This window comes from Vibrio cholerae ATCC 14035, from assembly GCF_000621645.1.
Classification (GTDB): Bacteria; Pseudomonadota; Gammaproteobacteria; order Enterobacterales; family Vibrionaceae; genus Vibrio; species Vibrio cholerae.
Map to the genome: position 1 here is coordinate 1 of NZ_JHXR01000022.1, position 57671 is coordinate 57671.

Below are 57671 nucleotides of genomic sequence, written 5' to 3' on the forward strand. Positions count from 1 at the left end.
TGTGTGATTCATAGACATCCTTTCAACTATACTGGGTGTCTATGGACAGAGAAATCCAACAAAGACTACAGTGGGTAAAAATGTATGAGGAATGTGGTGATGCAGGCCTCGTATGTCGACGCTGTGGTATTTCCAGACCAACATTACGAAAGTGGGCTAAGCGATATAAGCAATGTGGAATCGCTGGTCTGGAAAGCCAGAGCAGACGCCCTCATTCATCTCCAGATACCAAACTCACTGATGAGCTAAGAGCATTGATCCTTACGATGCGTGACAAACGCAATTTAGGGGCGCGACGTTTACAAACGGAATTAATCCGACTTCACAAAATACACCTAAGCACAGCGACACTCCATAAAGTTTTATCCGAAGCATCAGTCAAACCCATCGTAACTTACCGACGCAAAAAAGATTTCCAAAGATATGAGCGCCCAATTCCTGGTGATAGAGTCCAGATGGACACGTGTAAAATAGCGCCTGGAATTTACCAGTATACAGCTATTGATGATTGCTCTCGCTATCGGGTTCTAAGGTGCTACTCTCGGCGCACAGCAGCAAATACAGTCGACTTTATCGATTGTGTCGTGGAAGAGATGCCATTTCCTATCCAGCGTATTCAGACGGACAGAGGGCGTGAATTCTTTGCTGAAAAAGTCCAGAAACAACTCATGATTTATGGGATCAAGTTTCGCCCAAATAAGCCTGGCTCACCTCACTTGAATGGCAAAGTGGAACGCTCGCAGAAAACAGATAAAAGTGAGTTCTATCCGACCATAGATGTCTCTGTGGGGCTGCAAGAACTGGATCTGCTACTAGCTGAATGGCAACACTACTACAACTGGGAACGGCCCCACAGCTCGTTAAATGGGCTAACCCCGATAGACAGGATTACTGAGATATCTGATCAAACTCCTTTGTCTGAAGAGGTATCTCAGAACTACCAGATCAAGAAAGAGCGGTTTCAAGAGCAAAATTACAAGCTCGATCTTCAGCTAAGAAAATTGAAACCATCTCTATGAATCACACACCTACTTAGATTGATAGTTAGCCAATAGGGCAAGTTTTAGGCATACCAAGCCCTGTTATCTTATTTAACGCTTTGATCATCGGGTAAGCCTCACCAACCTGAGCATTGTAGTTTCTCAGACTTAATCGTCCACCTAACAACTGCTTCACTCGATACATTGCTGTTTCAGATAGTGAGCGTTTATGATAGCCGTACCGCTTTTTCCACTTATTGTTGGACCCGTAGAGCTTCTGGCAACCTACCGCTAAATGCAACTTTCTCCAGACTCTACGCTTCCCGTCAGTACCATGCTTCTTGACCTTCCATTCACCTTCGCCATAAACCTTGAGACCTGTTGCATCAATGGCTAGATGCTGTATTGCACCTCTAGTCTTTGGTTTAAATGAAACCTCGACTTGCTTAGCTCTTCGACTGATACAACTGTAATGTGGGCAGACTATAGGGACGTTAGCCAATGAAAAAACAGAATCGATAAACCCTTACAATGCTCTAAACTGCATTGAGAAAACTCGTTTCACCATAAGCGCAGTAATAATGGCTAAGTCGCTGAACTGGCGAGGTCTACCTCGTTTATCTTGTTTGCTCTGCTTCCACTGGCGAGTGGCTTCTTCATCAATCCAGAAAGTGAGTGAACCACGGTTGATTAAGGCTTTGTTGTACTGTTTCCAATTCGTTGTTTTGTAGCGAGGTTTCGGCATGAGACTAGGGGAATTAACTTACTTAACGGATCAGATCGTAACCTTCGGATTTAGTTCCCTCGAATTACGCAACAAAGCCTGCCCACGGTGGCATTATTTTAATGGGAATGCCAAATGTATTAATTGGTGATTAATGTGATTTTTTGTAAAGATAGCCAAGTTTATAAGAATATATTAATGATAGATAGTATAAGTATTCTTAAATAAGATAAGGATCCTTGAGTTGGTTTGTGGTGTAATGACTTAAAATTTTTATATCGTAAATTTCAATGAAAATTAAATTGAGTGAATTTTTGATATATTAGGGAGATGTTGCTCACCTAAAGTGAGCAATATTAGATTTAAAATAGACCTAGAGGATGAATCTCATGACTAATAAGAACGTTTTTTATATTTTGGTAATGACTCAATGTTAATTTGTGTGTTTCTCGTCCAATGCCAGATTTTTTATATCCACCAAAAGCCGCATGAGCAGGATATGCATGATAACAATTTACCCATACTCTTCCAGCTTTAATGTTTTTTGCCATACGATGAGCAATATTTATATCACGTGTCCACACACCGGCACCTAAACCATAAACAGTATCATTAGCAAGGTGCAGTGCTTCAATTTCATCTTTAAACTTAGTGATTGCAATTACAGGTCCAAATATTTCCTCTTGAAAGATATGCATCTGATTATGACCAAAGAATAGGGTTGGTTTAATATAATAACCACCAGATAAATAATTTTCTTGATTGTTAGGATGCCCACCAAAAATTAGCTCTGCCCCTTCATCTTTACCTATTTGTATATAACCAAGAATCTTATCGTACTGTTCTTTAGATACTTGAGCACCAATTTGTGTTTCGGTATCTAAAGGATTTCCTTGTTTAATTAATGCTACTCGTTCAATAATTTTGGCAATGAATTTTTCATAAATAGATTCATGAACTAAAATTCTAGATGGACAGGTACAAACCTCACCTTGGTTGAAAAATGCTAAAAGTGCACCCTCAATACATTTATCAAGATATTGGTCTTCATGAGAAAAGATATCGGGGAAATAAATGTTTGGAGATTTTCCACCTAATTCGATTGTGGATGGAATCAAGTTATCCGCCGCACATTTAAGAATATGGTTACCAATTTCAGTAGAACCTGTAAATGCTAGTTTATCGATACGTTGGCTTGTTGCTAATGCATTACCTGCTTCAGAGCCGAAACCATTAACAACATTAATAACACCAGCTGGAATTAAATCACCAATAATTTCCATTAAAAACAAAATTGAAACGGGGGTTTGTTCTGCAGGTTTGAGAACAACAGTACAACCTGCTGCAAGAGCGGGAGCTAATTTCCAAGCAGCCATGAGTAACGGAAAATTCCATGGTATTATTTGGCCTACAACACCTATTGGTTCCGGTAAATGATAAGTTAACGTTCTAGAGTCAAGTTCGGAAGCAGCACCTTCTTGTGATCGAATACAAGCCGCAAAATATCGAAAGTGATCAATAGTCAACGGTAGGTCAGCTGCTAAAGTTTCACGGATAGGTTTTCCATTATCCCATGATTCAACTATTGCGAGAGTTTCTAAATTTGATTCGATTCGATCAGCAATCCTCAGAAGAATATTTGATCTTTCTACTGCACTTGTTGTAGACCATGATTCAAGTGCATTATGGGCGGCATCTAGAGCAAGTTCGACATCTTGCGAAGACGAGCGAGCAACACGACAAAACACCAGTCCATTTACTGGTGACGTATTGCTAAAATATTCGCCACTGTGTGGCTTCATCCATTGACCTCCAATGTAATTATCATATACATCTTTGAAATGAACAGTCGAAGTTTCGCTATTAGGAATTGGATAAATCATATAAAAAACAGCTACCTTTTTTGATGGAAAAATTATTCTATAGAATGAAATTAACTTCTTACATGAGAATTGATTTAAAAAAACAAAATCGTATTGAAATTTCAATGTAAAATTTTAAGTTAATATTTAATGCATTAAAAAAACATCAATACGTTTCCCTTGTCTTTATTTTTTTGTTAAATGATTTTTTCGAAAAATGTTTACGAGGAGTTAGTGGTGGTAAGATATTCACTCTTAATGAAAGTTTCTTTTGCAATACTTATTTTCTTAGTTGGATGTAATGAGAATGCAACATCCAGTAACGACCAGTATTTGACTGATCCTGATATAAGTGAACAAACAAAGAAGCCATCAAGGCCTATAATTGATGAAAAAAATAAAGGTGTAACAGATACTTCGGTTACAATAGAATGGGATAAGATTGAGTGTGAAAAAAATTTTAGTCATTATAATGTAATTGTCTATAGAAAAGATCGAATAGAAGATGTAATAACTATCAGAACTAGGAATAATAGTGTTTTTATCGATGATTTAAAACCTAACAGCCAGTATTCTATAGATGTCTCAAGTTGTTTACACTCTGCTTGTTCAGAAAGCGCAAAAATAGAATTCATTACGTTGAACGAGATAGATTATTATCACACCACAGAAATAGAAAAAAATGTGTATGGAAGCTTGGAAGGTGAAGTTAGATTTGTGCAAACGCATGTCATTTCTCCTGAGGGTAGAAAGAATGAGCCTGAAATAATCACAGGAAGAGATGCATTAATATTGTTTAAGCCATCAATAAAAAACTCAAGTTCAATTTTGATGAAAATTTATTCAGAAGATGGACTCACTAGCAAAGTTGTAATGAAATCACCATCTATGTTGCCAAAAACTGATCAACCAATAGATATTGATGAAAATAATAAAGTTGTAAGTTACTCTAACTCATATTGGAGTGCAGAGATACCATGGAATAAAATGAAAAGTGGTATGTCATTACATTTTGAAGACGAAAACGGCAACTTAGGTATTATTGAGTCAGAACGTATAAAATTTTCAGCACCTAGTGAATTGATTATTCAAAATATAGATCTTGGAATGTTATATAAACCAAGAGGAAGAAATATCGTAATAAAAGAATTGGAAAGAACAGCCGTTGATTACTTTCAGAAAGTTCCTGTCTCAAAGTTGATTTTTTCAGATTATACCCCTATTCATTTTGAAAAAATAACATTACCAAATGGTTCAGTATATACTGAGAAAAGTGCTGATATAGGTGGATGGCATCAAGGTGATATGAGAGAAGCAGTAGGGAAAGCACTAGTATCTACCGGAATAAATAATGCTAATTTAGGTATAGTTGCCTCGTCAGGATATTCTCAACAATACAACAGATTAACGAATCATATTACCGCACACACAAATATTGGATATTATAACAATGGAGTGGTTGTGCATGGAGGGAGTGGTGGTGGTGGGATCGTTACACTAGAAAATACACTTCATAACGAATGGTCTCATGAATTGGGACATAACTATGGATTGGGACATTATGTTGCAGGTGGTACTAGTCATGGACCTGATACTTCATGGGGTTGGGATGGCTATTATAAAAGATTCATAGCTAACTTTGATTGGAAACGTTCACCACAATCAAATATAAGGCCAGATAATCAAGAAGTTGTTAAGCCCTTCATGGACAAGTATACATATCTTTGGGATGCAATGTCTGGAGGATATGACCATCAAAATGGAATCATTAGTAGATATACACTTCATCATCCATATGTTGCAAGAATTATCCAAGATTGGCTTAAAAATGGGGCTGTTGTAATAAATAATGATTATATGGTTTGGGATGAATTAAAAAATATCTATGTGTATAAGGGAACGAACTTCAAAGTTCCAATAAAAAAAGGTGTACCTGTTGTGACGATATTAGGGGTTTATGATCCTGACAAAATTAATCCAAGTCAATTGTATCCTCCGACATACAGCAATTATGGAAATATATTCGATTTAGAAAAACCTCGTTCAGAATCATCCTTAAAAGGGTGGCAATATGTTAAAGATGTCAACTATCTAGATAGAGTTAATACACATTGGCATACGATGCTCGTAAATAGAAAAGAAGAAAAAATATGTCGATTTTCTTATCTAAGCCCTAAAGGTAAAAAATTTGAATTTCTAGGGTATGAAGACATTGAGAATAAAATATGCACAGGAAGTAGAAGTATTCACTATTTAGAAGACGGCAAGAAAAATCCAATAGAATCCAAGTATAATGATTATTTTTTATTATCAATAGATGGTGATGGAGAAATAAGTTATGTTCCTGATTCTACTATTGGTGAAAGTAAAATATGTTCACTAAAGATGTCTGGTACTGTATACGGTGCAGGTTTTATTAAAGGAAACTCTTGTCGGCAAATTGACGGTGTTTTTATGAACGGATTTCAATGGGCTTTTACATTAAATCAATCAGGAGTAAATAGTACCTATACATGGTCAAATGAATGTGTATTAAAAATTAAAGATAAAGATAATAATATTGAATCAATATCGATACCAAATTATAGAATAGAAAAAAATCAGAGTAATAAAATTCATCTTAATATAAGCAGAGAAAAGCCCATAATAGATATTAACGTGTATTGTGGAGAACATGAGTTAACTAGCATAAAGGTTTCTGATAATCCTGATATAAAATTACTAAAAGGACCTATTATTGTTGGGCAAGAGCATGGTTACACAAGCTATGAGCCTAAGCTTCCTAGTGGTTGGTTCAAACATTATGACAATTTTGAACCCAAAAATGAAATCAACCATGAATTAGGAAAGATGCGTGTAAATGATAATGATGAATATATTTGTCGATTTAATTTTTCTGATTCAGATAGGGAAATGAAATTTGTTGGTTATGTGAGTCAATTATCTGAAAGTAAGTACATTTGTACTGGTGGAAGTGAGATCTATTACAAGAAAAACGACATTAATATTGAACTATCATCAAAAGAAAACGATTTTGAATGGTTATCAGTAAGAGATAAAAATTTGATAGGTTCAAAAATAGAATTTGATAACAATAAGACATTGTGCGTATTAGATAATAGATCATTTTATGGTGCTGGTTACCTCGATGAAAACAATAGATGTACACAAGATAGACAAATTCATTGGTCTAATGGTAAACAATGGTTATTTAGTACTTATAAAACGATGACCTACCATTAAAACTATAGAACTTTTTTTGATGACTGTGGTTTGTTCATTCATAGTTAGATTGAAAAATAAAATACTAACTATATGGTGTAATCATATAGTTAGTAAGGATTAAGGACTATTCATGTTCAATAAAAAAATTACAATAACTTCAACTGGTATTACGTTGTCTATTTTTTCCTTTATGGCTAAAGCTGATCCTAAAATTAATTTCGCAGTGGATTATTTCTCTTATGGTAGTAATGGAAGATGTATGGTTGCTATGGAGATCGAAAAAAGTAATTTAAATGAAATATATAATATAATTAATAAAAATCACTTTGATATCGATTTTGAAGTTTTACTGTATGAGAAAGATAAAAATGGAAAAATTGAGAAGCCTCATGGTACAGAGATGGTTAAATTCAAATTTAATGAATTTGATAACCTTGTTCATGATCATGTTATTGTCATGTCAAAAATGGAACTTCCATATTCATGGTGGCATGAATGTAAAGTCTTAAGTGTTAATTTATCAGATAAGAAATATGCTAAAGTTACAATATATGACGATTTTAATGGCGACGTTTCATTTAGAAATATAGTTGAAAATAATAAGATTTCCAGTTTTGATTTCTTTTCTGATATAGTAAACATGGCATTCGCCTATAGAATGAAAGATGAAAAACCAACAGAGAATGAGATCCTCCAGAACATATCCAAAATGAAAAGTTATAATAATGGAAAGTCAGGGAATGAATCACTAAATAGAAAAATTATTGGATATACAAACACTATATCTTTAGGAGATAGTGGTATAAATGGTTCTATAGGTTTTAATATATCTGAAGATTTCATTAAATTACGAACAAAAGATAAGATCAATAATTTTATAAAAGAAAAAATCGTAAAACCTGCAGTAGAAGTTGGTATCGTTGATCGTAAATTTCAAGAATCAAAGTATATTGATGAATTAAGACAGAGACTACTAAAAAGTTTAAATCAAGATCATTACTTTGAATATGGTTCAGAGAAAAATTTGCAATTATCATTGGTAATGATGTTCTCAGACTTGTACAGTCAGCCTATATTATCCTACGGAAAAACGATACCTGCATACAGCGATTCCTTTTTTAGTGATTTATGGGAGTCAATGTTAAGTGGATTCATCAATAGTATTGAACCTGTGAAATTATATGAACATGAGTCATATCATGGGCATTCGATATCATTAAACATGGATAGTGAATTTTTGCATGGCTTTAATGATATTGCTTCATCAATAAAAATTCCGAAAGGGTGGCAAGTTACTTTATTTGAACATGGCGGATTTACTGGTTCTTCTATTGTAGCTAATAGTGATATTAAGGCATTAGGAGAGAAGAATCTGAATGATACGGTAAGTTCTTTGATGGTTGAGTATGTCGGTGATGATCCTTCCGAACTCTATGACATGTTATTGTTGACCATCAATTATGGTAACCTCTCAGGTATAGATTTTTCTCGCGAAATTTTTAATAAAAATAAGGATATTATAGTTGACTATAAAAAGGGTACCATTAACCATAGAGGTATTACTGGTGGATTTTTGGGGAAGACTTTTGCTCAAGTTGCAGCCATTTTGTATCAAAAATCTATTGAGGAGCTCAGCTATATTGAGTTACTGAGTACTAAAAATGCATTAGAAAGTATTGGTATTGACACCGTATACCCTTATGGCAGTATGGATAATATAAAAGCAAGTCTATTCTTGAGGATCAACAATAATCTATCAAAAACGTTACTTCCTGAAGAGGTCGGTATTGGATCTGAGCCATTTATTATTGATGAATTATTGGCAAAAATAATCAATTAACAATGTTTAACTTTTCTAATGCATTAGATAAGCTTACTGAAGATATTTATTCTAATGCTAATTTATATCGTTCAGATAATGTTGTAAGACTCTATGCTGATCATAACTATACAGGTCACTATATAGATATTGAAAATTCGACGAAATTCCTACATGGATTTAATGATACACTTTCGTCTTGGACTATCCCACACGGCTGGTCTGTACGATTTTATGAACATGGTGACTATCAAGGACGTTATTGGACAAGAGATGCTTCTGGAAATGAATCAGGATTTAATGATGTAATTAGCTCTATTGAGATATTGAAAAAAACATCTGGGATAAAAGGTAGCTTAATACGTAATGAGCTTGAATCATTAAAAAATAGCTACAGAGAAATAGATAAATTTCAAGTAATTGTCGGTTATGAAAATGAAACACCAATTTATGCCCTTCCTTTAACTGATGAGCTTTTTGCTAAAGCTCAGCTGTACAGTTATGGATTAGATGCCAACTTTGTTGACAAACACTGGAAGTCATACCTAAAAAAAGGCCGCTTGTCTCTTATCCCCGGGGTTCGTGTAGGGAAGGATATTCTTAAAAAGGATGCTGCTGCATTAGGAGGACATGTAACAACAAAAGGTGCACAAGATTTATGGAGAAGAAAATACCAAGAAATCAGCCAAGTTATGTCAAAGTATATTGCAACTCTTATTTCATTTAAAGCAAAGCTAGAGGGAAAAGAATCATGGGATATTCAATCTGAAAATAAAAATCGTTCAGTTAGATTTAATTTTGGATTCGGAATTACATATTATAATATGGGTAATAATGGTAAAGCCCATTCAAGATATGAAAATATTCCAACTCAAAGCTGGGTCATGACGGGTAAGGATATAAGTTATTCGGTTACGACACCTGGTGATTTATTGAGCCTGTTCAGTCTTAATAATTTTAAAGTGATAGAACCTATCGATTTTAATTCAGGCTCGAATAATTATCCACTTTATCAATTGATGAACTCCAATTACGCCGATAAGTGTTCATATTATCAAGATGGATGGTATCCTCGGTGGAATGTGTGTGATACAAAATTTATAACAAGAAATAAAAAATCATATAATACAAAAGACATCATGTCATATGGATGGCAAGAGTTTCTAAATTTTAAAATGAACGATTTGAAGACTGTACAAACAGATAGAGATATAGCATATCAAGTATTGATGGCGATTCTTCCTGTATGGGGAACTGTTGAAGATATTAAATCGGGTGATGCAGGAATGGCAACTCTTGGTGTGTTAGGTGACGTAATGTTTTTTTTACCCATAGCAAAAAGTGTTTCTAGTATCGGAAAACTATCAGCTAAAGCTGCGTCGTCTAAACTACTACCGAGAAATGTTAAGTTTGTTAGAAATGTCATTGGCCTAAACAAACAAGGTAAGTATTCATTAACATCATCGCAAGCTGATAGAGCTTTCTATAAATTAAAAATACAAGGAAAACTAAAGGAACTCCCTAAAGTTATATTAAATGAACTTAATCCTATCGCAGGTTTGGATCAGCTCGTTGTTACAGGGACAAGTAAATTATATAAAAAATATTCATCGCGGGTTAGTATACCTAAAAAAAATATAATAGGTGATAACTCAGTTGTGTTTTACGATGATTTAAAGTTTAAATCAGAGGTGTTTTCAGTATCATATTTAGATGATGGTTATTTAATTATTAATGATCAATATCGAGCTGTTTATATTGATGGTAACTACTATAGGGTCGAATATGATCCAATACTACGTGCTAATTTCATTTATGAACAAAATAGTGGGAGAAGGATAGAAATTATTAAAGATAAAAATGGCAATTGGTCTATTAAAGAAATTAATAATGGGATTTGTCCACTTTTTTCGTTAATGAATAATACTAAAGCATGTCATTTCACCAACATTGATGATGCATTAATAAGTATGGGATTTGACCCAAAAACCAGAACAGCATCAGGATTATTGGAGTTGATTAATGGTCGATATGGACCTGATATTAAAGAATACTTATTAAAATTAAATTCTTCGCTATCTCTTAATTATAATATCGATATAGATACCCTAAATTGGGTTTTCGATACTATAGAAAATTCTGGTATGTCTAGATATGCATTTACTCCATTTGTAAAAAATACTGATGCCATCATGTATGATATGCTAGGTAAGTTTTATAATAATAACATGAGTATTAAACCTGTTTTTTTGAACAAATCGCAGTACAAAAAATTAAAGAAAACTTTAGACTCTGATAAAGAATTAATTATAAATGTAATTTCAGAACAAAGGAAAATTAATCTAAAGGAGGCACAACAGCTCTTCGATGAATTTTATACTTCTGTTACGAAAGATCCTATTTTTGGTTTGGATTCTATAACACACGATAGACCGGTTATTCATGTCGTCGGACACGGTGATGCTGGTGATGAAGTCATCTACCCTGGTGATGCAAGCCATTACTATTACGCTTTCGAGTTAGCTGATATGCTGAAAAATAAAGGATTAAAGCCGGATTCAATCATAAAACTTGACTTTTGTTGGAGTGCTTGCTCTCTCAAACCAAGTGATTATTCAAAAACAGAAGTACTGACTAGTATGAATAAGGGGGATTACACTCCTTTATTTGGTGACATTGATGATAGCTTTCTGGGGGAGTTTGCTAAAGAATTAACGGCAATGTACCCTACGTTCCGTGGACCAATAATCGGATACGTAGGGACAGTATTAAACACAATTCAAGATAATGTGTTAACTTTAGCTAATACACAAGGTCGGTTTCATGCTGTAGAAATGAACTTTTCTGATGGTAAATTTTTTTTCAAGAAAGAGGATGCAGAAGTTATTTATGGGAGTTATAAAAATAAATGAGAAAATCGATATTGATTAGCTTGTGCCTTTTTTCTAGCATTACAAATGCCTGTCCAATTGGTGATATTCTAGAGTCTATGGAATTACCATTAGAAATTGAAACATCCCATGAGTTGCGCGCAGAATTGGCTAAGTTAACTGGTGGAACTTATTATAGAGATTATTTATATCGATTAATTGATGAATTAAACCCATTTTTTAAAACTGACCAGATGCTAACAGCAGAGCATACCTACTGGGCAAAACAATTGCTTGACTCTGGTAAGCTTAAAAATTTTACAAGTGCACTTGGTTATGTGAAAATAAACAGAAACTCTATGATACCAGAGTTTGAAGGTAGATATCTTGTTGCAAAAGAACTCTCAAAATTAGACCCAGCGCTTTTAAAATCAGGATGGAATACGGTTCATGAAATAAAGCTTGTGGTGACACATGATAATGTCACTACTTATTGGGAACATTTAAAAGGACAGCCTGTTCGCGGACATGAAGCTGGCATAACGTGGGATTCTATTCCAGGAGCAGGATCACCAGAAGGTTTAACAGAATTAGTGATTGCTCTTCAAAAAAATTCGGATGGTAAATGGGTTATACCAACAGGTAATCATGGTTCGAAAAATCTAGTTATTCATGAGTTTGGTCATACTCTAGATCGTGTAGTGGGTACATATTTTACTGGTAAGCCCTACAGTCAAAATCCGAGTTTTTATCAAGCTTGGCATAATGATTATCAACTAGGGAAGATAAAGGAACACTACTTCTTGCAACCTGAGAATAACTATGCTGTTGCATTAGAGGAATCATTTGCTGAAGGTCTATCGAAACTTTATGGGATAGACAATATACAATCAACTTATGACTGGCCCTATATCTCCGCTTATTTCTATGACCAGTTTAAGAAAACAATACAAGAACAAAATCAGGGTTATAAATAATTTAAACTAAACTTCTAAACGGATTTTTTTTATTTAATTTGGTTTGTTTTTAATAGTTTGTATAATAGCGGTGACACTAAAGTAGTGTTTATATTTGAGGAATTAAATTATGACTGTTACATTTCAAAATAATCCTGTTTCTATTTCTGGCTCTTTTCCTAAAGTAGGTGATCGTTTGCCTAGTTTTACTCTTTGTGGTGCTGATTTGAACGATCTTAACAATGAAGATTTTAAAGGAAAAAAGATTGTAATGAGCATTTTTCCCAGTATCGATACTCCGGTTTGTTCTAAAAGTGTGAAAGTTCTTCAAAATGCACTTATGACTCGCAGTGATACAGTGCTTCTCTGTGTTTCAGCAGATCTGCCTTTTGCTATGTCTCGCTTTTGTACAGAGCATGCAGTAGCTAATGTCACGAATGCATCGTTTTTTCGTGAGCCTGCTTTTACTGAACGCTTCGGTGTAAATCTAAATGAAGGTGCTTTACGTGGGCTTGCTGCTAGAGCAGTGATTGTTGCAGATGAGTTCGGTGTAATTACCCACAGTGAATTAGTCAATGAAATCACCAATGAACCAGATTACGATCGTATTTTGATGTCACTATAATCAGTAATTAGGCCAATGCTATCTATCAATAGATAAAAAAGCGTTGGATGACTTTATAAAAGGCCCTAAGTTCCCAAGGCTTAGAGCCTTTTATTTTTCAATTAATCATACACTCATGTCGCCATTCGTTATGCCTCAAACATGGAATAATTTGTCCTAAACCAATGATTAGAAAACTTTGGTATAGCTAACATGTGTAAAGGTTGTTGTTGTTGTTGCATGGCTACACGATTGTGCGAGAAAAAAAGCCAGTCAGCTCAACTGACTGGCACTAGCCTAATTATTTCCTATTTATGAAGTAAGCTCAATTTTAAAAAAGCTAAGAGCATCATTTAGATTGGTGGTCAAATCAGAGATATTCTGATTTGCCTGTTTAGTTCGTTCCATCGCGGATAAATTCTCTTGAACTAGATATCGAATATCTTCCATCTGTTTTGCTACATCTTCAGTTACTATTTTTTGTTCATTTGCGGCAGTCGAAACGATGGAGTTTATGTTTGATATTTCAAGAACCTTATCAGAAATCAGGTTAAAGGATGCGATAAGTGCCCGATTGGCAACTTGTGTTTCATGAATAAGTGAAACATTACGTGTCATCACTTGATCTGCCAACTGCGATTGCTCTTGCAGTTTCAAAATAATACCTTGAATATCTATAGTCGATTGCTGAGTTTTCACTGCAAGAGAACGAACTTCATCCGCTACTACAGCAAATCCGCGCCCCTGTTCACCTGCACGAGCAGCCTCGATAGCTGCATTTAGGGCAAGTAAGTTAGTTTGATCTGATATATTATTAATGACATCCGTAACCGAACTAATATTATCGGAAAACTCGCGTAACTGATTGATTATTTGTTGGGATTCATGGATCGATAGGGTTACCATTTCGGTTTGTTTGCTTGATGAATCGATAATATCATGACTTTCAGCAATCAATTTTTGGGCCGTCTCCGCATTAAGCTCTGCACTTTGAGCTTGTTGCATTACATCAAAAGAAGTACATGATAGTTGCGTTGTTGCTGTGGCCACTTGTTCAATGAGCCCAAGTTCTTGCTGTGAATTATTCGTATTCCCTTCAATTGAATACGTAATGTCAGTCTGTTTGATACTTAAATCATTCATAGTCCGATGAGAATTTCTCACCACATCAAGAAGCCTAAATTGTAAATTTTCAAGACTTTGGGCAATAGTGTCGAGCTCGTTATGGAATTTTATAGGCCTGCGTTCTTTTATCTGACCATCAGAAAGGGAAAGAATCCATTCTCTGATCTGTCTAACACCTGAGAGTTCTTTGCTTAGAACCCAATATAGTCCAATTAGCATCACGCATGAAAAACCACTAAATCCAGCAATAATCAACTGGATATCTCGCTTGTATGTTTGGACGATTTGTTGAATATCAATAATAGTGAACAGTTTATTTTCACCATCTATTTCTGTTTGTGACACTGCAAACCAATGACTATCAGCATCACTGAAGGTGACATACTGGCCTGAGACCAGATTTTTGAACAGAGGCTTCTCTTTCGTTAAATCTTTTCCAATTAAGGTACTGTGAGTGAGATCAGATGCAAATACATTAAAATTCCTATCCGTCATCATAAACATCCCACTGCCGTTAGGTGAGGCAATCTGATCACCTGCAATATCTAAAGCGACACTGCCGACAATGTCGTTGCCTACATAAACAGGGGTGGCAATAGTGAGAACGTGTTGCCCAGTTGTTTTATCGATATCAAAAGCTGTGTAATGTTTAGTACCGAGTTCGACCGTTTTAACAAACCAATCTCTTCTCAATGTCTTTGCATTCCAATCTAGAGTACCAATATCTGTAAACATGGTGCCATCTAAACTAGCGAAGGTAACACCAATAAATCCATGATTTTCCTGTATACGTAAAGCAATAGCGTTGAGTTCTTCGACTGCTTTATCGCGAAGTGAATTGGCTATTGCAACTGAGAGAGAGATATTAAGTTTTTTATAAAAATCTAAAGAATCCTGATAACTTTGCAACCGTTCTTGTGCCTGCTGAGAACTAAGGCTAGATATAGATTTTGTTTGATCTGATAGTTTCGAGTGATAGAAAAAGGCAGTAAAAGCCGACGTAATGATGCACGCAAGTAATAAAAAAACCGAAATTATTTTTTTTATCATTAGTTTAACTCTAAGTTTAAATGGTTATCACGGAGTACTTCGTGATAATTAAAAATAAAATTATAAAATAATGATGTGAAAAATCAGCTTTTATCGTTTTAAATAGTATTTTTTTTCTTTAGGAAAATAAACTTATAAAGTTAAAAAAAAGCCCCAAACGGAAGGGGCAAAGTGTCACAGGAAAGATAATGTAACCAAGTTAATAGATATGGAATAGGCACTATAGGGGGAGTGCTAAACCGAATGAACTGTAACGAATATTGCTTTCCGATAGCATGGTTTGCTGTTTTTTTTAATGTTATTTTATTTTTTTTAACAATTTAAATATTATGCAATCGAGTTCTCATTATCAACTGCAAAATTAGATTGCAAATAATTATATTAAAAAAAATAGACATAAAAAAATGGGTCGTTATGATTAAGAAAATGTAAAGTAATGGGGTATGTCCGCGTGATTTATCAATTTCCCGATAACCTTTGGTGGAACGAATGCAGTAATCAAGTCTATTATGCACAAGATCCAATGAAGCCGGAAAGGCTGATTGGTACACCGAGCATAATGCAGGCTAAGTTATTGAAAATACTCTGTGAATATCATCCTTCCCCCTGTCCAAATGATCAAATAATTAAAGCACTTTGGCCTCATGGATTTATCAGCTCTGAAAGTCTAACTCAGGCAATCAAAAGAACCAGAGATTTTTTGAATGATGAACATAAGACGTTGATCGAAAATGTAAAGTTACAAGGTTATCGTATTAATATTATACAAGTTATTGTTTCTGAAAACATTGTTGATGAAGCTGACTGTAGTCAAAAAAAATCAGTAAAAGAGCGGATAAAAATTGAGTGGGGGAAGATAAACGTAGTTCCTTATCTTGTTTTTTCGGCGCTTTATGTTGCTTTGCTACCTGTGATTTGGTGGAGTTATGGCCAATGGTATCAACATGAATTAGCCGGCATCACTCATGATCTACGAGATTTAGCAAGGTTACCGGGGATAACAATCCAAAAACTGTCAGAACAAAAACTCATGTTCGCTATTGATCAACATCAGTGTTCCGTGAATTATGAACAGAAGACATTAGAATGCACAAAAAATTAAAAGCTTGGGGGGGGGCTGCAGGTCTATTCGTTGTAGCACTAGGAGTAACGCTCATCGCACTCCCGATGCGACAAAAAAACTCGCACGGCACAATGATTATTGATGGTACAGTCACACAAATTTTTTCTACTTATCAAGGTAATCTATCCAATGTTTGGCTTACCCAGACAGATCCACAAGGTAACGTAGTCAAAAGTTGGACTACACGTTATCAAACATTGCCAGATCCTAGCTCTCAGAAGCTAAATTTGATTCCCGACTACTCAGAAAGTAATGTGAGCCGTGATTACAATGTGTTGAGTATTTATCAACTCGGCAAAGGTTGTTTTCTCGCCTTCCCTTACAAGCAGCTTACGGCTGAAAAAATGTGGTTTTCCTGTCAAAGCGATTTTTAGGGTCTTATCATGAGCCGCCTAGATAGTGTGTGACGAGTAGGCGCTCCTCCACAGTCAAAGTGACTGAAAGTCATCTCTTCATCTTTACCCTAATGTTCGCAGTTGTATTGAGATCGTCAACAATATAACAAGTGTCAATTAATTGGCTATACAGCATGCACGAGACGAACACTGTCAGTACCGCACCAGATCCACGTAGGTGGGTATAGTGATAAGAGTCTTACCCAATTTTTATCGTCATTCATAATTTCGATCTCCACTCCGGAAATATTTTAACGCATTTTATTTGCATTAAATTACTTTAAATCATTTGAATTGAATAAGTTGGCCTTTTTTTAGTGTCTGATTTATTTTGTGCGTGAATGTTACTCGTGTTTCTTTCAATGCAAGTGTGTTATTAAAAAAATAAAAAAACACAGCAAAAAATGACATCTGTCAATTGTAGGTGACTTTGTGTGGTTAAATGTGCGTGTTGCTTACGTTATCTAAAAAAGACCAAGCGACGCATTTCCTTTAAAGACAGTAAAATGGTGGAGTTACATAAATATGCAATTATTAAAACAGCTTTTTAAGAAGAAATTTGTAAAAGAAGAACACGATAAGAAAACCGGTCAAGAGGGTATGACATTACTCGAAGTGATCATCGTTCTAGGCATTATGGGGGTGGTTTCGGCGGGGGTTGTTACTCTGGCGCAGCGTGCGATTGATTCGCAGAATATGACCAAGGCCGCGCAAAGTCTCAATAGTATCCAAGTTGCACTGACACAGACATACCGTGGTCTAGGTAATTATCCAGCAACAGCTGATGCGACAGCTGCTAGTAAGCTAACTTCAGGCTTGGTTAGTTTAGGTAAAATATCATCCGATGAGGCAAAAAACCCATTCATTGGTACAAATATGAATATTTTTTCATTTCCGCGTAATGCAGCAGCTAATAAAGCATTTGCAATTTCAGTGGATGGTCTGACACAGGCTCAATGCAAGACACTTATTACCAGTGTCGGTGATATGTTCCCATATATTGCAATCAAAGCTGGTGGCGCAGTAGCACTTGCAGATCTAGGTGATTTTGAGAATTCTGCAGCAGCGGCTGAGACAGGCGTTGGTGTGATCAAATCTATCGCTCCCGCTAGTAAGAATTTAGATCTAACGAACATCACTCACGTTGAGAAATTATGTAAAGGTACTGCTCCATTCGGCGTTGCATTTGGTAACAGCTAATTCAAATAAGTTTGTTTAACTTAATCTTAACGTTGCCCATTAAATAATGGGCAACTTATTAAATTCAATGTGGTATCAATATGAGAAAATACCAACAAGGTGTCGGATTATTGGAGGCGATTCTGGCTTCTGCCGTATTAGGGATGGCATTGGTCGCTGCTGGGAGCTATTACAAGCGGGAAGCTGAACTCATGATTAAATCCAGTAACGCATTTGATGTTATTGAGTTGTCATCTCAAATCCAGCGTTACGCCTCTTTAAGTAAAATTAATAATCGTACTAACCCAATACTCAAAGATAATAAGGCAAAAGAATTTAAAGATGCGGATTTGAAATGGTTAAAGCTTGAAAACTGCCCCACAGCAGGTGATGTACCGACAACGGGTAATAATAATGATTTACAAGATCAGTTTATTGCTTGTGATGCAGATTATAGGAAAGGTGATCTAAGCTATTTTGGGAGTCAGTTTGAATTCTCAACCTATGTACATCCTTCCAACCCGGAAATTCAACGACAAATAAAACAAGTCGTCAGCTATTTTCAATATCGAGGCATGGAAAGAGCGTTTATTGGCGATGCTGCGGGTTATGTTATCAGTGAGGCCAAGAAAAAAGGATTTAGCGCACAAGACTATCGAATCGTTCTAATAGAACCTGATCGTGTCGGGTATTTTGAGTCAAATGCTATTAGCTATGAAGAATTTATAGAAAATCCATCCGCTCGCGAAAATTTTCTTTTAAAAGCGACGAAAGATAGAACTCTGGCGTTGGCGGTCAGTCTTGCTCAAACCGGAGAAATAGCAATGCAACGTGATGGTTCCGTTGCATTTTTAGAAGATAGTGAGTTGTGTTGGGATACGGCGGCAGGTAGTGCAAAGTCTTGTCTCTCGGTTCGGTACGATACCGTTGGAAATAAAACAGAACTGGATTTAAAACAGATAGATGTGGTCAGTGCGAAAGGCCTATCATTTGAAAGTGATGGTAAAACAAAAACACCAGTGGTTTCGACTTATGAGACTTTTCAAGATGGTGGGCGGGCTAAAACCATTAACGCTATTGAATGCCCAACAGGTTTAAATAATCGTTTTGCCGCGGTGGTGAGTTCATTTTCAACTGCTGGACAGAATGCAAACTTTAGTTCAGAGAGTGCTAAGGATTCTCAAGGCACAACCCAAAAGGATGGTAGCAAAGGACCGCATGCGCTTCTATCCGGTATATCACTGAACTGGACATTAACGAATAAGGTATGGGATGTAACCGCCTCGATTGGTATCGAGTCCGGTATATTGCCTACTTCAGGTATCGATTCTGGATCGTTATTACGAAACCCTAAATCATTGTCTTTTATAGCGTTTCAATGGTGTGAAAATTAATGAAAAAAAACTATTACATAGGTGCATGCATCGCGCTCATATTAAGCGGGCCAACCTTTGCACAAGGAGAGATGCACAAAACAAATGAGCAGATTGCAGAACAGTCCTCAGTTGATTTAATCGCAGAAATTTATCATTCAGATCGATATGCAGAAACGTTTATTGAATCCGAAGAGTTCGAACAAGAAGAAAGCACGTCAAAAGAACCAATCTTGTTTGTGACACCTTATGATCAATTAAAAGATAAATTGGAATCTTGGGCTGATTTACACGGTTATGTTGTGAAATGGAATACACAGAAAACGGTTCAGTTCGATAATGCTGTGGCTTATGAAGGAGACTTTGAACAAGTTTTAACTGAGTTGGCTAGCGATATTAACCAAATTGGCATAGACATTAACTTTAAAATATTTCAAAAAAATAAAGTTATTGTCGTCTATTCAGTGAGATAAGTATGAAAAAAACAATAATCAGTACACTTGTTATCGGTTTGGTTGCCGGTTGTTCTAATACGAACTTGCTAAAAGACAATCTGGCTAGCGAGCAAAATGTCATCAACTTAAGTAAGTCTTCAAACGAAGCGAAATCTAGAAATATTGAATTTCTCTCTGGTGCCTATTTAAGTGAGAGAAAAGTGCCGAAGCATGACATTAAGTTCAGTGGTAAGTATGTTGAGTTTGAAAGTAAATCACCGATTGAGTTAATCGATGTTCTTGATGGACTTTCTAAGCAATATAATATTCAGTATGTATTCTCAGATGAGTTAGAAGATGAAAAGTCGGAAGAGAATAAAAAGTCATCAGGCTCATCATCGGCGAAGAAAATAAAATACTCAGGACCTCTGGCTGGTTTTTTTGATTATTTAAGTAGTGCATATAACATGCACTTTGAATTTGGTCATAATAACTTAGTTAAGGCATATCATTATAAAAATCAAGTTTTTAACCTCCAGCAATACTTTGATGATAATAAATTTAGCTCGTCAATGCAGATTGGGGGTACCAGTGGCACATCAAGTGGTCTAAAAGGTACTGCAGATACCGCTATAGAATCTAATAGTTGGAAAAAAATCGATGAGTTTTTAAGTGCATCCTTAGGTGAAACTGGAAAATTTACAATTTTTGAAGATTATTCACTAGTTACAGTAAAAGCCCGACCTGATAAGTTTTTATTGTTACATACTTTCTTTGACAAGTTGATCAATGAGAGCAAGATGCAAATCGCGGTTGATTATAGAGTGGTTTCTCTTAGTGAAGAACGCTTAAATCAGTTAGCTGCCAAATTTGGTATTGAAAATGCAGGGAAATACAGTATTACCAGTGATATGGTCGATGCGATCTCTTTAAGTCAAGTAGGGGGGGGATTAGGCGCTTCATATCGCTCTGCCTCAGCAAGATTAGATGCAGTGGTTAATGAGTTATCACAGGAAGTAATGCATGAGGGGCATTTTATCGGTATCCCTAACAGAGTAATGCCACTAAATGTCACTACAAACTCGAAGTATATATCCTCAATCGAAACAACAAAAGATACCAATACTGATGAGGAAACGAGAACTGTCAAAGTTTCTGACTTAGTAACAGGTTTTAGCATGATGGTTATGCCGAAAATCTTAGATGATGGACGAATTCAAATATCGTCTGGCTTTTCAAGAAAACAGTTAGTGTCTATTGGTACTGCACAAGGTATTACTCTACCAACAGTTGATGAAAATGAATCAATGAATACCGTAACGATGAATCCTGGTGAAGTACGCCTAGCAATGCTATTTAAGGATAATTACATTCAGAATAGTAATGGTGTTCAATTATTAGGTGGTGGTACTGAAAATAAGAAATCGGCTCGTTATATTGCTGTGCTTGTTGGTGCAAGCAGTTACAAAACCAATGATCTTGCTAGTAATAGAGTAAATATATATGACTAGCATATGGTTACATGAGTCAGATTTTAGATATGTTAACTTAGATGTAGAAAGATACCAAAAAAAATATCGTTTGACATTGACTAATGGAAATAAGTACGTATTTATTAAAGATAAAGAAGATATATCTGATGTTAATCCATTTATCCCTTATATTCTCATGGAAGAAGGAATGAATAATGTATTAGTAAAATCAGATGATTACAAAGATATCCTCATTTATCAAGGCGTCAATATTCAATGTCTGGATTTTCTTAATGATAATGATATATCCGTTGAGAAATTAGTTGATTTTGAAACAGTAGAACTTAAAGCAGATGAGCTAAATAAAATAAAAGCACGAAGGTTGGATGCACAACTGATTGAAGATGAAGTCAAAAATAATAAAGTGTTTATTATTGGATTCATTGCTATTGTAATAATTAGTATCGGCGTATTTTGGTTAATGTGATTATGAAGATTAGCAGTTTGAAGAAGGGAAGCAATTTCAGTATTAATATAAAAAATATAAAGCTTGATAAAAAATTGTTAGTGGCAATTATTTTTTTAGTTTTATCAATACTGGGAGGTGGAGCCTATTTATACTATGAAAATGAGAAAACGAAAAAGTTAGAGCAGGCAAGATTACAGAAAATTCAAAAAGAGAACTCTGACAAACAAACCTATTTGTCAGATTTTAAATCGGCTTTTGAAGGTCTTGATTACCAAGCGCTAACTGGTTTTTATGATGTACTCAGATCTGATATCGATTTTTTCAGGGTAAATAATTGGTTATTAGATGTAATGGACTGTAATGTTAACTGTAATTTAGCCTTTAAACGAGGAAGCTTTGACACCTTTACTTATTTAGAAATGAATCGAAATGGAGCTGTTATAAAACCACAGTTCGACCAGAATAAGCTCCAGTTTGCAAATGTGGATTATATATCTGGTTTTCGTTCTATTTATCTCAAAGATCTCACTGAGCAAGAGAGAGATAAGAGTGAAAATATCATTGAACAGTGCTCAACAAAACTTTCTGAACTGTATAATTTGCAGTTGTTAATGAAAGAACAGGTGAAATTTAAAATAAATCTTCCTAGGAATGTAACTTCAATATCGGGTTATGACTGGGTAAAAAATAGTGACATTAAATTCGGTTCTATTGAAATTGAAAATATGCCAGAGAAAAACTTGGGTCTGATGAAAAATATTATGAATAATAGTATGATGATTACGTCTATCTCTTTGCAAAATTCAAGTTTTAAATCCAAGTTAAATTATTACTGCTATTAAGGTGGGATTAGAGAAATGAATATCAAACTATCATTTATTTCAATTGCTTTTCTATCGTTAAGTTTTAATGTTGCTGCTAACGAATTTGAAAAATCTCAAGAGCACTACAAAAGTGTAACTGATTTAAAAAACAAAATCGAAATACTAGAGTTAGAAAAGAAAATAACAGAGCTGAGTGGCGAGATTCGCAATGCAAGAATGCCAAAAATAGATAAGTCTGCACCCGTTTTATCTCCTCAGCCTGTAGTAAAATCGTCAGAAGAATTACAAAAAAGTATCGAACATATAGAAGAAGAGCTCAAAGTGGAATTGGCTTATTTGGTTAACAATGGTCAACAAAAAAAATATACATTCAATCTTAATGGCAAACTTATCACATTGGTTAATGGTGATTTTGTAAATGGTTGGAAATTCATTGAAGACCAAAATAAAATTCAATTTTTCAAGGGCAATAAGGTAATCGATGTCAATTGATATAAAGTATTTAAGTCGTATTGATATAGATCGTGAGGAGTTTTTCTTTAAAGACTCGAGATTAATGTGTAAGAAATTCGATGAAGAGCGTGAGGTATTAACTCTTCTCGAATTCGATACAAAATTTCGGGTCAATCTTCTGAAGAAAGATAAAGTTTATAAGTATTTCTTAGTTTCAGATGCAAATCATAAATTATTAATAGCGAATCTTGTTACCGAGCAGCAAGCTAAAGACTTAAGTTTTATAGAAAAAGATATAATGAAAATTGCATCATCTGCTACAGCTTATGGTGCAAGTGACATCCACTTCATCCGAGAGGATAGGATTTGTAAAATAAAATTCCGTGTGAATGGCACAATGATCGACTATAGAGAAATATTAAGTTCAGAAGCCGATTCGCTAATGTTTGTTCTATACAATGTGATGGCAACAACGAAAGAAACGACGTGGAACCGAAAACTACCTCAAGATGCAAATATTATTCTTGTGATCAACGAAAAGGCATATCGCTTTCGTTACGCACATATGCCTTTATTTGGTGAGGGAGGGAAAAACTATCATGCGGTAGTTCGTATTATCTATCCTTCAAATAATTTTGTTTGTACAAACTATCAAGATATTGGGTATAACGAGGCTGATACCGATGCGATTGCAAGAATTCTAAATACATCTTATGGATTGTTCATTGTTTCCGGAACAACAGGTTCTGGTAAATCAACATCTTTGAAAAAGTATATAGAATTACTTTTCTTTAATAAATATAAGGGAAAAGGATGTTTTGTCACCGTTGAAGATCCTGTCGAGTATTTAATTTCTGGAGCACAGCAAAGCTCAATTGTTGCCGATAATGATGATAAAACAAAGAACCCATTTGCTGATGCGGTACGTTCAGCGATGCGTCGAGATCCGGACGTTATTATGATCGGTGAAATTCGTGATAAACCTACCGTTGAGGCTCTATCAAGTGCTGTAGAAAGTGGCCACTATTGTCTTACGACCATCCATGCAGGTTCTGTTGTTTCTGTTTTACAAAGACTTTCAGGATTAGGGATGAAGGCTGACAAAATAGCATCACCTGGATTTCTGGCTGGTATTACAAGTCAGAAATTAATTCCCGAACTTTGCCCAAGTTGTAAAGTTTCCTTTGTTGATGAACGTTATCAGCGTGCTGTATTTAGCGCGAATGAAAATGGCTGTGAGGCATGTAATCATTCTGGGTTTAAAGGAAGGCTGCTTTTATTAGAAACATTAGTCCCAACAGTTGAAGATTTAGAGCTAGTGGCGAGTGAAAACTGGGTTTCCCTTTATCGTAAATATCGGGAGCGACGCTTTATAAAAACTGGAAAAAAAGGTCTTGGTGAAGGCTTCAGCATTAAAGATAAAGCTTATTACAATGTTTTAAAAGGTAAAGTGTGTCACGAATATTTTATGCTGCATTTCGGTCAGTTAGATCATGAGGATGAAAATATAATATATGAAAATTATCTCCAAGAAGTATAGGCTAGAACTTTATTCAATGCTTGTGGACTTATTGAATGATAATATCCCACTCTATGATGCATTAAATAAAATACAAAATGAGGGAGTGGGCATCTATGATAAGAATTTTATTAAATCCATTGAATTAATTAAGGATAGGATGAAAAGTAATTCATCACTAACGGATGCCTTAACTGGACTAATACCAGATAAAGAAGTTTTGATGATTAATGTTGCAGAAAACTCAGGTAAGATTTCGAGTGGTATTGCTGCAATACGCAAAAACATTATCGATGCAGATGAGATCAAATCTAAAGCTATCTCATCTATGATCACGCCTAGCGTGATGCTTATCGTGACTATGGTTGTTATTGCTGGCTATTCAGTAAAAGTATTTCCCACATTTGAGTCTGTACTTCCTGTGAGCCGGTGGCCCGGTGTTACCCAAGCACTTTATAACCTTGGATTTTCATTGTATGAAGGCTTGTGGATCAAAGTTCTTATTTTTGTCGCTATCTTCATTACGATTTTAGTTTTTATGTCTAAAAACATTACAGGGAATTTCAGAGATGGTTTTTTAGATAAGCTGCCACCTTTTAATTTTGTAAAGCATATTGCAGCAACAGAATTTTTGGCCAATATGTCCATGTTGCTAGATAGTCGAGTCCCATTTAAAGAAGGTCTGGACATTGTCGATCATAAAACGACACGCTGGCTCTCCTCACATTTGCAAAGAATGAAAGCTAACATGCAAGAAGGGCTAGACTACAAACAGGCTCTCGACACCAATTTACTAGATAAAAAAATGCTCCTGACAATGGCTGTTTATTCAGAACTACCTAATTTTTCGGATGTAATGCAAAAATTAGCTATTGAAGCCAATATAAATCTACATAAAAAAATTGCCACTTTAGCAGGGGTAATGAAAAATATTTCACTAATAACGTTGGCGTTGTCTGTGATTTGGATCTTCGGTGCGATCTTTTCGCTCGTTGATAAACTAAGTTCATCTTTATAGTGAGGATATATGAGATATAAAAAAACCTTAATGTTATCAATCATGATTACATCATTTAACTCATTTGCATTTAATGATAATTATAGTTCAACCAGTACGGTTTATGCTACGTCTAATGAAGCTACGGATTCAAGGGGGAGTGAGCACCTTAGATACCCTTATTTAGAGTGTATCAAAATCGGTATGAGTAGAGATTATCTTGAAAACTGTGTGAAAGTATCTTTTCCAACCTCTCAAGATATGTTTTATGACGCATACCCATCGACAGAATCTGACGGTGCTAAGACAAGAACAAAAGAAGATTTCTCTGCTCGGCTTTTAGCTGGTGATTATGATAGTTTACAGAAATTGTATATAGATTTTTATCTTGCTCAAACGACTTTCGATTGGGAAATACCGACAAGGGATCAAATTGAGACACTAGTTAATTATGCTAATGAAGGTAAATTGTCTACGGCACTTAATCAAGAGTATATTACAGGTCGATTTCTTACAAAAGAAAATGGTCGATATGATATTGTGAATGTTGGTGGTGTTCCAGATAATACTCCAGTTAAACTACCAGCTATTGTTTCTAAACGCGGACTAATGGGTACAACTTCTGTAGTTAATGCAATTCCCAATGAAATTTATCCTCATATCAAAGTTTATGAAGGGACTCTTAGTCGTTTAAAACCTGGTGGTGCAATGATCGCAGTATTAGAATATGACGTAAATGAATTAAGTAAGCACGGGTATACCAATCTGTGGGATGTGCAGTTTAAGGTTCTTGTTGGAGTTCCACATGCAGAAACAGGAGTTATCTATGACCCTGTTTATGAAGAAACTGTCAAACCATATCAGCCTAGTAACAACTTAACGGGTAAGAAGTTGTATAATGTATCTACAAATGACATGCATAATGGTTACAAGTGGTCAAATACTATGTTCTCAAATTCTAATTATAAAACGCAAATATTATTAACTAAAGGAGATGGAAGTGGTGTGAAACTGTATAGCAAAGCATATTCAGAGAACTTTAAATAAAATAGATAAGATAACAGCCACATTCGTGGCTGTTATCTTATCTCAAAAAACATAAAATAACATGAGTTACTTTATGTTTTTCTTATGTAATACGTCTGTAACTTGTTCTTATGTCTGTTATGTAGTTTTATATTAACTTCGATTTTAAGATAACTTTACGTGGATGGCTCTCTGCGTTTATTTATATATCTTCAGAGTAGAACGCAATGATTGGGAAAAAATCTTTTCAAACTAATGTATATAGAATGAGTAAATTTGATACTTACATATTCAATAACTTATATATAAACGACTACAAAATGTTCTGGATAGATAGTGGAATTGCAAAGCTTATAGATAAAAATTGCTTGGTTAGTTATGAGATAAATTCAAGTTCAATTATCTTACTCAAGAAAAACTCTATTCAGCGATTTTCTTTGACTTCATTATCAGATGAAAATATAAATGTTTCTGTAATTACAATAAGTGATTCATTTATACGTTCACTAAAATCTTACATTCTTGGTGATCTCATGATAAGGAATTTATATAGTGAAAATAAAGATCTATTACTTTGGAATTGTGAACATAATGATATAGCTGTCCTTTCTGAAGTGGTAAATGGTTTCAGAGAAATTAATTATTCAGATGAGTTCCTAAAAGTTTTTTTTTCAGGGTTCTTCTCGAAAGTAGAAAAAAAATATAACTCTATATTTATTACTGATGATCTTGATGCTATGGAGAAAATTTCATGTTTAGTAAAAAGTGATATTACGCGTAATTGGCGTTGGGCAGATATTTGTGGTGAATTAAGAACGAATCGGATGATTTTGAAAAAAGAACTAGAGTCTCGAGGAGTAAAGTTTAGAGAATTAATTAATAGCATTCGAATATCATATTCAATTTCACTAATGAAAACCGGTGAATTCAAAATAAAACAGATTGCATATCAGTCTGGGTTTGCTAGCGTTTCATATTTTTCTACAGTATTTAAGTCAACCATGAATGTAGCACCAAGTGAATATTTATTTATGTTGACAGGAGTTGCAGAAAAATAATGGAATACGTTTACTTGATCCTATTTTCGATTGTATCACTGATTTTGGGTAGTTTTAGTAATGTTGTGATTTATCGTCTACCAAGAAAAATTTTACTAAAGAATCATTTTTTTTATGACATCGATTCAAATCGTTCCATGTGCCCTAAATGTGGAAATAAAATCAGTTGGTATGATAATGTTCCATTGTTAAGTTATTTGTTACTTCATGGTAAGTGTAGACATTGTGATGAAAAAATTTCATTAAGTTATTTTATTGTCGAGTTATCATTTTTTATAATCGCATTTCCAATATATTGGTTATCAACTGACTGGGTTGATTCGTTCGTATTGCTCGGGCTTTACTTTATTTTATTCAATCTTTTTGTAATTGATTTTAAATCTATGCTATTGCCAAATTTACTTACGTATCCGATATTCATGTTGGCATTTATTTATGTGCAGCAAAATCCAGCATTAACAGTTGAAAGCTCTATTATTGGTGGTTTTGCGGCTTTCATCATATCCTATGTGAGTAATTTCATTGTTCGGTTATTCAAAAGAATCGATGTGATGGGAGGTGGAGATATAAAGCTCTATACTGCGATTGGTACTCTTATCGGTGTTGAGTTTGTACCATATTTATTCTTGCTGTCCTCGATTATTGCATTTATTCATTGGTTTTTTGCTAGAGTCTCATGTCGGTATTGCTTATATATCCCTCTTGGACCAAGCATTATTATCTCTTTTGTAATTGTTTTTTTTTCAATCCGTTTAATGTGAGCTAAAATGAAGTTTTCTATCAAGTTACTAATGATTTTTACATCAATTATAATTACTATTTCATCTATCCTTACTTACTTTCAGATGCATGGAACCAATGAATATCTTGATCGTACGATAAAAGATACTATTTCTGAAACGCTAGACTCTTTGGAAGATAAAATAAATCTTTCTATTGAGTCCAAGGTCGATGTGTCAAAATCTGTTATCGACATTTATGAAAATTTACTGGAGGGGGAATCCCCTCTCAGTAAATTTAAGGATGTTGATGTCAATCATCTTTCAAATGTTTTTCAATTGTTCGGATATGCTGATGAAAGAACAGGAGAGATCATTACTAATGACCCAAACTTTAAAGTGCCTACAGGATTCGATCCAAGGACTCGATCGTGGTATTTAAATGCAAAAAAATTGAATACCTTTAGTTTGTCTGAGCCGTATGTCGATCTCATTACAGAGAAGTTAATGGTGACAACAAGTGCACCAATATATAATAAAAACGATTTAACAGGAGTTATATTTTTTGATATACCACTAGATGACGTTCAGGAATTAATTAAAAGCTACAATCCATTTGATGCCGGCACGATTTTTATCGTTGATAACAGTGGGAAAATAATTTTCGGTAATAAAAATGATATATCGGGTAAAAATTTATTTGGAGACTTTGATAGCTTCCCTCTATCGGTAAGTGAGTCAAAAACGAAAGATAAAAATGGGGTAAATTACGATGTATTCATCAAAATGTCAGACTTTGGCGATTGGAATCTTGTTTCTATTATCGACCATGATAAAGCACGCTCTGATATTATCACGTTGAGAAACAATAGTATATTTACTGCCGTCATTTTAGCAAGTGTTTTCTTTGCTATCTTGTTGTTTACTATGCGGTTAATGCTGAAGCCATTGCATCAATTAACCGATGCAATGGTAAATATTTCATCGGGCAGTGCTGATCTTACGGTTCGTATCCCGAATAGTACGGATCAAGAGTTTTCAAAAATAATAAATTCCTTTAACATTTTTGTTGGTAATCTGCAATCTATTGTGTCGGAGGTTAAAATGAACTCAGAAAAAATAAATTGCATAACTACTGAAACACAAGAGCTAGTCGAAGTTTGCAATAATAGCGTAGCTGATCAGTATCGTGAACTTGATATGCTAGCTAGCTCAATGAATGAGATGGTGGCAACATCTAATCAGATTGCACAAATTACATCCGAAGCATCAGAGATCACATCTAAGATTAACGGTCAAGTGAATGAAGGAGTCGGTGCTGTTTCTTCTGTTACCGAAAGTGTAGGTAATTTAGTTGAGAAGTTGGATAAGACGAAATCTGTTATCCAAGATCTTAATCGCCAAACTCAAAATATAGATGTTATTTTGAAGGCTATTAATGATATTGCTGACCAAACAAACCTTCTTGCTCTTAATGCTGCAATTGAGGCTGCACGAGCTGGGGAAAATGGACGAGGTTTTGCTGTGGTTGCTGATGAGGTACGCAGCCTAGCAATAAAGACACAAGAGTCTACTAAAAATATAGGAAGTATTATCCATATATTACAAGAAAACTCTTTGCTATCCGTTCATGTTATGGATGAAAGTTTTAATATTGCCTCTGAAACTATGACTATATCAGCTGATTCAAAACAATGTTTAGACAATATTAGTCAATCAGTAATACAAATTGTTGATATCACAAATCAAGTAGCTACAGCTGCTTACGAACAAAGTCACGTATCAGAGGAAATAAACAGCAACTCTATTTCTATAAAAGATAAAGCAGATACCTTATCAAGTTTGGGTAATAAGATTTCTCAACAGGCTTATTCTCAAAAAGCACTGATTGGTCATCAAGATGATTTAATCAGTAAGTTTATCATTTAATATGGATGTATTTCATGAAAAGTAAGAATCGATTTTTATTAATTTCTTTACTATCATTTTCTACGAGTGTTTTTGCGGATGTTAATCTTTATGGACCTGGTGGTCCACATGTGCCATTGATTAAAGTTGCAGAAAGTTTTGAAAAATCACAATCAAAACGCGTTAATATTACTTTTGGACCTCAAGCTACTTGGAATGACAAAGCAAAAAAAAATGCTGATATTTTATTCGGTGCATCAGAACATTCTGCTCTAGCTATTGCAGAAGGACATAGTGAAAGATTTTCAAAATTTAATATTCATCCTGTATTCATGCGTGAAGCAATTATCTTAGTAAAAAAAGGTAATCCGAAAAATATTAAGGGTATGGCTGATCTTTTGAAGCCTGGTATCGGAATCGTCGTAAATGATGGAGCAGGTGTAAGTAATACATCGGGCACTGCTGTTTGGGAAGATTCAGTTGGTAGAATGAAAAATGTTGAGAAACTCCAGGCATTTAGATCTAATATTCACGTTTTTGCCCCAAATAGTGGATCAGCGCGTAAGGCGTTTGTTGATGGTGAAGATATTGATGCATGGATTACATGGGTCGATTGGGCCATAGCTAATCCAACAATCGGCGATATGGTTAGAATGGAGGATGAATATCGTATTTATCGTGACTTCAACGTTGTTCTTGCCAAAAATCCATCTAGTGAAGCGATTGACTTTTTTGATTATCTAACAAAAAGCAAAGACGCTGAAGCAATCTTTCAGCACTATGGCTGGTTTAAGTGATTTTAGGGAGAGTACATGTACTCTCCTATGAAATTTTTCGTAGGAACTAATATGAATCAAAGAGTTAGTGTTATTTATGCTACTTTCTGGGATAGACTATGGGCATCATTGATTGATAGTTTAGTGCTATCGGTATTAATTCTAGCTGTCATTTTGTTTATATTTAATGTCTTTGATGTGGATGTTGCAATAAACAGTAGATACGTCGATATCGCTAATTTATCTTTATCACTTTGCATTACTATTTTATTTTGGAATTTTAAATCTGCAACACCTGGCAAGATGCTCTTAAAATTAAAAGTTGTTGATGAGCATACTCTTAATAAGTTGACATTTAAGCAATCTATAATTCGTTATTTGTCATATTATATTAGTCTGTTAGGCTTTTTCATCGGCTTTTTCTGGATTTTCTTTAACAAAAAAAATCAAGGATGGCATGATAAAATCGCAAAGACCATCGTAATAAAATTGCCATCTAGTACTCAGTAATATTTAAAATGAATAAGACACTTAGGATTACATTATTATCTATATCTGGTTCAAAAACATTTAACATAAAATTCAGACATAGAGTGTTTTTACATTTGACTTTTTGTTTTATTATGTTGTTTTTTTTGGCAATAGCTATGTTGATTTTTAATTTTGACATGAAATTGAGTTCCTCTCTTCTAAGTCAGATAAAAAATGAATATAAGACCTTTTTCTTAGAGAACAAAATATCATCAATTAACAGTTCTTCATCTGAACTAATGGAAGATTTGTTTTCAAAGCAAGAGCGTTACGAGTTAGCTATCAATCGTTTAGAAAGATTAGAATCTTTTGTACATAGCGCTGAATCGATCGATATGGTGACTGTTACAGAGCAACTTGGTAGCTATATGAAAGAAACTGTGTTGAATGAGATTCCTAATGGCTTTCCTATTCCTGATGCAAAGATATCATCTCGCTATGGTGAACGTGTGCATCCAGTTACCAAAGTTAAGCAGATTCACCATGGAATTGATTTCCCTGCTGCTATTGGCACACCAATCTATTCACCAGCAGATGGTGTTGTTGAAGCGATAAGAGTCAGTACCCAGGGTTCAGGTAATTTTATGCGTCTTCAGCATACTTATGGATTTAGTAGTAGTTACTCTCATTTGCATAAGTTCTCGGTTAAAGAGGGGGATTTTGTCAAAAAAGGTGAATTAATTGCGTACTCAGGAAATACTGGGTTATCCTCTGGGCCACACCTACACTATGAAATCCGTTTCCTCGGTAAATCCCTAGACCCTCACCCATTTATAAAATGGAATTACGATAATTTTTCTGAAATTACTAATAAAGTACCATTAATCAAATGGGATGAATTGCTGACTAACATTGAGATCCGGATTGCAATGAATCCGAATCTCAATGCACAATAAGACTAGAAGTAGTACTTTGAATTTAAACTTATAGAAAGCACATCATTGTACTTATCGAACTGATATCTTAACTCTGTTCCAACGCTAAGCTCTGGAATTAAATTATAATCCAACCCTAACGAAAATAGTGCACCAAAGCGATTCTTTTTAAGACCTGTTTCTAATAGAGCTTTTCTAATCTCTATATCATCATTTAGGAGTAATTCTAGCTCTTCATATTTTCCAGAATATGCTTCATATTGTGTATGTGTCACACCAACTTTTATATTTGTTTTCAATTGCTGATGAATGGGGTATGAGTAAACTGAGATTAATGCAAGTTGTTTAGCTTCAATCTCAGAGCTCCATTCGTGCTCTTTTCTATATTGTTGATTATTTAAAGATTCAATTCCTATAAACTTACTGTATTGATCTTCTAATTTATAACTTGAATAGTTGATTTCAAAAGAAAAATTATCATTAAATTTATAACCAATTAGTCCACCTAAAAACATATCTTCCATATTGGGGTTTAGGCTAACAGCGTCACTTTGATAGTTCGTCTCAAAGCTATGATTTGCTGTTCCAATTCCAAGTTCAAGACCAATATACGGTGCTGCATTTGCTGATAAAGTCGTAAACAAAAAAATTGCTGATAAAGTTTTTTGCATTTTTTACTCCTATTTTTACCTGTGTTTCACATTTTATTCTAACTTTAATTTTTTATTTTTTTTATGCTAACTCGTTAAATTTTTAAAAATAAATTTAACAAAATGTATAAAGCGATTTTTTTCATTTTTAACAAGGATAATTAATTCTTGTTTTTTGTTTAATAGGCTTAAGATGAAGATTCGTATTGTATCATTGATAGTTTTGGGTTTTCTTATAGGTTGTAAGCATGAAAGTATAATTACCCCTACTGTGCCTGCTGATGGTTCGGGTGGTAACGCACTAAATCCTGGTTTGGTAGGTGGTTATTTGCCAGATATTGGTGTTCCGGATCCCATTATCTCGCTATCCATGACTTTAGATGGTAACTTGAAATTTGATAGTTCTTTACTGTGTAATGATCAAGATGCCTCTCATATTTCAAATATCACAAAAAGATAATGTCTTTTGTACGATCAACGGGCGTTCAATCGCAACATTTACCGCTCCCTTTGACGCTAATAAAAATGGCCGTAACACTGATTCTGAAGTTTTATCTTTAATCTCTGCGGATGAGTACCGGGACTCGCCAGTTCGACAGGAAAATCTCCAAATTTTAATGAAAAATATGGCGACAATACATGGAGATAAAATATCTCTAGTTTTCCGAAGTACTCTTGATGCCTTGACATTCGAAAATTATTTACGGCACAATTTAGATCTTCCCAAAGACCAATTTTTAGAAGCAATTACAGAAAAAATCGCCAATGATAATCAGGTCGATAAGCAACCTTCAACTCATGTGCCTAATATCTCTCCATCATTCACGCCTGGGACTTCATCTAATTTGAATAGTCCATTCGTTTCTGCTAATGCTGAAGAGTCTTTGAGCTATATACCGACAGATGTTATTCCTTCGCTTGGTCGCTTACTTGATAGTCAAGGTCGAGTTATTAATGGTGTTTCATACTTCAGTAATAATACTCGTGGTATTACTGGTGTAGATAAAACAGGGGCTATTTTAAATGATGGTTCATTTGAATTTTCGTGGGGAGATATTATTAGCTTTTCAATCGATACATTTGAATTAGGTAGTACTCGAGCTAATAAAACTGATTTTTATATCAGTGAATTAGGTAAGGACAATGAGGGTAAGAATGCTGAAGCTTTGATTCATCGTTATGCAAGTATTGATGATTCTAAGCTTATCATTCCAGATAAAGTTACGCAGATTTTTTCCCTATACCCTAATGTCATTAATGAAGTGATTTCATTATCATTACCTAATGGCGATATCGAACTTGATATTGGAGATGGTAAAACTCAGATTGTACCTGGTGAATTCTTTAAGCAGTTTGATTCTGGATTAGCAGCACTTATCGATCAATCTATTTCACCTATATCGAGGTTCAAATTTGAAGACAGTTTGCCTAAGAAAAAGTCAGCAATTGATTCTGAATCTTCACAAATCCAAGATATTATTAATAAACTCTGGGGTGCAACCGATACCGTACAAGCTAATGGATGGAAAAAAGTCGATCGTTTTCATATTTTTCATGACAGTACAAACTTCTACGGTAGTACAGGAAGTGCCCGAGCACAAGCAGCGGTGAATATTGCTAATAGTGCATTTCCAGTCTTAATGGCTCGTAATGACAATAATTACTGGATTGATTTTGGTAAACCTAAAGCATGGGATTCGAATAGTCTGGCATTTATTACTGAAGCACCTTCTACAGTTGTGCCTGATAAAGTATCTGAAGATACATCAACCTTTAATTTACCTTTTATTAGTTTGGGCGAAATTGGTAAAGGCAAGCTGATGGTACTAGGAAATGCGCGATATAACAGTGTCTTAGTCTGTCCTAATGGATTTAGTTGGGGCGGAACTGTTAAAAATGGTACTTGTAGCTTAAGTAGTGATCGTGATGATATGGCTAATTTTTTTAGTAATGTCATCCGCTATCTTACGGGAAGTACTTCCAATGATGTTATTGTTGGAACTAATATTCCAGAAGTTTACTTTAAATCATCTGGCCAAACTATGGGGTCAAAAGCCAATTTTGAACTCGATTCAAGATTCTCTAAGCAAACTCAACAGTTGACTAGTTTCCATGATTTAGATGTTAATACTATACCTCTTATTATTATCAATGCATACGACTATAAAGGAAAAAACATAAATAGTCCGTATGATATTCCATTAAGTGCTGATGTAGGCAGTCCGAAATTGTCTCGTTCTGATGTCACTGATTTAATTGATTATATAAACAACGGTGGTAGTGTATTAATGATGGAGACTATCATTAATACAAATAACAGTGAGATTTCTCGTTTATTGGACAGTGCTGGTATTGCTTTTGGCATTGGAAACAGTGTAGTTGCTGACGGTAATGGCCCGAGTGGAGGCCACCCAGATCGCCCACGTAGTCAGCGAGAGCACGGTATTTGGGTTATTGAGCGATATGCAGCTGTTGAAGACGAGTCTTCTGGTCAACAGACGCTACCTTATGTGATTAATAGTGATGGTTCAATTGAGTGGAAGTATATTGTAGAGAATAGGCCCGATGATAAACCTAAACTTGAAGTCGCGAGTTGGGTTGAATCTGAAGCTGGAGATAAATTAATTACTCACTATGCATTTATTGATGAGTCTCAGCACTGGAAAAAAGATATTTCAGGTAAAATAATCTATAACGTGGCAGGGAAGCCGGAAGTAGATAATGCATCATTATCTTTGGCTAAAAATAAAGTACTTGATGCTTTTAAAAACAGTAGTGGCCAGAGAGCCTACTCTGAATGTAAAAATTCTGAGTTTCATTATGAGATTAATTGCTTAGAATATCGTCCAGGTAATTCAATTCCTATTACTGGTGGTTTGTATGTACCCCGATATACTGATATTAAGTTAGGAGAGTCTGAAGCCAATGCTATGGTAAAGGCGGCTAATCTTGGTACAAATATTCATGCTTTATATCAGCATGAACGTTATTTCCGAACTAAAGGAAAGTCGGGAGCCCGTTTAAATAGTGTTGATTTGAATCGAATTTATCAAAATATGTCAGTATGGCTTTGGAACGACCTTGATTATCGTTATGATGATAAGCAATCCGATGAGCTTGGATTTAAAGTTTTTACACAGTATTTGAATTGTTACACTAGTAACAACGCTGGTGGTAATACAACTTGCCCAGAAGAATTGAAAGATGAACTTACTCAGCTAGGTATGATTTATGACGAAAAATCAGGAAGCTATGCAGGTCAAATGGATCCAAGTTACCCACTTAATTATATGGAAAAGCCACTGACCCGTTTAATGTTAGGGCGCTCATTCTGGGATCTTGATATCAAAGTTGATGTCAGAAAGTACCCCGGTGAAGTCACAACAAGATCAGGTGGAGGGGATATTACTCTTGACATGCGTAATAATACGGCAGCTTGGTTTGCGGGTAATAGGCAGCCGACAGGGCAGTGGGCCGAAGCTCATCAGCCTTTTAGTGTTTCAGTCTCAGGAGAAACATCGCCTGTCACCATCACCATTGCATTGGCTGATGATTTAACTGGCCGAGAGAAGCATGAGCTTGGTTTAAAGCGTCCTCCTCGCATGAGCAAATCATTTGTTATTGGCGGCGATAGTCCGAAAATGCAGACTTTTACCGTACCCTATGGTGGGTTAATATATGCACAAGGGGGAAATTCTCAACAGGTCAAACTAACATTTTCAGGAACTATAGATGCACCGCTCTATATTGACGGTAAGTGGAGAAACCCTCTTTTATCTGGCGCACCAATTGGTGAAGTAGTGTCAGACACCTTCATATTTACTGCACCTAAAGCAAATTTAAATGCCGATGGTTATTTGGGGGGGATCGAACAGTTTGCAAAAGATCTTGATCAATTCTCAGCGGATTTAAACGATTTTTATGCCCGTGATGAAGGTGCGGACGGTGACAAAAATCGCAAAGCTACTGATAAGTCAATGCCTAATAATCGTCACCATTTCGTCAATGATGTCGCAATAAGTGTTGGTGCTGCACACTCTGGCTATCCGGTCATGAATGATAGTTTTATTACCAGTAGCCGTAGTTTGAACACTATGCCGCTGAACAGCTGGCTGCTTTGGCATGAGGTCGGGCATAATTCAGCAGAAGCTCCTTTTAATGTTGATGGGGCCACAGAAGTTGTAAACAACTTACTTGCCTTATATATGCAAGATCGTCATCAAGGAAAAATGTCTCGTGTAGAACAGGATATCCGTTATGCTTTCGATTTTGTTAATGCTGAGCATGGGCATGCTTGGGGAGCCGGTGGTGCTGGTGAACGTTTAGTTATGTTTGCGCAACTTAAAGAGTGGGCAGAAACTGAGTTTGATATAAATGACTGGTATAATGATAAGCTACCTGGTTTTTATATTGAAGAAAGCGGAATAAAAGGTTGGAACTTGTTTAAACTGATGCATCGGTTAATGAGAAATGAGAACGATGACCAAATCAATATGAAGGGAGAAAATCAATGTAAGATATCTGGTATTGGTAAAAGTGATCTATTAATGCTTTGTGCATCATATGCCGCTCAGACGGATTTGTCAGAATTTTTTAAAGCATGGAATCCGGGAAGTAAGGCATTTCTCTATCCAGATGATCCTCAGCCATATTACGAAGGAGGAATAACTCCTTCTGGGATTCAGAGAGTCAAATCTTTAAAATTGAATCTTCCCCAAAAAAATCCCCTTTCTATAAACAGTGTTACACAACATTAGTACAGTTATTCCCCCTAGCTTAGCTAGGGGGATCTAGTTTGCTTCCTAACATAAAATCCTACTCAGATTTTATGTTAAATATTTTTTGTTTCACTCTCATAAATTAGGAATGAATAGTTTTTATTTCATATAGAAAACAACATCTATATGTTCTGGAGTATTATATTTGACGTCATATATATGATGAAAAACATTTAGTTACTATTGAATATCCTAAGGGTTAATATTGAGGTTGGTTACATTGCTATAATAATATTATAGAGATAGGTTTGTGTGTGTTTTTTTAAAACAAAAAAAAGGCGCACCGCAGTGCGCCAAAAAGTGCTTAATCGTCAGCTTGTAACAATACATGAGGTAACCGCTCATGTATGTTTATAGTGCCAGTATCATAGCTGTTATGAAAGATGATTTTGTTTTTTTTAAGTGGAAAATATTTTTTTAACGCTCTTGTTTCTATTTAAGCTTATGAATTTAGTGATACGCTGAACTTGGCCTCTTTAGGCTTTCACTAAGTGCAAATATTTATCACCAGCCATACTGTAACATCCATAGCTAGATTTTTCTATGTGCTCGCTTTACCAACCCATGAGTTTTCGACGTTTCTCTAAATAGTCGGTACGGTTGTATGCTTTACTTATTTGTATGAGCCAATGCGGGTTCAATAACATCAGGTTTAAAGCCCTGTTCATTAAAAGTGGTACTTGCCAAAGCCCGAACACCGTGCGCGATCACTCTATCTTTAAATCCTATTCTACTAAGTGATTTATTGGCTGTTTCTGTATTAGTGGGTACCTTTGGATTGCGGCTAGATGGGAAAATGAATGTTCTATGACCAATGATAGGCTTAATCACTTCAAGAATAACCAATGTTTATGCTGTCATTGGCACTACGTGTTCACGGTTCATCTTCATTTGCTCTTTGGATTCATATACTAAGTGCAAAGCTTATTAACTCTGTCGATTTATTCCCAACGAGCGCCTGAGACTTTGCTAGGCCGAACCATGGTGTGAGTTTGCCATTCAATTAAAAATCGCGTCACGTGCTGGATATTGTACATATAAGATAATGCATTTCATGCAGTTGTAGCGCTTTAATATGTACAACTTTGTGTTTTTTAAACACATCACGGATCCCTGCCAATGGGTTGGCATGAATGACACCGCTATTCACCACATAGTTAATGATTTCATTCATAAGTTGGGCAGTGTGTTTTACGGTTTCTAGTAATCCTTGATACTCAATTGGGCGTCATGTTGCGATGGCAATTTGTGCTGTAAGTTTACTAACGGGTATCGAACTCAATTTGGGAAAGGAATAAAGTTCAAGTTTTCTCCAATTACCTTCCAGTGTTTCTTATATTTGCCCTTGTTTACTAGCTTTCCACTGTTCTACAACAAACTTAAATGTCAGTAATGGTTTTCGCCTTTTGTTCTTCTTTAGCGAGTTGAGGATCCATGATATCCGCTAACTGTTTGCGATCCTCAAGGCTTTCTCTCGAGCTTCTGCCGAAGAGATATCGGGATACGTACCAGCAGACGACAGCACTCTAATGCTTCTAAAGTTTTGAGTACAAATTTGATGTCGTGAACGTTGGCTCCGTCACTGACAACAGCACGTGGCGATCCATTTTCATCCGTCAACAAACTGCGTTTTACGTCTTGTTTTACTCTGTCTGTTGGGTTCTTGCCTTTTTTGAGCTAGCTAAAGGAACCTTAGTTTGGCAGCCATCCATTAATATAGAACGCCAATCAATACCTTTGTTAATCATTCCATTTTGCCAAATTAGTTCAAATACACTTGCATCTCGACGCTTTTGAAAGCGACGATGTGCAGAGCTAGAGGTAAAAATACTCGCCGCGTTAAGCGTATTCCACTGACAACCAGTTCTTAGAACAAAAAGAATGCCGTTAGGATCACATCTGCTTCCATGTGGGGGGCGGTGGAAGTTTATTTTTCAATTGCTTTGTACCAGTCACAGATAGGCTACCTCTGGCTGCCTCTTCTATATGCTCGCTCCACCAGCACATCATTGGTTTTCTGCGTTCTAAGTAGTCAGTGCGGTTATAGGCACTGCGTACTTGGTTATCGTCCACGTGAGCCAATGCCGACTCAACCAAGTCTGGATCAAAGCCTTGTTCGTTGAGTGTGGTACTCGCTAGAGAGCGCAAACCGTGACTAACCAGCCTTCCAGCAAACCCCATACGTTTCAATGCCATATTTGCCGTTTGGCTGTTGCAGGGCTTTTTCGGGGCTCTATCCGACGGAAAAATAAAATCACGATGGCCACTTATCGGTTTCATTACTTCCAATAGCGCCAGCATCTGCTCTGTGAGCGGGATGCGGTGTTCTCTTCTTTTTTTCATTCTTTCAGCAGGAATGGTCCAAACCTTTTCTTCCCAATTAATTTCATCCCAACGTGCACCAGATGCTTCCGCTGGGCGCGTCATGGTGTGTAGTTGCCACTCAAGTAAACAACGGGTAGTGCGTTTGATACTGGCATTAGCGATTGCGCTCATGAGTTCGGGCAGTTCTGCTGGTGTCAGTGCTGCCATGTTTTCTTTTTTTGGTTTCTTGAAGGCGGCTTTGATGCCAGTTAATGGATTGGCCTGGATAAGACCGCAGTTAGTGGCGAAGTTCATCACTTCATTGAGTCGCTGTGTTAAACGTTTGACGGTTTCTAGGCTACCTTTGGCTTCAATCGGTTTGAGTAGTTCTATGATCTCCGGAGCGGTGATCGCTTTTACCGGTTTGTCGGAAATGTGCGGGAAGATATGTAGCTCTAATGAACGCCAGATATCAAGGGCGTAATCCGGTGTCACATCATTCTGTTTGATGGCAAACCAATCCTTTGTGACGTTCTCAAAGGTGTGCTCATGGATCTCTTTATGTACTTGTTGTTGGCGTTTTCGATCGTCTTGTGGATCGATGCCTTGTGCGATCAGCTCTTTGGCAGAAAGTAAGCTTTTTCTTGCTTGTAAAAGGGAGATGTCTGGGTACATTCCAAAGCTTAAGTTAGCTCGTTTACCGTTTGTGGGGCGATAGTAGTTGAAGATCCACTGCTTTGAACCGTTAGGTTTGATTCTAAGTCGCAAGCCATCACCATCGAAAAGATTATATTCTTTCTCTCTAGGTTTGGAGGCTTTGATCTCTTTATCTGTCAGCTTTACTGTGTTTTTTGCCATGATGGGTACACCAGATTAACACGATAAAATCAGTGTACCTTGTAGTGTACCTAAAAATCAAAGCTGCTATGGAATCTTGTGGAATAGCTATGAATGCTAAGTTATTGATTTTTTAATTGTTTTATATAAGAAAAAAGACGCCCGGAGACGTCTTTAAACTATGATTTGGTGGAGCTGGGGGGAGTTGAACCCCCGTCCGAAAACCATTCATCTTTGGTACTACATGCTTAGTCGATCTTTAATTTCACCACCGCCTGCGAACCGACACGCTAACGAATGGCTAACCTGAATTAGATCTCGCGCTTCATCCCTCAGGTGGGGGAATCCACGCCAGCTTGATTTGGTTTGACCTTCCTTATTTCCCCGTCTTACAAGCGGAAGCTAGGGAGGAAGGGCTCTGAGCAGGGTATTAAGCTGCTAGTGCGTAGTTTTCGTCGTTTGCGACTATTTTTTTGCGGTTTGTTAACGAGGCCTACCGCACCTCGGCATGCACCTCAGACTGCAAAATTCCCGTCGAATCCTGAATCAGCCCCAGAGGTAACGGGTGCATAGTACCAGAATAAGTGCTTCTGTCTAGCTCCCATTTTTCAAGTGGTTACTATTAGCGCAACGCGCTCTTCATCACTCGATCTTTTTGGCGTTGCCACTCTTTTTCTTTCAGATCTTCACGTTTGTCGTGCAGTTTCTTACCTTTCGCAACGCCAATTTTGATTTTGACCCACGAACGAGACCAGTAGAGTGACAATGCGGTTAGTGTCATCCCTTCACGGTTGATGCGGCCAAACAGGTTGTCCAGCTCGCGGCGTGAAAGTAGCAGCTTGCGGATACGGGTAGGGTTGGCTACCACGTGAGTGGAGGCTTGCTGCAACGGAATGATGGTCATACCGGAAATGAACGCTTCGCCATCTTTGATGTAGACGTAGCTTTCTGCAATGTTGGCTTTACCTTGGCGAAGTGATTTGACTTCCCAGCCTTGTAGCTCCATGCCGGCTTCAAATTCATCTTCGATGAAGTATTCGTGGCGAGCTTTTTTGTTCAGCGCGATAGTGTTGCTACCCGCTTTGGTATTGGTTTTCTTTTTTGTCATAGTGGGCGCATTATACGGATTGGTCAGCGGTTAGGAAACGCTTTTGTTTGCCGTAGCATACGGTTATCTGCGCGATGACTCAAGCGCTGTATTGTGTTGTGCGAGCCTGATGGCTTGAGGTGCTGGGGGGATGAAAGTACAATCCGTTTTCCCAAGCTGTTTGAGTCGTGGTAAGGAGTGAAAATGAAACAAGTGAGTCGTTCTGCCTTGGTCTCGTTTAGTGCAGAGCAGATGTTTCATTTGGTCAATGATGTGGCGCGTTATCCTGAGTTTTTGCCCGGTTGTTCGGGTTCTTGTGTGCTGGAGCAGAGTGAGGCACATATGGTGGCATCGGTGGATGTTTCAAAAGCGGGGATCAGTAAGACGTTTACCACCTCGAATCAATTGACGCCCGGGGTGTCGATTGCCATGAGCTTGGTGGATGGGCCTTTTAAAACGCTGCGCGGTGGATGGTTTTTCACTCCGTTGGATGAAGCCGCGTGTAAAGTTGAGCTGCGTTTGGAGTTTGAGTTTTCCAGCAAAATGATTGAGTTGGCGTTTGGCAAAATTTTTAATGAATTGACCAGCAATATGGTGAATGCGTTTACTCGCCGAGCAAAACAGGTGTATGGAGAGTGATGATGAGCAGTGAAATGATTCATGTTGAAGTGGTGTATGCGCTACCGCATGAGCAACGTGTACTCAAGCTGGTGGTTGAGCAATCGGCAACGGTGGAAGAGATCATCCGTACCTCAGGCATTTTGCAGATGTATCCTGAGATTGATCTGACGGTCAATAAGGTGGGCATTTTCAGCCGGAATGTGAAGTTGGATGCTAGGGTGCGAGATAAAGATCGGATTGAGATTTATCGCCCATTATTGGCTGACCCGAAAGAGATTCGCCGTAAACGTGCGGAGCAAGCCAAAGCGGCCGCTAATCAAAGTTAATGTGACGGCTGAAGAATCAACACCAAAAAAAGAAAAGGCTTGTGAAAGCCTTTTCTTTTTTAATCAGCAAAGTGCGCTTAGTTGACGCCTTCGAAGAAAGAATCGCCAGCAGGGAAATCTCCCGCGACATTGACTAGCTTGCCACCATCGTTAAATTTCACGATCAGGTTCTTTTGTACCGGATCGTTATGGCCTTGGGTGTGGTGGTAAATGTAATACCAAGTATCTGGGTAGCCATTTTCAACCAACATAGGTGAGCCGAGAACAAAACGAACTTGATCTTTGCTCATGCCAAACTTGAGCTGATCGACGGATTGTTGATCAACATAGTTACCCTGATTGATATCGATTCGATACACCAAGCGCTCTAATAAAGAGCAGCCGGATAAGGCGGTGACGGCAAGGGGAAGGGCGATGAACCACTTAGTAAACTGCATTGTTAAAACTCTCTGTCCCTCAGGGCTAAAAACTTGGCTGATAATAAACAAGCTCAGAGCAGATGTAAAAACCTCGATCGTGCTCTGAGCCTATTGAGACTGTGAATTTTGAGTTTGGTTGCAAAGCTGAACAAAAAATCCAGTGATGCGATATGAAATTAGGCTGCGATTAATAGCTCTTTAGCATTCGCGAGCGTGGATTCGGTAATTTGGCTGCCTCCGAGCAAGCGTGCAAGTTCAGCAATGCGCTGTTCTTGATCCAGTTTGAGCATTTGCGTTTCGGTTTTGCCTGCTTTGGTCTGTTTGGCGACAAACAGTTGATGGTGTCCGCAACCTGCCACTTGCGGTAAGTGGGTGACACACAGTACTTGAGTCGACTCGCCCAATTTGCGCAGTAGTTTGCCAACTACGGCTGCTGTTGGCCCTGAAATACCCACGTCAACTTCATCAAAAATCAGGCTTGGAGTATCGACTTTCTGCGCAGTAATCACTTGGATCGCCAATGACATCCGTGACAGTTCACCACCAGAGGCCACTTTGGCGATGGGTTGCAGCGGTTGACCCGGGTTCGTCGAGACTAAGAAAGTCACGGCATCAAAACCTAATGGCGATGAGTGCGCGCTGTCTTGCTGCACTTCGATTTTGAATTGCGCTTTTTCCATGCTCAGCTCATGCATGCTTTGGCTAATCAATTTATCCAATTCTTTGGCATAGCGAACACGAGATTTGTGCAGTTTGTCAGCGGCCGCAACAAACGTTTGGTAGAGCACGTCGACTTCACTCGCGAGTGCTGACATTTTCTCATCAGAACAATCTAGCTGAGCAATTTGCTGTAAGAGTGCTTGGTGATGCTGATACAGCTCTTCTGGCAGTACATGATGTTTACGCGCGAGCGACATGACTTTGGAGTAGCGCTCTTCTACATACGCCATGCGTTCTGGGTCGACATCAATCGAATCCAAGTAATTGCGCAGTTCATGGTAAGTCTCTTCAAGTTGGATCAGCGCTTCGGCCACCATTGAAGGGAGCGCTGTCAGTTTGCTATCCATTTCAGCCAGATCAATCAGCGTATGGCTAACACTTTGTAAAAGGCCTAAGGCGTTTACTTCTTCCCCTTCATTGAGCAGTTCAATCGCGCGTTGGCAGTTGAGTGCCAGATCGCCGCTATTGGCTAAGCGTTTTTGCTCTTGTTCTAGCTCGACAAACTCATCCTCACCGAGAGCCAATTCGTTGAGCTCTTTGATTTGGTATTCCAAAAGTTGTAATTGTGCCTGATTTTGTTGGCTATTTTCGCGCAGCTGTTTGAGCTGATTGCTCGCTTGACGCCAATTTTGATAGGCGTGACGCGTGGCTTTGAGCAAGTCTGCATGACCTGCGTATTGATCAAGCATGCTGAGCTGATATTCCGGTTTCATCAGTTGCTGATGTGCGTGTTGACCATGCACATTGATCAGCAGTTGCCCCAATGTTTTGAGTTGAGAGAGCGGAACTGGGCTGCCATTAATAAAGGCTTTAGAGCGCCCATCTTTGGTGATGATTCGGCGCAGAATGCACTCTTTGCCTTCAAGCAGTTCATTATCTTCTAACCAACGGCTAGCGAGCAGATTGTTATCCAGATGAAAGGCGGCGCTGACTTCGGTTTTATCTTCACCTTGACGCACCATGCTGGCTTCGGCTCGACCACCGAGACATAAACCTAAAGCATCAATCGCAATGGATTTACCAGCACCAGTTTCACCGGTGATGGTGGTCATTCCTTTTGATAATTCGAGTTGTAGTGACTTTACGATAGCGAAGTTATTGATACTTAAGTGAGCCAGCATGTTTGCACCTGTATGATTAACCAATGCTGTATGTTTAAACAGTTTATACTGTTTCTTTATACAGTAAAGTCACTCAGGTAAAATTTTTTGGTCACTTTTACGCTCTATGAGCAAAATCTGTGAACGAAATCAAAACAGTTTGCTCGACCAGCCAAGCTTAGTACGCAATACGTGGTAGTAACTGTAGTCTTGAGGATGGATCAGTTTCAGCACATTAGGGCTTTGATAGATGTGGATTTCATCACCAGGCGACACAGGTAATGAGACTTGTCCATCACAGCTCACTTCTTGAGTGCCGCGATTTTCAGGAGAAACCACCAGTTTAATGCGTTGATTTCCGCCCACCACTAATGGGCGGCAGGAGAGGGTATGCGGAAACATAGGCACTAAAGTAATGGCATTCAGGCTTGGCGAGAGGATCGGGCCTCCGCCGGAAAGTGAATAAGCAGTCGAGCCGGTTGGGGTTGAGACAATTAACCCATCGGAGCGCTGAGAGAAAGCGAAGTTATCATCAATATAGACTTCAAATTCAATCATATGCGCTATTTTTCCTGGATGAAGCACGGCTTCATTCAAGGCGGCATTATGGCTTTTCACTTGACCGTGGCGATGGATTTCCGCTTCAAGCAAAAAGCGAGTTTCTTGCAAATAGTGACCATCCAACACTTCTTGTAAGCGCTGTTGGAAATCTTCTGGGTTTAAATCGGTCAAAAAGCCTAAATTGCCACGATTAACCCCGATCACACTGATATCAAAGCGGGACAACACGCGCGCAGCACCAAGCATGTTGCCATCGCCACCGACCACAATCGCCAAATCGGCTTTTTTGCCCAGTTCAATCAGGCTTGCAAAATGTTCGGTGGGTAAATCGGTCAGAATTTCCCGTAAACGATCATCGATAAACACGGTATATCCGAGCGATCTTAGCCAGTGGTAAATCTCTTTATGAGTTTGAATGGCTTGTTGATCGCGCGGTTTTCCAATGATGGCAAGAACGTTGAACGGCTTTTTCATAAGGTTTCCAACCGATTTAGGCTTGAATCAGAATTCATCGTCCCCATAATAAGGGCAAGTTGTGCTTTTATGCGAATTTTTGTGTTGGGAAATCGACGATTAGACGATTTCTCCTGACCAGTATGAAGTGAATTTTGGAGATATCATGAGCAACGAAGAGATCAAGAACAAAGACGAGCAGCTGCAACAAGACGCGGTTGAGACTGAAGCTGAAGTTGTAGGAACAGATGCCGATATCGACTGGAACCAAGCCGCTGACGAAATCGATGAGAAAGAAGCGAAAATTGCTCAGTTAGAAGCGGCGCTGCTTGTGAGCGAAGAGCGCGTGAAAGAGCAGCAAGACAGCGTACTGCGTGCCCGTGCGGAAGTCGAAAACATGCGTCGCCGTAGCGAGCAGGAAGTGGATAAAGCACGTAAATTTGCGCTGAGCCGCTTTGCTGAAGAGCTACTGCCAGTGATTGATAACCTTGAGCGTGCGATTCAAGCCGCCGATGGTGAAGTTGAAGCGATCAAACCTCTGCTGGAAGGTGTAGAACTGACGCACAAAACTTTCGTTGATACGATTGCGAAGTTCGGCTTGAAAGAGATTAACCCGCACGGTGAAGTGTTTAACCCTGAATTCCACCAAGCCATGTCGATTCAAGAAAGCGCTGAGCATGAGCCAAACACGGTGATGTTTGTGATGCAAAAAGGCTATGAACTGAATGGTCGTGTATTACGCCCTGCTATGGTGATGGTGTCTAAGTAATTCCTAGACCCTGAGCGACAGAAGAAGCGAAGCCGATTGGCTTCGCTTTTTTATGTTCTAAAACCGATTTATGCGCAAAAACACAATAAATCTGAATTTTTTTCACTTTTACCCTTGAAATGGTTTTTGAAGACCTTATTTAAGGGGCATACGAGAAGCAAACAAGCCCGTTTTGGTTTGTGAGTAGGGGTTGAAACCCGATTCTCCATCCCCACATTAGGGGTATACAAACTCGAACATAGAATTTTTTTGGAGATAGCCTGATGGGTAAAATCATTGGTATTGACTTAGGTACTACAAACTCATGTGTTGCTGTGCTGGACGGCGACAAGCCTCGCGTAATTGAAAACGCAGAGGGTGAGCGTACTACTCCTTCTGTAATTGCATACACAGACGGTGAAACTCTGGTGGGTCAACCTGCGAAACGTCAAGCAGTCACTAACCCACAAAACACGCTATTTGCAATCAAGCGTCTGATCGGTCGTCGTTTTGAAGACGAAGAAGTTCAGCGCGATATCAAAATCATGCCTTACAAAATTGTTAAGGCTGACAACGGTGATGCTTGGGTTGAAGCGAAAGGCCAAAAAATGGCCGCTCCTCAAGTGTCTGCTGAAGTGCTGAAGAAAATGAAGAAAACCGCGGAAGATTTCCTCGGCGAACCCGTTACTGCAGCAGTTATCACTGTACCTGCTTACTTTAACGATGCTCAGCGTCAAGCAACCAAAGATGCTGGCCGTATCGCAGGTCTAGAAGTGAAACGTATCATCAACGAGCCAACCGCAGCAGCTCTGGCTTATGGCCTAGACAAGCAAGGCGGTGATCGCACTATCGCGGTGTATGACCTTGGTGGTGGTACATTCGATATCTCTATCATTGAGATCGATGAAGTTGAAGGCGAGAAAACCTTCGAAGTTCTGTCTACCAACGGTGACACTCACCTAGGTGGTGAAGATTTTGACAACCGCATGATCAACTACCTAGTTGACGAGTTCAAGAAAGACCAAGGCATCGACCTGCGTAACGACCCGCTGGCAATGCAACGTCTGAAAGAAGCGGCTGAGAAAGCGAAAATCGAACTTTCTTCTGCGCAGCAAACTGACGTTAACCTGCCATACATCACCGCAGATGCGACCGGTCCTAAGCACATGAACATCAAAGTGACTCGTGCGAAACTGGAAGCGCTGGTTGAAGATCTGGTTCAACGTTCTCTGGAACCACTGAAAGTTGCTCTGGCGGATGCTGATCTGTCTGTGAACGACATTACTGACGTTATCCTAGTCGGTGGTCAAACTCGTATGCCAATGGTTCAGAAGAAAGTAGCTGAATTCTTTGGTAAAGAGCCACGTAAAGACGTGAACCCAGACGAAGCGGTAGCGGTAGGTGCTGCGGTTCAAGGCGGTGTTCTAGCGGGTGAAGTAAAAGACGTTCTGCTGCTAGACGTAACGCCTCTGTCTCTGGGTATTGAAACCATGGGCGGTGTGATGACTAAACTCATCGAGAAAAACACCACTATCCCAACCAAAGCGAACCAAGTGTTCTCTACGGCGGAAGATAACCAAAGCGCAGTAACCATCCACGTACTGCAAGGTGAGCGTAAGCAAGCGATGTACAACAAATCTCTGGGTCAATTTAACCTAGAGGGCATCAACCCTGCGCCACGTGGTATGCCACAAATCGAAGTTATCTTCGACTTGGATGCAGACGGTATCCTGCACGTTTCAGCCAAAGACAAACAGACTGGTAAAGAGCAGAAGATCACTATCCAAGCTTCTGGCGGTCTGAGCGATGCTGAAATCGAAAAAATGGTTCAAGAAGCTGAAGCGAACAAAGAAGCGGACAAAAAGTTCGAAGAGTTAGCGACTGCGCGTAACCAAGCAGACCAGATGATCCACGCAACTCGCAAACAAATCACAGAAGCAGGCGAAGCACTGCCAGCGGATGAGAAAGCGAAGATCGAAACGGCGATCAACGAGCTAGAAACAGCGAAAAAAGGCGAAGACAAAGCGGAAATCGATGCCAAAGTGCAAGCACTGATGGCGGCGGCACAGAAGCTGATGGAAATCGCACAGCAACAAGCTCAAGCACAAGGTGCAAACGCGGGTCAATCTTCAGCTAAAGAAGATGACGTAGTGGACGCTGAGTTTGAAGAAGTTAACGACGATAAGAAGTAATTGAGTGATACCGCACGAAATCATGCGTGCGGTTTGCTGAGTTCTTATTGAACTTTGAAGCAGCGGGCGTTTGAGGAAACTCTTACGCCCGTCTGTTTGAAGCGTGTCGCTACAGATAAAGGCAACGGGATCCCCCTTATCTATATCGATACCCACCGAGCGGCGTAGCCGTTGGCAGTAATAAATTGGTGACTGAGAACATGTCAAAACGTGATTTTTACGAAGTATTAGGCGTAGGCCGTGACGCCTCCGAGCGTGATATTAAAAAGGCATACAAACGCCTTGCGATGAAATACCACCCGGACCGCAACTCGGGAGATGCTGGTGCGGCGGAAAAGTTTAAAGAAGTCAAAGAAGCGTATGAAATTCTGACCGATGCGCAGAAGAAAGCAGCTTATGACCAATACGGCCATGCGGCATTTGAGCAAGGCGCGGGTGGTTTTGGTGGCGGCGGCTTCGGCGGTGGCGGTGCTGATTTTGGCGATATTTTCGGTGACGTGTTTGGTGATATTTTCGGTGGTGGTCGCCGTGGCGGCGGTCCAAGAGCACAGCGTGGCTCCGATCTACGTTACAACATGGAACTGAGCCTTGAAGAAGCGGTTCGCGGCTGCTCGAAAGAGATTGAAGTACCGACATTAGTACACTGTGACGCTTGCGATGGATCAGGTGCGAAAAAAGGCACCTCAGCACAAACTTGTGGAACCTGTCACGGTCATGGCCAAGTCCAGATGCGTCAGGGCTTCTTTGCGGTGCAGCAAACCTGTCCAACTTGTCATGGTAAAGGCAAGATCATCAAAGATCCTTGTAACGTCTGTCATGGCCAAGGTCGCAAGCAAAAGACCAAGACACTCAATGTGAAAATTCCAGCGGGTGTGGATACCGGCGATCGCATTCGTCTTTCCGGTGAAGGAGAAGCGGGAGAAATGGGCGCGCCAGCAGGGGATTTGTACGTACAAGTGCATGTCAAAGAGCACCACATTTTCGAGCGTGATGGCAATAACTTGTACTGTGAAGTACCAGTGAGCTTCGCAATGGCGGCTCTGGGCGGTGAAGTAGAAGTACCGACACTCGATGGTCGCGTGAGCTTGAAAGTGCCTGCGGAAACCCAAACGGGTCGCATGTTCCGCATGCGCGGTAAAGGTGTGAAAGGCGTTCGCTCTGCAGCACTGGGCGATCTGATTGTCAAACTTGTGGTCGAAACCCCAGTCAATTTGAGTGCTCGTCAGAAAGAGCTGCTGAAAGAGTTTGAAGAGTCTTGTGGCGGCGAAGCGGCGACGAAACACAAGCCGAAAGCCGAAGGCTTCTTTAATGGTGTGAAGAAGTTTTTTGATGACTTAACCAGTTAATCAAGATTCAATGAGTCACTATCGAAAAGACCAGCTTGCTGGTCTTTTCTTATTTCCAGCACCCAATCGGTGATGTCACACCTTTCTCATTCAAGGTGAGAGAGGTGTAGGCGCTACCGTCGCATTGATCACTATTTTGTCCTTTACTAGATTGCGGAGTGGCTGTAATCGCATAACTAGTGGCTGCAGTTTCGACCACAATCTTGTAACGATCACTGTCTACGCTACAAAAGGAATTACATACCTTTTGAGCATCGACGATGCCTGTCGCCGTATAGCCATTCTGATACTTTTCCTCTAAATAGAGCTGAATTTTGGCCATATCTGCCATCGCCTGTTTACGATGACCTTCTTTGACATAGTTGGTATAGGCTGGATAAGCGATGCTCGCTAACACTCCCACGATCACTACCGCGATCATTAATTCGATCAATGTCATACCTTGTTGCTGACTCACACTTGGCTTGCAGAAAATTTTTCGAATCATTTCCATTACTTCTCTTTATAAAACAACGCCATTTTTGATAGCTGTTAGCATCTATGCAAGTTGATTCATCATCCTCTCACGGTTTGCAAAGGATTTTGGGAAATGCATCGCGGCTTTACTTTGCTGGAGCTTTTGATCACCGTTGCGGTATTAACCACAATGTTGCTTTTTGCTGCCCCCAATTTCTCAAAGGTGAGCCAGCAAACGAAGATGACCAATTTAGCCAATGAATTACAGGGATTCCTTATTCAAGCTAAATCTGAAGCTGTTTTTCGAAATCAGGACTTATGGGTGCATATTCAAGGATTGCCTTCTATAACGGGTCAATGGCAACTGGTGCTATCCAGCGTATCGGATGTGGCAGCGATCGATGCAAGTAATACGGTTGCTCTGTTGCAAGGTCAGCGATATCAAAATGTATTTGTATCGAAGACCAATACACTAACAGAGGTCAAATTTGATCATGTAATGGGCAATCCTCAGGAAGCAGGTAGCCTTTTTATTAAACCGTCGGAATCTGCTGCAGATTCAATCAAAGTGACTGTGCACAATCGGGCTGGACGAATCAAAGTTTGCACCGAAAATGAGGCAAAATATGGCTTTGAAAAGTGCTAACCAGCAAGGTAATACGCTGATTGAATTTATGGTTGCCGCTTTGGTGGGGGCGATGGCTTTAGCTATTGTCGGGACTGTCTTTTTGTCTAACCAAAAAGCGGCAGCGCAACGCAGTAAAGAAATTATGCTGCTTCAGCAAGTCAGCAGCGTTATGCAGCAGATGAAAGAGGATATCCAGCGTGCTGGTTTTGACGATGTGGGTAACCAATCTATGCGGCTATCTGGTGCTGTCGGTGTGATCTATCGAGCATCGAATAAAATTGGTTATGTTTATCGAAAATCATCCACCAAGGTGAGCAATACGACCTATCAATTAAATAATGATATGTTGGAGTATTGTCAAAAGGATTCAGCTTCTCCACTCAGTGTTGTCTCTGCTGCGACAGGATGTTTTGATTTATTTGACCCGAAACAAATCAAAATTGATCAATTTGAAATATCAGAAACGCCTTTATCTGGTCAAGCGGTCAATAGTTCATTGATGACGATTTCTATTATGGCGAAGTTAAAAGATGACCCTAATATCTCTAATGCTATCTCATTACAGGTTCAGCAAAGGAATTGGCAATAATGATTCAATATCAAAAAGGTGTCGCGACTTTACTGATTACCGCTATTCTGCTTTCAATTGCATTGGTTGTGACGCTCGGTTCGTATAAAAATCTTTTTTATCAGATTAAACGTGCACAAAATGAAGTAAAAGCTAGGCAGGAGCACTGGCTTGCTGAGGGTGGGTTGGAGTGTGGCTACTCACAGTTTTTATTTGCCAATGGACTCCCGGGTACGATTACTGATTGTGGTAGTGGCTTAGGTATTATACCTCAATTTAGTTTAATCAGTTCAGGGTATAAAGTAACCTCCCACTATGGTTATGCTTCATTAGTTAAAGATATTCTTATCTCAGGCAATATGGCTCATGGTGCAATTCAATCAGCTTCTGATATTTATGTTCGAGGGAGTGTGAATATTGTTCCAGACCCAGGCGCTTTTAATTCAGAGGGGTGGGAATGTATTGCGCTACGTTATAAAAATATTTTTGATGCATCTGGTGCTATACAAAATGATGGAGTCTTAATTCCTAACAAACCGCCCTATACTGGATTCGTAAATCCAACGGGTAAGGATTGCCAAACCACACATAAATCGAGTGCGTCGGGAAGTCTGCCCACTGGTAGTGATTTTGTTAAGCAACCAGAAATGAGCTTATTTGAAGAGTTCTTTGATGTTAGTGAAGAACAGCATGAAAAAATAAAGAACAATCCGAAGTTCACGCAAATTCTTGCTCCAGAAAATACGAATGGTCAACCTAGTATTGTTCCTGATTGCGGGAAGGAAATATTGGAACAAATAGAAAATAAACATTATTACCTCTGGATTGAAGGAGGGTGTGAACTTAATGCTATTTATACACAAAAGGTTTCTGAAGCCTCTCAAAAAACACCTGGTGTATTGATTTTGGTTCACGAAGGGATTTTTTCCGTTATGGGAAATGGAGAGTTAAAAGGAGTATTGTTTCATTTCAATAAGGACTATGTTCCATCAACTCAACATTGGGCCTCTTTTGAAGCGAATGCCTATTTAAATCATAATCCAAGTGTCATACCAGACTCATTCAGAACAATTGCCTCTTATTATCAACACGGTTCATTTACTGTGACTGGTGGGCAGTTTCTTGACAGCGCAGGTCAGGCCGCGGCATTTAATAACTCCTTAGTATTTAATTTTAATAAAGATGTGATCGATCATATTGCGAGTAATTTTGTAAAACCGCGTTGGAAAGAAGGAAGCTGGAATGCGCAATAAGCAATCTGGTTTTAGCTTAATCGAAGTGATGATCTCGTTTGTACTGATTGGCGTTGGTGCGCTTGGTTTGGTGAAATTACAAGCTTATATCGAGCAACGCGCTGATTACGCGATGCACAGTATTGAAGCGTTAAATCTTGCCGAGCAAAAATTGGAGTGGTTTCGTTCTCGTGGCGCTTCTTCAGCTAACCCTGCCATACCAACTGCAAATTTCGCGACCGATATTGTCTCTGGGAATGATGTTTCACATCCTTTCTATACTTTGTCTTGGTCTGTACCCGCTGCAACCTTGTCGGGGCTCTCAAAACCATTCATATCCAAGCGTCATGGAAGGATCGCCATGGTGAAACTCAGTCGGTGGAGTTGAAAACCATGATCTCTAAATACAGCGAATTTGACTGAACGAGTCCTTCTTGCCACGCGATTTTTCTCGCTTTATTGTGCTGTGATTTTCGCTTCTTTATGCTCTTTTCCCATCCATTTGCTTCACTTTTGCTTTTGTCGGCGCTGATAAGTGCAAACTCATGCTTTGCAAATTGGTTTCTTAAATGTATATGCTTCGTTATTGATAATGTTTCGAGTGTGTGTCTTTGGTTTTCTATTTTTGCAAAATATGTCTCTAAATATGTAAAAAAAGGACGAACGCTGTGCTTTGGTTTAGGCGTTTCTATACAATGCCAAACGACAAATCGCCGTTTCATTGTGACCAATTTCAATGGTTCACAGGGAAACTCGAAACGGACACAGAAGGCCACACTAACAAGGCCTCACGCAGCAACATCACATTACGGAATTTACTATGAGTAACCAAGCTATCAATCAAGCGCCATCGGCCAAACCAAGTGGGATGGATCGCTTTCTCAACTTTATTGAACGGGCAGGGAACAAGATCCCAGATCCCGCGATTCTTTTCTTTTGGGCATTAGTTATCGTTTGGGTTTCTTCCGCTCTACTCTCTAACGTCAGTTTTGATTTGACTAACCCTCGTACTAATGAAGCATTAGAAATCAAAAACTTACTGACCGGCGAATCACTGGCTCATTTTCTGGCCAATATGGTGACCACATTTACCAGTTTTGCGCCATTGGGCATTGTTCTTGTCGCTATGCTCGGGGTTGGCGTGGCTGACTCTTCAGGCTTTATCACTACTGGCCTAAAGAAAATGCTTAATGTCACGCCAGCGAAATTGCTGACGCCTATGCTGATTTTGGTGGCGATTATTTCGCACACCGCAGCCGATGCTGGTTATGTGTTGGTGATTCCTCTGGGCGGTATCATTTTCCACGCAGCAGGTCGTCATCCGCTCGCAGGTATTGCTGCCGCGTTTGCTGGCGTATCTGGTGGTTTCTCGGCAAACTTTATTCCGTCAGGTATCGATCCGCTGTTGGCGGGCTTTACGCAAACGGCAGCGCAAGTGTTGGATCAGTCTTATCAAGTTAACCCATTAGCCAACATTTACTTCACGGGCCTTTCCTCAATCATCATCGTCGCGATTGGTTGGTATGTGACAGATAAAGTGATTGAGCCACGTTTGGCGGCGACGAAAGTGGATGAGGATGCAGAATCAGCACCCGATTTGGGCTCTTTCACTGCGATTGAATCAAAAGCTTTCCGTTACGCAGGCTGGGCAATGGTTGCGGGTATCGCACTGTTAGTGGCTGCCGTGTGGCCTGAAAATTCTGCGCTGCGTTCGCCTGACGGTGAAATTACCGCCTTCACTGCGCCGATCATGAAATCAATTGTGCCACTGATTTTTATCCTGTTTATTATCCCGGGGATTGTCTACGGCCGTGTCGCAGGAACCTTCAAAAACAGTAACGATGTGATCAAAGCAATGTCGGCCACCATGTCTACCATGGGCGCGTACATTGTGATGTCGTTTTTCTGTGCGCAATTCTTGTCTGCTTTTGGTCAATCTAACATTGGTACTATGTTGGCTCTGTATGGTGCAGAAGGTCTAAAAGCGATGAATTTGCCGGGGCAAGCCACGATTGTGGGCATGATTCTACTCACTGCGATGGTCAACTTATTAGTCGGTTCAGCATCGGCTAAGTGGGCGTTGATTGGTCCAATTTTGGTGCCAATGTTGATGGCAGTGGGTATTTCTCCTGAACTGTCTCAAGCGGCATATCGTGTGGGGGATTCTGTGTCTAACATTATTTCTCCATTGATGGTGTTCTTCCCACTGGTGGTGGTGTATTGCCAACGCTATGTGAAATCAACCGGTATCGGCACTTTGGCTTCGATGATGATGCCGTACTCAATCGCTATGCTGATTGGTTGGTCACTGTTCCTGCTGGTTTACTGGGCACTGGGTATCCCGCTGGGTATTCAAGCTCCGTACACTTACACCATGTAAGTGATTAAACCGATAAACATCGTCAGCCCACTCCTTCGAGTGGGCTTTTTCTTAGGCTGGCTTTTGTTTTGTCCGCGATCTCCGCTAGAATCACCGTTTTCAAGAATCCGTGGAGTGTGATTTTGTCAGCGTCTCTATTTTCTGCTCAAGATGAACAATTTATGCGCCGAGCCATCGTGTTAGCAGCCCAAGCCGAAGCGCAGGGAGAAGTCCCTGTTGGAGCGGTATTAGTTCGAGATGGCGAAATCATTGCGGAAGGCTGGAATGGTTCGATTACGAACCATGATGCGACTGCGCATGCAGAAATTGAAGTGATTCGAAAAGCTGGCAAAGCACTGAGTAATTATCGACTACTCGATACCACCTTGTATGTGACACTGGAACCTTGCCCAATGTGTGCAGGCGCCCTGTTGCATAGTCGAGTAAAACGTATTGTGTATGGCGCGCCAGATTTGAAAGCGGGTGCGGCAGGAACTGTGATGGATCTGTTTAGCAGCCAAGCTGCTTATCACTACGCGACGGTTGAAAAAGGGCTGTTGGAAGAGGAGTGTCGAGCTCAGTTACAAGCGTTTTTTCAGCGCCGAAGAAAAGAAATTAAAGCCAAACGCGATGCAGAGCGAAAGAATGCTGAGAGAAAGAATGAGCGGTGAATTTTTGGCAAACATCGATACAGATGTTTGCCATTCGAGAGGTATCTAGCTACTTAACTGGACAAATGCACGATGACGAGCCAAGACTTTTTTCTTGCTATTGGCCAGCATACGGCGTCTGCGGTTAGCGGATACGGTTTTATTCAGGAGTTTTGATTGACGTTTACGTCTCAACATAAAACACCCTCCTACGACTGACTGACATAAAAACCCTGACTACTTAACGTCAGGGAACCTAATAAATCGCTTATCGATCTGCTTTATTATTGCATTGGAATGTTACCTGTTTCTGACAACAGGAAAGCGATTTAATTCACACATTGATTTACGTGTTTTCTTCCCAAAAATCAAGTGGCTAATTTTTGCTCTCAGTGGATGGTTTGGCAGATGGCTCGGCGCTCGATTCACTGTTTTCGAGTGACTCTGATTCGAGTGCTTCCGCTTCTTCATCCAAGATTTCACGGTTTGCTTCTTCATTGAAAAATTCTTCATCAAGCGCAATCACGGTGAGATCTTCAATACTTTCATCGCCTGTCGCCAATTGACGCTGCTCAAGATGGCCGATGATGCTTTGATAGTAACGGCGAATATTTTCCACATAATTACGTGCTTCGTCGCCACGCGCATAGCCATAGCGGGTCTGGGTGAAATATTTTTTCTGCTGTAGCTGTGGTAGGCGATCTTTGACATCCGCCCATGAGTCAGGATCTGCGCCTTGGCTTTTGGTTAAGCGTCGCGCATCCATCATATGCCCGTAGCCAATGTTGTAAGAGGCTAAGGCAAACCAAATTTTTTCATGTTCGGAAATCGAGTCAGGGACACGCTCCATCATACGTCGCAAGTATTCCACCCCACCACGAATCGACTGTTCTGGATCGAGGCGATCGCTTACCCCTACACTGCGCGCGGTTGGTAGTGTCAACATCATCAAACCACGGACACCCGTGGGCGATTTGGCATACGGATTCCAGTGCGACTCCTGATACGCAAGTGCGGCGACTAAACGCCAATCAAACTCTGCCGAGTACTTTTGAAAGAGAGGCGTCCATCGAGGTAATCGTGTATCCAGCGCGCGAATAAAGGCGCGGGTATCGACATAATCAAAGGCACCAATATGGCCGATGTATTTTTCTTCCAAAGACGCCAAATAGCCCGATTGCTTGAGATTGCCAAAGAATTCAATCATTAAGGCATACAGACTTTCATCGTCGGAACGGCGGATAAACCATGAGATCGGCTGATCTTCGGTTAATTCAAATGCCGCCGCCA

Annotated in this window: 44 protein-coding genes, 1 other RNA gene and 6 pseudogenes (1 of these 51 running past the window's edge); 35 read left to right on the plus strand and 16 right to left on the minus strand. The window is 38.7% G+C overall.

Annotation, left to right across the window (positions count from 1 at the left end):
• Nucleotides 1–41: 41 nt before the first annotated feature.
• Complete coding sequence (locus T411_RS0112565; protein WP_001889101.1) at nt 42–1019, plus strand: IS481-like element ISVch1 family transposase; 978 nt, start codon at nt 42–44, stop codon at nt 1017–1019.
• A 25-nt stretch (nt 1020–1044) separates the two neighbouring features.
• On the opposite strand, the pseudogene T411_RS1000000120230 reads toward T411_RS0112565, so the two are convergent.
• Together T411_RS1000000120230 and T411_RS0112580 are read right to left on the minus strand one after the other, a co-directional pair.
• Nucleotides 1045–1725, minus strand: a pseudogene (locus T411_RS1000000120230) (IS5 family transposase).
• Nucleotides 1726–2066: 341 nt separating this feature from the next.
• The gene (locus T411_RS0112580; protein ID WP_000640055.1) at nt 2067–3587 is read right to left on the minus strand and encodes an aldehyde dehydrogenase family protein; all 1521 of its coding nucleotides are present in this window, start codon (nt 3585–3587) and stop codon (nt 2067–2069) included.
• A gap of 180 nt (nt 3588–3767) precedes the next feature.
• Between T411_RS0112580 and T411_RS0112585 the strand changes: the two genes are divergently transcribed.
• The 4 genes and pseudogenes from T411_RS0112585 to tpx all read left to right on the plus strand — a co-directional run bounded on the left by T411_RS0112585 (nt 3768) and on the right by tpx (nt 13061).
• On the plus strand, nt 3768–6809 hold the full coding sequence (locus T411_RS0112585) for a M66 family metalloprotease (protein ID WP_011929371.1): 3042 nt from the start codon (nt 3768–3770) through the stop codon (nt 6807–6809).
• A 112-nt stretch (nt 6810–6921) separates the two neighbouring features.
• Nucleotides 6922–11522, plus strand: a pseudogene (locus T411_RS1000000120800) (beta/gamma-crystallin domain-containing protein).
• Nucleotides 11519–12457 (plus strand): anthrax toxin lethal factor-related metalloendopeptidase, encoded by a 939-nt coding sequence (locus T411_RS0112595; RefSeq protein ID WP_001232136.1) that lies wholly within the window; start codon nt 11519–11521, stop codon nt 12455–12457. Before T411_RS1000000120800 ends, T411_RS0112595 begins: the two are co-directional and overlap by 4 nt.
• Before the next feature lie 109 nt (nt 12458–12566).
• Nucleotides 12567–13061 carry a thiol peroxidase gene (tpx, locus tag T411_RS0112600; protein ID WP_000218963.1) on the plus strand — a complete coding sequence of 165 codons (495 nt, stop codon included), beginning with the start codon at nt 12567–12569 and terminating at the stop codon, nt 13059–13061.
• 291 nt (nt 13062–13352) lie between these two features.
• On the opposite strand, the gene tcpI is transcribed toward tpx, so the two are convergent.
• Nucleotides 13353–15215 carry a toxin-coregulated pilus methyl-accepting chemotaxis protein TcpI gene (gene tcpI, locus T411_RS0112605; protein ID WP_000591846.1) on the minus strand — a complete coding sequence of 621 codons (1863 nt, stop codon included), beginning with the start codon at nt 15213–15215 and terminating at the stop codon, nt 13353–13355.
• 436 nt (nt 15216–15651) lie between these two features.
• Here tcpI and tcpP point away from each other — a divergent pair, with 436 nt between their 5' ends.
• From tcpP to T411_RS0112695, 18 genes are all read left to right on the plus strand, one after another.
• Nucleotides 15652–16317: a toxin-coregulated pilus transcriptional regulator TcpP gene (gene tcpP, locus T411_RS0112610; RefSeq protein WP_000542594.1), complete on the plus strand. Its 666-nt coding sequence runs from the start codon at nt 15652–15654 to the stop codon at nt 16315–16317.
• A complete protein-coding gene (gene tcpH, locus T411_RS0112615; RefSeq protein WP_000549070.1) occupies nt 16302–16712 on the plus strand; it encodes a toxin-coregulated pilus protein TcpH in 411 nt (136 codons plus the stop codon). Before tcpP ends, tcpH begins: the two co-directional genes overlap by 16 nt.
• Before the next feature lie 546 nt (nt 16713–17258).
• On the plus strand, nt 17259–17933 hold the full coding sequence (locus T411_RS0112620; protein ID WP_001176378.1) for a type IV pilus major pilin: 675 nt from the start codon (nt 17259–17261) through the stop codon (nt 17931–17933).
• Nucleotides 17934–18013: 80 nt separating this feature from the next.
• Nucleotides 18014–19306 (plus strand): toxin-coregulated pilus minor pilin TcpB, encoded by a 1293-nt coding sequence (tcpB, locus tag T411_RS0112625; protein WP_001234007.1) that lies wholly within the window; start codon nt 18014–18016, stop codon nt 19304–19306.
• Nucleotides 19306–19758 (plus strand): toxin-coregulated pilus protein TcpQ, encoded by a 453-nt coding sequence (tcpQ, locus tag T411_RS0112630; protein WP_000742752.1) that lies wholly within the window; start codon nt 19306–19308, stop codon nt 19756–19758. Before tcpB ends, tcpQ begins: the two co-directional genes overlap by 1 nt.
• 2 nt (nt 19759–19760) lie before the next feature.
• On the plus strand, nt 19761–21230 hold the full coding sequence (tcpC, locus tag T411_RS0112635; RefSeq protein WP_000750977.1) for a toxin-coregulated pilus secretin TcpC: 1470 nt from the start codon (nt 19761–19763) through the stop codon (nt 21228–21230).
• Nucleotides 21223–21678: a toxin-coregulated pilus protein TcpR gene (gene tcpR / locus T411_RS1000000120245; protein ID WP_000200904.1), complete on the plus strand. Its 456-nt coding sequence runs from the start codon at nt 21223–21225 to the stop codon at nt 21676–21678. The genes tcpC and tcpR overlap by 8 nt, the downstream gene beginning before the upstream one ends.
• The gene (gene tcpD, locus T411_RS0112645) at nt 21666–22502 is read left to right on the plus strand and encodes a toxin-coregulated pilus protein TcpD (protein ID WP_001880631.1); all 837 of its coding nucleotides are present in this window, start codon (nt 21666–21668) and stop codon (nt 22500–22502) included. The genes tcpR and tcpD overlap by 13 nt, the downstream gene beginning before the upstream one ends.
• A 15-nt stretch (nt 22503–22517) precedes the next feature.
• Entirely contained in the window at nt 22518–22976 is a 459-nt protein-coding gene (gene tcpS / locus T411_RS0112650) for a toxin-coregulated pilus protein TcpS (protein ID WP_001022337.1), read from the plus strand.
• On the plus strand, nt 22966–24477 hold the full coding sequence (gene tcpT / locus T411_RS0112655; RefSeq protein ID WP_000020698.1) for a toxin-coregulated pilus assembly ATPase TcpT: 1512 nt from the start codon (nt 22966–22968) through the stop codon (nt 24475–24477). The genes tcpS and tcpT overlap by 11 nt, the downstream gene beginning before the upstream one ends.
• Nucleotides 24452–25474: a toxin-coregulated pilus assembly protein TcpE gene (gene tcpE / locus T411_RS0112660; protein ID WP_000691946.1), complete on the plus strand. Its 1023-nt coding sequence runs from the start codon at nt 24452–24454 to the stop codon at nt 25472–25474. The genes tcpT and tcpE overlap by 26 nt, the downstream gene beginning before the upstream one ends.
• A gap of 9 nt (nt 25475–25483) precedes the next feature.
• The gene (gene tcpF / locus T411_RS0112665) at nt 25484–26500 is read left to right on the plus strand and encodes a colonization factor TcpF (RefSeq protein ID WP_001269569.1); all 1017 of its coding nucleotides are present in this window, start codon (nt 25484–25486) and stop codon (nt 26498–26500) included.
• Nucleotides 26501–26706: 206 nt separating this feature from the next.
• A complete protein-coding gene (toxT, locus tag T411_RS0112670) occupies nt 26707–27537 on the plus strand; it encodes a pilus/toxin transcriptional regulator ToxT (protein ID WP_000579582.1) in 831 nt (276 codons plus the stop codon).
• Complete coding sequence (gene tcpJ / locus T411_RS0112675) at nt 27537–28298, plus strand: toxin-coregulated pilus pre-pilin peptidase TcpJ (protein WP_000456980.1); 762 nt, start codon at nt 27537–27539, stop codon at nt 28296–28298. Before toxT ends, tcpJ begins: the two co-directional genes overlap by 1 nt.
• A 6-nt stretch (nt 28299–28304) precedes the next feature.
• The gene (gene acfB / locus T411_RS0112680; protein WP_000672503.1) at nt 28305–30185 is read left to right on the plus strand and encodes a methyl-accepting chemotaxis protein AcfB; all 1881 of its coding nucleotides are present in this window, start codon (nt 28305–28307) and stop codon (nt 30183–30185) included.
• A 5-nt stretch (nt 30186–30190) separates the two neighbouring features.
• A complete protein-coding gene (gene acfC, locus T411_RS0112685; RefSeq protein ID WP_001880633.1) occupies nt 30191–30961 on the plus strand; it encodes an accessory colonization factor AcfC in 771 nt (256 codons plus the stop codon).
• Between the two features lie 15 nt (nt 30962–30976).
• Nucleotides 30977–31450 (plus strand): RDD family protein, encoded by a 474-nt coding sequence (locus tag T411_RS0112690; RefSeq protein ID WP_000287237.1) that lies wholly within the window; start codon nt 30977–30979, stop codon nt 31448–31450.
• 8 nt (nt 31451–31458) lie between these two features.
• Entirely contained in the window at nt 31459–32367 is a 909-nt protein-coding gene (locus T411_RS0112695; protein ID WP_001880634.1) for a M23 family metallopeptidase, read from the plus strand.
• Nucleotides 32368–32369: 2 nt separating this feature from the next.
• Here T411_RS0112695 and acfA read toward each other — a convergent pair whose 3' ends face one another.
• Complete coding sequence (gene acfA / locus T411_RS0112700; RefSeq protein ID WP_001173022.1) at nt 32370–33017, minus strand: accessory colonization factor AcfA; 648 nt, start codon at nt 33015–33017, stop codon at nt 32370–32372.
• Between the two features lie 172 nt (nt 33018–33189).
• Here acfA and acfD point away from each other — a divergent pair.
• Nucleotides 33190–37753: pseudogene (gene acfD / locus T411_RS0112710) on the plus strand (accessory colonization factor AcfD).
• Nucleotides 37754–38250: 497 nt separating this feature from the next.
• Here acfD and T411_RS1000000121540 read toward each other — a convergent pair.
• The 5 genes and pseudogenes from T411_RS1000000121540 to smpB form a co-directional block, all read right to left on the minus strand.
• Nucleotides 38251–39290, minus strand: a pseudogene (locus T411_RS1000000121540) (tyrosine-type recombinase/integrase); the annotation flags it as partial.
• A pseudogene (locus tag T411_RS1000000120805) lies at nt 39263–39669 on the minus strand (transposase family protein); the annotation flags it as partial. The pseudogenes T411_RS1000000120805 and T411_RS1000000121540, both read right to left, overlap by 28 nt.
• Nucleotides 39668–40936 (minus strand): integrase domain-containing protein, encoded by a 1269-nt coding sequence (locus tag T411_RS0112720; RefSeq protein WP_001107728.1) that lies wholly within the window; start codon nt 40934–40936, stop codon nt 39668–39670. The pseudogene T411_RS1000000120805 and the gene T411_RS0112720, both read right to left, overlap by 2 nt.
• Nucleotides 40937–41102: 166 nt before the next feature.
• Nucleotides 41103–41469: a transfer-messenger RNA gene (ssrA, locus tag T411_RS1000000120260) on the minus strand.
• Between the two features lie 68 nt (nt 41470–41537).
• On the minus strand, nt 41538–42023 hold the full coding sequence (gene smpB / locus T411_RS0112725) for an SsrA-binding protein SmpB (RefSeq protein WP_000162689.1): 486 nt from the start codon (nt 42021–42023) through the stop codon (nt 41538–41540).
• A 183-nt stretch (nt 42024–42206) separates the two neighbouring features.
• Between smpB and T411_RS0112730 the strand changes: the two genes are divergently transcribed.
• Nucleotides 42207–42641 (plus strand): SRPBCC family protein, encoded by a 435-nt coding sequence (locus T411_RS0112730; protein WP_000815876.1) that lies wholly within the window; start codon nt 42207–42209, stop codon nt 42639–42641.
• Between the two features lie 2 nt (nt 42642–42643).
• The gene (locus T411_RS0112735; protein ID WP_001918351.1) at nt 42644–42949 is read left to right on the plus strand and encodes an RnfH family protein; all 306 of its coding nucleotides are present in this window, start codon (nt 42644–42646) and stop codon (nt 42947–42949) included.
• A 77-nt stretch (nt 42950–43026) separates the two neighbouring features.
• On the opposite strand, the gene bamE is transcribed toward T411_RS0112735, so the two are convergent.
• The 3 genes from bamE to nadK form a co-directional block, all read right to left on the minus strand.
• Nucleotides 43027–43386 (minus strand): outer membrane protein assembly factor BamE, encoded by a 360-nt coding sequence (gene bamE, locus T411_RS0112740; protein WP_001160907.1) that lies wholly within the window; start codon nt 43384–43386, stop codon nt 43027–43029.
• A gap of 158 nt (nt 43387–43544) precedes the next feature.
• Nucleotides 43545–45209, minus strand: a complete 1665-nt coding sequence (recN, locus tag T411_RS0112745) for a DNA repair protein RecN (RefSeq protein ID WP_000879555.1) — start codon at nt 45207–45209, stop codon at nt 43545–43547.
• Between the two features lie 129 nt (nt 45210–45338).
• Nucleotides 45339–46223, minus strand: a complete 885-nt coding sequence (nadK, locus tag T411_RS0112750; protein WP_000742830.1) for an NAD(+) kinase — start codon at nt 46221–46223, stop codon at nt 45339–45341.
• A gap of 145 nt (nt 46224–46368) precedes the next feature.
• Between nadK and grpE the strand changes: the two genes are divergently transcribed.
• Entirely contained in the window at nt 46369–46971 is a 603-nt protein-coding gene (gene grpE, locus T411_RS0112755) for a nucleotide exchange factor GrpE (RefSeq protein WP_000064038.1), read from the plus strand.
• Here the strand turns inward: grpE and T411_RS1000000121210 are convergent.
• A complete protein-coding gene (locus T411_RS1000000121210) occupies nt 46964–47077 on the minus strand; it encodes a hypothetical protein (protein ID WP_001889140.1) in 114 nt (37 codons plus the stop codon). The two genes, grpE and T411_RS1000000121210, sit on opposite strands and share 8 nt — an antisense overlap.
• Before the next feature lie 157 nt (nt 47078–47234).
• Here T411_RS1000000121210 and dnaK point away from each other — a divergent pair, with 157 nt between their 5' ends.
• A complete protein-coding gene (gene dnaK, locus T411_RS0112760; protein WP_000516147.1) occupies nt 47235–49142 on the plus strand; it encodes a molecular chaperone DnaK in 1908 nt (635 codons plus the stop codon).
• Nucleotides 49143–49342: 200 nt separating this feature from the next.
• A complete protein-coding gene (dnaJ, locus tag T411_RS0112765; protein WP_000043914.1) occupies nt 49343–50488 on the plus strand; it encodes a molecular chaperone DnaJ in 1146 nt (381 codons plus the stop codon).
• Between the two features lie 49 nt (nt 50489–50537).
• On the opposite strand, the gene T411_RS0112770 is transcribed toward dnaJ, so the two are convergent.
• Nucleotides 50538–50981 (minus strand): type IV pilin protein, encoded by a 444-nt coding sequence (locus T411_RS0112770; protein ID WP_000425238.1) that lies wholly within the window; start codon nt 50979–50981, stop codon nt 50538–50540.
• Between the two features lie 96 nt (nt 50982–51077).
• Here T411_RS0112770 and T411_RS0112775 point away from each other — a divergent pair, with 96 nt between their 5' ends.
• From T411_RS0112775 to tadA, 6 genes and pseudogenes are all read left to right on the plus strand, one after another.
• A complete protein-coding gene (locus tag T411_RS0112775) occupies nt 51078–51590 on the plus strand; it encodes a pilus assembly FimT family protein (RefSeq protein ID WP_000554595.1) in 513 nt (170 codons plus the stop codon).
• Entirely contained in the window at nt 51571–52161 is a 591-nt protein-coding gene (locus T411_RS0112780; RefSeq protein WP_001185561.1) for a PulJ/GspJ family protein, read from the plus strand. Before T411_RS0112775 ends, T411_RS0112780 begins: the two co-directional genes overlap by 20 nt.
• Nucleotides 52161–53393: a hypothetical protein gene (locus T411_RS0112785; protein WP_000617160.1), complete on the plus strand. Its 1233-nt coding sequence runs from the start codon at nt 52161–52163 to the stop codon at nt 53391–53393. The genes T411_RS0112780 and T411_RS0112785 overlap by 1 nt, the downstream gene beginning before the upstream one ends.
• Nucleotides 53383–53795: pseudogene (locus tag T411_RS0112790) on the plus strand (type IV pilus modification PilV family protein). Before T411_RS0112785 ends, T411_RS0112790 begins: the two are co-directional and overlap by 11 nt.
• A 397-nt stretch (nt 53796–54192) precedes the next feature.
• Nucleotides 54193–55752 (plus strand): AbgT family transporter, encoded by a 1560-nt coding sequence (locus T411_RS0112800; protein WP_000070417.1) that lies wholly within the window; start codon nt 54193–54195, stop codon nt 55750–55752.
• A gap of 122 nt (nt 55753–55874) precedes the next feature.
• Entirely contained in the window at nt 55875–56402 is a 528-nt protein-coding gene (gene tadA / locus T411_RS0112805; protein WP_001276447.1) for a tRNA adenosine(34) deaminase TadA, read from the plus strand.
• 45 nt (nt 56403–56447) lie between these two features.
• Here the strand turns inward: tadA and T411_RS1000000121495 are convergent, their stop codons facing one another.
• Both T411_RS1000000121495 and mltF read right to left on the minus strand, forming a co-directional pair.
• Nucleotides 56448–56579, minus strand: coding sequence for a hypothetical protein (locus tag T411_RS1000000121495; protein WP_000946180.1), 132 nt, complete (start codon nt 56577–56579; stop codon nt 56448–56450).
• A gap of 178 nt (nt 56580–56757) precedes the next feature.
• Nucleotides 56758–57671, minus strand: the 3' portion of a protein-coding gene (gene mltF, locus T411_RS0112815; RefSeq protein ID WP_000187388.1) for a membrane-bound lytic murein transglycosylase MltF. It continues 679 nt past the right edge of the window; 914 of the gene's 1593 nt are visible here — the last part of the coding sequence; the start codon falls outside the window, past its right edge — the gene reads right to left on this strand; it ends in the stop codon at nt 56758–56760.

Bases quoted from the DNA above. Each gene is read 5' to 3' on its own strand.
- T411_RS0112565 (WP_001889101.1), top strand. From the start codon at position 42: ATGGACAGAGAAATCCAACAAAGACTACAGTGGGTAAAAATGTATGAG.
- T411_RS0112580 (WP_000640055.1), bottom strand. From the start codon at position 3,587: ATGATTTATCCAATTCCTAATAGCGAAACTTCGACTGTTCATTTCAAA.
- T411_RS0112585 (WP_011929371.1), top strand. From the start codon at position 3,768: ATGATTTTTTCGAAAAATGTTTACGAGGAGTTAGTGGTGGTAAGATAT.
- T411_RS0112595 (WP_001232136.1), top strand. From the start codon at position 11,519: ATGAGAAAATCGATATTGATTAGCTTGTGCCTTTTTTCTAGCATTACA.
- tpx (WP_000218963.1), top strand. From the start codon at position 12,567: ATGACTGTTACATTTCAAAATAATCCTGTTTCTATTTCTGGCTCTTTT.
- tcpI (WP_000591846.1), bottom strand. From the start codon at position 15,215: ATGATAAAAAAAATAATTTCGGTTTTTTTATTACTTGCGTGCATCATT.
- tcpP (WP_000542594.1), top strand. From the start codon at position 15,652: ATGGGGTATGTCCGCGTGATTTATCAATTTCCCGATAACCTTTGGTGG.
- tcpH (WP_000549070.1), top strand. From the start codon at position 16,302: ATGCACAAAAAATTAAAAGCTTGGGGGGGGGCTGCAGGTCTATTCGTT.
- T411_RS0112620 (WP_001176378.1), top strand. From the start codon at position 17,259: ATGCAATTATTAAAACAGCTTTTTAAGAAGAAATTTGTAAAAGAAGAA.
- tcpB (WP_001234007.1), top strand. From the start codon at position 18,014: ATGAGAAAATACCAACAAGGTGTCGGATTATTGGAGGCGATTCTGGCT.
- tcpQ (WP_000742752.1), top strand. From the start codon at position 19,306: ATGAAAAAAAACTATTACATAGGTGCATGCATCGCGCTCATATTAAGC.
- tcpC (WP_000750977.1), top strand. From the start codon at position 19,761: ATGAAAAAAACAATAATCAGTACACTTGTTATCGGTTTGGTTGCCGGT.
- tcpR (WP_000200904.1), top strand. From the start codon at position 21,223: ATGACTAGCATATGGTTACATGAGTCAGATTTTAGATATGTTAACTTA.
- tcpS (WP_001022337.1), top strand. From the start codon at position 22,518: ATGAATATCAAACTATCATTTATTTCAATTGCTTTTCTATCGTTAAGT.
- tcpT (WP_000020698.1), top strand. From the start codon at position 22,966: ATGTCAATTGATATAAAGTATTTAAGTCGTATTGATATAGATCGTGAG.
- tcpE (WP_000691946.1), top strand. From the start codon at position 24,452: ATGAAAATTATCTCCAAGAAGTATAGGCTAGAACTTTATTCAATGCTT.
- tcpF (WP_001269569.1), top strand. From the start codon at position 25,484: ATGAGATATAAAAAAACCTTAATGTTATCAATCATGATTACATCATTT.
- toxT (WP_000579582.1), top strand. From the start codon at position 26,707: ATGATTGGGAAAAAATCTTTTCAAACTAATGTATATAGAATGAGTAAA.
- tcpJ (WP_000456980.1), top strand. From the start codon at position 27,537: ATGGAATACGTTTACTTGATCCTATTTTCGATTGTATCACTGATTTTG.
- acfB (WP_000672503.1), top strand. From the start codon at position 28,305: ATGAAGTTTTCTATCAAGTTACTAATGATTTTTACATCAATTATAATT.
- acfC (WP_001880633.1), top strand. From the start codon at position 30,191: ATGTATTTCATGAAAAGTAAGAATCGATTTTTATTAATTTCTTTACTA.
- T411_RS0112690 (WP_000287237.1), top strand. From the start codon at position 30,977: ATGTACTCTCCTATGAAATTTTTCGTAGGAACTAATATGAATCAAAGA.
- T411_RS0112695 (WP_001880634.1), top strand. From the start codon at position 31,459: ATGAATAAGACACTTAGGATTACATTATTATCTATATCTGGTTCAAAA.
- acfA (WP_001173022.1), bottom strand. From the start codon at position 33,017: ATGCAAAAAACTTTATCAGCAATTTTTTTGTTTACGACTTTATCAGCA.
- T411_RS0112720 (WP_001107728.1), bottom strand. From the start codon at position 40,936: ATGGCAAAAAACACAGTAAAGCTGACAGATAAAGAGATCAAAGCCTCC.
- smpB (WP_000162689.1), bottom strand. From the start codon at position 42,023: ATGACAAAAAAGAAAACCAATACCAAAGCGGGTAGCAACACTATCGCG.
- T411_RS0112730 (WP_000815876.1), top strand. From the start codon at position 42,207: ATGAAACAAGTGAGTCGTTCTGCCTTGGTCTCGTTTAGTGCAGAGCAG.
- T411_RS0112735 (WP_001918351.1), top strand. From the start codon at position 42,644: ATGAGCAGTGAAATGATTCATGTTGAAGTGGTGTATGCGCTACCGCAT.
- bamE (WP_001160907.1), bottom strand. From the start codon at position 43,386: ATGCAGTTTACTAAGTGGTTCATCGCCCTTCCCCTTGCCGTCACCGCC.
- recN (WP_000879555.1), bottom strand. From the start codon at position 45,209: ATGCTGGCTCACTTAAGTATCAATAACTTCGCTATCGTAAAGTCACTA.
- nadK (WP_000742830.1), bottom strand. From the start codon at position 46,223: ATGAAAAAGCCGTTCAACGTTCTTGCCATCATTGGAAAACCGCGCGAT.
- grpE (WP_000064038.1), top strand. From the start codon at position 46,369: ATGAGCAACGAAGAGATCAAGAACAAAGACGAGCAGCTGCAACAAGAC.
- dnaK (WP_000516147.1), top strand. From the start codon at position 47,235: ATGGGTAAAATCATTGGTATTGACTTAGGTACTACAAACTCATGTGTT.
- dnaJ (WP_000043914.1), top strand. From the start codon at position 49,343: ATGTCAAAACGTGATTTTTACGAAGTATTAGGCGTAGGCCGTGACGCC.
- T411_RS0112770 (WP_000425238.1), bottom strand. From the start codon at position 50,981: ATGGAAATGATTCGAAAAATTTTCTGCAAGCCAAGTGTGAGTCAGCAA.
- T411_RS0112775 (WP_000554595.1), top strand. From the start codon at position 51,078: ATGCATCGCGGCTTTACTTTGCTGGAGCTTTTGATCACCGTTGCGGTA.
- T411_RS0112780 (WP_001185561.1), top strand. From the start codon at position 51,571: ATGGCTTTGAAAAGTGCTAACCAGCAAGGTAATACGCTGATTGAATTT.
- T411_RS0112785 (WP_000617160.1), top strand. From the start codon at position 52,161: ATGATTCAATATCAAAAAGGTGTCGCGACTTTACTGATTACCGCTATT.
- T411_RS0112800 (WP_000070417.1), top strand. From the start codon at position 54,193: ATGAGTAACCAAGCTATCAATCAAGCGCCATCGGCCAAACCAAGTGGG.
- T411_RS1000000121495 (WP_000946180.1), bottom strand. From the start codon at position 56,579: ATGTTGAGACGTAAACGTCAATCAAAACTCCTGAATAAAACCGTATCC.